A 47,740-nucleotide genomic window follows, 5' to 3' on the forward strand; every position below is an offset into this window, starting at 1 on the left:
TATTTCGCGGGGCGGGGGTGTTCGGGGGTATCCGGCCGGGGGGCAACCCCCTCGGGGGTCGGGGGGCGTTGCCGCGCCTCCCGTCCCCCCGGGGGGGGGGGGGGGCGCGGGCCCCCGCCACCCCACGCCGCGCACGGGCACACCGGGCCGCGCGGCAGCGGCACGGGCGTGCCGGGCGGGTCAGGCCTGGCCGCCCTCGACCGCCGCCGGGTCCATCCAGACGACCTCCCAGATGTGGCCGTCCGGGTCCTGGAAGGACCGGCCGTACATGAAGCCCTCGTCCATGGGGTCGTTGGCGGGGGACCCGCCGTTGGCCAGCGCGGCGTCGGCCAGCTCGTCGACCTTCTCGCGGCTCTCGGCGCTCAGCGCGAGAAGGACCTCGGTCGTCCTGCTCGCGTCGGCGATCTCCTTCTTGGTGAACTCCTTGAAGCGCGGCTCGGTGATGAGCATCGAGAAGATCGTGTCGCTGATGACCAGACACGCCGTCGACTCGTCGCTGAACTGCGGGTTGAAGCCGTAGCCGAGCTTCCCGAAGAAGTTCTTCGACCGCTCCAGGTCCTTGACCGGCAGGTTCACGAAGATCATCTGAGGCTGGGTCATGATGGTTCCACTCTTCCGTCCGGCACCCTGCGGTGCTCCCCCGCGCCCTGTCGAGCGCTTACGAGGGGTAGACGGCTGCGGCGCGCGGAACTCATCGCCCGGGGCGCCAGGAGAGGTCGTGGGCACCAGGAGATGTCGTGGGCGTCAGGACACGGCGAGCGGCGCGCCGCCCCTGAGCAGGGCCGCCCCCAGCGGGGTGAGCGTGTGCAGGACGGAGCCGCCGTGGCGCAGGGTGCGGACCAGGCCCGCCTCGCGCAGCACACAGGCGTGCTGGCTCGCCGAGGCCAGGGACACCCCGGTCCTGCGGGCCAGCTCGCTCGTCGTACAGCCGTGGCCTATGGAGCGCAGGACCGTGGAGCGGGTGTGGCCGACCAGCCGGCCGAGCCAGGGGCCCGGCTCGGCGAAGGCCGGGGCGCCGGGGTGGGTGACGGGGTAGACGAGCACCGGGGGGAGGTCCGGGTCGCGGTAGACGACCGGGGTGCCCCGGCAGAAGAACGAGGGCTGAAGGAGCAGGCCCCGCCCGTCCAGGCGCAGTTCCCTGTCGACGGGGTAGTCCGCCTCCAGCACCGGCGCGCGCCAGCGGATCATGGGGGGCAGGGTGGCCAGCAGCTCGTCGGCGCCGCCGTCCAGCAGGGCGCGGCCCCGGACGGCCCGGTCGGCCTCGACGCAGGCCCGGATGTGCGGCCAGTAGGGCTCGACGGCCGCGCGGTGGTAGGCGCGCAGGGTGGTGATCAGCCGGCCCAGCGGCTCCGTACGCCCCTCGGCGAGCGCCTCGGGCAGCGCCGGGGCGGACGGGGACCGGGCGGACGCCCGCCGCGCGAGGGGGGCGGGTCCGGCCAGCAGGCCCAGTTCCGTGTGGATGCGGTCCGCCGGGGTGTCGCGCAGCGCCTCCATTCCGGCGTCGAGCCCGTATGGCTCCGGACCCCCCTGAGAAGGCGTCAGGAAGTCCGGGAAATAGCCGCGAGGTGGAACGACCGTGGACAGCAGACGTGCTTCACCATCCAACCTGGTTCTGGATTCCGTCCGCCATTTCCCGAAGACGGTGGAACCCCGCCGGTCCCTCAGCCGGTGAAAGCTGAGAATGGTCTCCCACATCGCGTCCGGCCTCGTGGCCATCCGCACACGCGAAAGGTCCACCCCGGACACATGGATACGCAGCACCGAACCCCCCTGTTGCACCCGCAATTGCCCCCACCGAAGCGTATGCGGGGCGTCACAGGAGGTCACCACGGGGTTTCGGCCACAGTTGAAATGTCTCGCCCGCATCCGCCCCAGCCGAAAAGCTGTACGACGTCGGGTACGCATCCGGCGTCACCGAAAGAGCGGGTGAGGGCCGTGGGGGGCTTTGCCCGTTCGGCGGCGGTGAACGACGGTGCGGCTCCGTACCCGGCAGGGGTAAGCGGGTGCGGTCCGGGGATGGGGATCCCCGGACCGCATCCGGCGGGCGGCCGGCCCTTTATTTGCGCACCGAACGGTGAAAAGAAACAACGTTGAACGGTTCGCCATTCAATTGATGAAGCGGCGGCACCCCCGCACAGGGTGCCGCCGCTTCCTGGTAATCCGGCTCCGCCCGCGGACCGATGAGGGTGGATGTGATCCGCGGGCGGCACCGGAGTCGTGCCGAGGGCCCTCAGCCCGGTCTCAGCGGCTGTCGCTGCCCCTGGATTCGGCTGCGGCCCGGCCCGCTTCCAGCCGTGCGACCGGAATGCGGAACGGCGAGCAGGAGACGTAGTCGAGGCCCACCTCGTGGAAGAAGTGCACCGACTCCGGGTCTCCGCCGTGCTCACCGCAGACGCCGAGCTTGAGGTCCGGGCGGGTGACCCGGCCGGCCTCCACGGCGCTGCGCACGAGGGCGCCGACGCCGTCCTTGTCGATGGTCTCGAACGGCGACACCCCGAAGATGCCCTTCTCCAGGTACGCGGTGAAGAACGAGGCCTCCACGTCGTCGCGGGAGAAGCCCCACACCGTCTGGGTGAGGTCGTTCGTGCCGAAGGAGAAGAACTGCGCGGCCTCGGCGATCTGACCGGCGGTCAGCGCGGCGCGGGGCAGCTCGATCATCGTGCCGATGGTCAGCTTCAGCTGCGTGCCGGTGGCCTCCTCGACCTCCGCGATGACCCGGTCGGCCTCCTCGCGGACGATCTCCAGCTCCTGGACGGTGCCGACGAGCGGGATCATGATCTCGGCGCGCGGGTCGCCCTTGGCGTTCTTGCGCTGGGCGGCGGCCTCGGCGATCGCCCTGACCTGCATCGCGAACAGCCCCGGGATGACCAGGCCGAGGCGGACTCCGCGCAGGCCCAGCATCGGGTTCTGCTCGTGGAGCTTGTGCACGGCCTGGAGCAGGCGCAGATCGTTCTCGTTGGCGTCCTTGCGGGACTCGGCGAGCGCGACCCGCACGGAGAGCTCGGTGATGTCCGGCAGGAACTCGTGGAGCGGCGGGTCGAGCAGCCGGACGGTGACGGGCAGCCCGTCCATCGACTCGAACAGCTCGATGAAGTCGGCCTTCTGGAGCGGCAGCAGCGCGGCGAGCGCCGCCTCCCGCTCGTCGTCGGTGTCCGCGAGGATCAGCTTCTCGACCATCTCGCGGCGCTCGCCGAGGAACATGTGCTCGGTGCGGCACAGGCCGATGCCCTGGGCGCCGAAGCGGCGGGCCCGCAGGGCGTCCTCGGCGTTGTCCGCGTTGGCCCGTACGCGCAGCCGGCGCACCCGGTCCGCGTACGCCATGATCCGGTGCACGGCGGCGACGAGTTCGTCGGCGTCGTCGGCGCCCGCGTGCATGCGGCCCTCGAAGTACTCGACGACCGGGGACGGTACGACGGGTACCTCGCCGAGGTACACCTTGCCGGTGGAGCCGTCGACGGAGACGAGGTCGCCCTCCTCCACCACGGTGTTCCCGACGGTCAGCCGGCGGCGCTTGGTGTCGACCTCGATCTCCTCGGCGCCGCAGACACAGGTCTTGCCCATGCCCCGTGCGACGACCGCGGCGTGCGAGGTCTTGCCGCCGCGCGAGGTCAGGATGCCCTCGGCGGCGATCATGCCGTCGAGGTCGTCGGGGTTGGTCTCGCGGCGGATGAGGATGACCTTCTCGCCCGACCGCGACCACTTGACGGCGGTGTACGAGTCGAAGACGGCCTTGCCCACGGCCGCGCCTGGGGACGCGGCGATGCCCCGGCCGAGGAGCACGGTGGCGGCCTCGTCGTCGAAGCGCGGGAACATCAGCTGCGCGAGCTGGGCGCCGTTGACCCGCTGGAGCGCCTCGGCCTCGTCGATGAGGCCCTGGTCGACGAGCTGGGTCGCGATGCGGAAGGCGGCACCGGCGGTGCGCTTGCCGACGCGGGTCTGGAGCATCCAGAGCTGGCCGCGCTCGATGGTGAACTCGATGTCGCAGAGATCCTTGTAGTGGGTCTCCAGCGTCTCCATGATCTTCATCAGCTGGTCGTACGACGCCTTGTCGATCGACTCCAGCTCGGCGAGCGGCACCGTGTTGCGGATACCGGCGACGACGTCCTCGCCCTGCGCGTTCTGCAGGTAGTCGCCGTAGACGCCCTGGTGGCCGCTGGCCGGGTCACGGGTGAAGGCGACGCCCGTGCCGGAGTCGGGGCCGAGGTTGCCGAAGACCATCGAACAGACGTTGACGGCCGTGCCGAGGTCGCCGGGGATGCGCTCCTGGCGGCGGTAGAGCTTGGCCCGGTCGGTGTTCCACGAGTCGAAGACCGCCTTTATGGCCAGGTCCATCTGCTCGCGCGGGTCCTGCGGGAAGTCGCGCCCGGCGTCGCGGGTGACGATCTTCTTGAACTGCTTGACCAGCTTCTTCAGGTCGGCCGCGTCGAGGTCCACGTCGACGGTGACGCCCTTGGCCTCCTTCGCGGCCTCCAGCGCCTCCTCGAAGAGATCGCCGTCGACCCCGAGCACGGTCTTGCCGAACATCTGGATCAGCCTGCGGTAGGAGTCCCAGGCGAAGCGCTCGTCGCCGGCCTGCGCGGCGAGGCCGACGACCGAGGCGTCGGAGAGGCCGATGTTGAGGACCGTGTCCATCATGCCGGGCATCGAGAACTTGGCGCCGGACCGCACGGAGACCAGCAGCGGGTCGTCGGCCTGGCCCAGCGTCTTGCCCATCCGCTGTTCGAGGGCGGAGAGGTGCGCACTCACCTCGTCGCGCAGCTCGACCGGCTCGTCACCGCTGTCGAGGTAGACCTTGCAGGCCTCGGTCGTGATGGTGAAGCCGGGAGGGACGGGCAGCCCGAGATTGGTCATCTCGGCGAGGTTGGCGCCCTTGCCGCCCAGAAGATCCTTCAGATCCTTGTTGCCCTCGGTGAAGTCGTAGACGAACTTCTGGGGGTCTTTGTTTTCCGACACGGGTCTCGACTCCTCGAGGACGCGGTGGCTGCCCTGACGGCGAGGAACATACCCAGATCGAAGGTGTCTGGGTACGGCCACTTGCGCGTCATGAGGTCTCAACCACCCGTCCGCCAGCAGATCGAAAGTGACGCCCCCGCGCCCATCGGTGGTGGAGATCGTTCATCTCTTGAAGGAAAGATTACGGAGAGTCCGGCCATTTCCTCGACTCAGCACGGACTGTGATGGATGGCTTGATCGATCAAAGTAAACTCGACTGGCACCCAGTGCCACCATTTGAGAAGTACAGCAAGCAGAAGAGCGCTCATCTGAGCCAAACCACCCTCAGGGGTGGCGAGAATCACGCCCCGGCGTGCGCTCAGATGTCACCATCTGGACGCCTCGCGGACCACAGCGGGTCACACTACCCTCACGCCACGTGGACAGAGGGTGAGATGCGGTCGCACACAGGGAGCGGACAGGCACGCACCTCGGCCATTCCTCGGTGAACAGCCCGTGACGTACGACAAAAGCCCGCTCATATGAGCGGGCTGTCGTGCGGGGCACTCGGTGCCCCTGGTCCTGGGTGCGCTCAGCCGCCCGAGGTGTCCAGCTCGGCGTCGGCTCCCACGCCCGCGCAGTCGTACGGGTCCTTGAGCCAGCCGTCCGGCAGCGCGACCCGGTTGTTGCCGGAGGTACGCCCCCGGGGGCCGTCCGCCCCGTCCGGCCAGGGCTGGTCGAGGTCGAGCTCCTGGAGCTGTCCGCCGAGCTCCTCCAGCGACGAGGTGACCGCGAGCCGCCTGCGCATGTCCGAGCCGACCGCGAAGCCCTTGAGGTACCAGGCGACGTGCTTGCGGAAGTCGATCACGCCCCTGCTCTCGTCGCCGATCCACTCCCCCAGCAGCGTCGCGTGGCGCAGCATGACGTCCGCGACCTGGCGCAGGGTGGGCGCCTGCCTCGTCCCCGTGCCCTCGAAGGCGCTGACCAGGTCGCCGAAGAGCCAGGGGCGGCCGAGGCAGCCGCGGCCCACGACCACTCCGTCGCAGCCGGTCTCGCGCATCATCCGCAGGGCGTCGTCGGCGCACCAGATGTCGCCGTTGCCGAGGACGGGGATCTCGGGGACGTGCTCCTTGAGCCGCGCGATGGCGTCCCAGTCGGCGGTGCCGCCGTAGTGCTGGGCGGTGGTCCTGCCGTGCAGGGCGACGGCGGTGATGCCCTCCTCGACGGCGATGCGGCCGGCGTCGAGGTAGGTCATGTGGTCGTCGTCGATGCCCTTGCGCATCTTGATGGTGACGGGGAGCTCGCCGGCCTGCGCCACGGCCTCACGGAGGATCGCGCGGAGCAGGGGCCGCTTGTACGGGAGGGCGGAGCCGCCGCCCTTGCGGGTGACCTTGGGGACCGGGCAGCCGAAGTTCAGGTCGATGTGGTCGGCGAGGTTCTCGTCGACGATCATCCGGACCGCCTTGCCGACGGTGACCGGGTCCACTCCGTAGAGCTGGATGGAGCGCGGGGTCTCGCTCGCGTCGAAGTGGATGAGCTGCATGGTCTTCTCGTTGCGCTCGACCAGCGCCCGCGTGGTGATCATCTCGCTGACGAACAGCCCCTTGCCGCCGGAGAACTCACGGCACAGGGTGCGGAAGGGGGCATTGGTGATCCCGGCCATGGGGGCCAGCACCACCGGCGGCTGCACGGTGTGCGGGCCGATCCGGAGCAGCGGGAGGGCGGGGGCGAGCGTGGTCATGGCACCCATTGTCCCGCACGCCGCCCGCGGCACGGATCCGCCCGCCCGGGGCCCGCATCAGGCGGGCCGTCTCGGACCGGCCCAGCACCGCTTCAAGCTCCTCCCGGACGGGCCTCAGGCCCGCGTAGGGCCCCGCTCGGACGGGCCTCAGGCTCGGGAGGCTCCGCACGGCCGTGGGCCCGGACCGTCGACGACGGTCCGGGCCCACGGTGTGAAGGGTGCTGCGAGGAGGTCAGCTCTCGGCCGGGGCGTCCTGCGCCGACGCGGCCTCGGCGGCGGCGGCGCGCTCGCGCATCTTGCGGACCAGCTCCTGCTTCTTGTCCTCGGCGACCTTGCGGTCGGCGACGCGCGCGGAGCCCGCGCCCTGCTGGTCGGCGCGGGACAGCTTCTTGCGCTGTCCGCCCACGCCGAGAAGGTTGTTACGGCTCTTGGCCATGGTGTTCTCCCCTACGGAAGGTGAAGTGAGTCAGGTGAAGGTGATCGAGGGCGGTCGCGCCGGCCCCCGGGTTGCGGCGGGGTCTGTGCACCCGCCGCACTCTCACTCGTAGATCTGGAAGAACGAAGACATACGGAAACCGTACCCCCCTCCCCGCAGGCGCCGCACCGGGTTTTCCGGCCGCCCGAGGGTCCGGGACTGCCGGAGAGGGTTCAGGCCGTCGGGTCGACCGTCGCCTGGTGGACCTCCGCCAGGTGCTCCTCGGCCTTGAGCCAGGGCAGGAACTGCGCCGAGCGCCGCCAGGCGCAGGTGGAGCAGCTCAACTGCCGTGTGACGCCCGACTTCCGTATCTGCACGACGTGTTCACGGCCGTGCTGGTCCCATCTGCTGACCTTGCTGGTGGTGATCGACGGCATGGCGTACCTCCCGGAACGGCGTCGGGGGCTCCGGTGGACCGTACGACGAAGCCCCCGGTTCCGTACCCGGAACCGGGGGCCTCACGCACACAGGCGGGTGTCAGCAGCCCAGCAGACGTGAGCCGAGGTAGCTCTGGATCTGGTCCAGGGAGACGCGCTCCTGCTTCATCGTGTCGCGCTCGCGCACGGTCACCGCGTTGTCGTCCAGGGTGTCGAAGTCGACGGTGACACAGAACGGCGTGCCGATCTCGTCCTGGCGGCGGTAGCGGCGGCCGATGGCGCCCGCGTCGTCGAACTCGATGTTCCAGTTCTGCCGCAGGTCGGCCGCGAGGCCCTTGGCCTTCGGCGAGAGCTGGGCGTTGCGGGACAGCGGCAGGACGGCGACCTTGACCGGCGCCAGGCGCGGGTCGAGGCGCATCACGGCGCGCTTCTCCATGACGCCCTTGGCGTTGGGCGCCTCGTCCTCGCTGTAGGCGTCGAGGAGGAAGGCCAGCAGCGAACGGCCGACACCGGCCGCGGGCTCGATGACGTACGGCGTGTAGCGCTCGCCCTTCTCCTGGTCGAAGTAGACGAGGTCCGTGCCGGAGGCCTTGGAGTGGGCGGTGAGGTCGTAGTCCGTGCGGTTCGCGACACCCTCCAGCTCGCCCCACTCGCTGCCGCCGAAGCGGAAGCGGTACTCGATGTCAGCGGTGCGCTTGGAATAGTGGGAGAGCTTCTCCTGCGGGTGCTCGAACCACCGCATGTTCTCCTCGCGCAGGCCGAGACCGGTGTACCAGTTCCAGCGCTGCTCCATCCAGTACTCCTGCCACTGCTCGTCCTCGCCCGGCTTGACGAAGAACTCCATCTCCATCTGCTCGAACTCGCGCGTGCGGAAGATGAAGTTGCCCGGAGTGATCTCGTTCCGGAAGGACTTGCCCATCTGCGCGATGCCGAACGGCGGCTTCTTGCGCGAGGTCTGGAGCACCTGGCCGAAGTTGGTGAAGATGCCCTGGGCGGTCTCGGGGCGCAGGTAGGCGACCGAGCCGGTGTCCTGGGTCGGGCCGAGGTGGGTGGAGAGGAGCCCCGAGAAGGCCTTGGGCTCGGTGAAGGTGCCCTTGTTGCCGCAGTTGGGGCAGTTGAGGTCGGCCAGGCCGTTCACGGGCGGCTTGCCGTGCTTCTCCTCGTACGCCTCCTCCAGGTGGTCGGCGCGGTAGCGCTTGTGACAGGAGGTGCACTCGGTGAGCGGGTCGGAGAACGTGGCGACGTGACCGGACGCGACCCAGACCTCGGGGGCCAGGATGACCGACGAGTCGATGCCGACCACGTCCTCGCGCGCGGTCACCATGTAACGCCACCACTGGCGCTTGAGGTTCTCCTTCAGCTCGACGCCCAGCGGCCCGTAGTCCCAGGCGGCCCGCTGGCCGCCGTAGATCTCACTGCAGGGATAGACGAAGCCACGGCGCTTGCTCAGGCTGACGATGGTGTCGATCTTCTCGGCGGCCACGGTGCTCTCTTCATTACGACGGCGAAATGGGACAGGGACGGCGCGCGGCGCCTCGGTGGGGGGTGGTGATCAGGAGACGGGCGGGCGAATACCTCAGATTACCGGCGGGCGCACCCCCTGGATCAAATCGGTGGGGCGCATCGCGGTCATGGAGCTCGGTTCCGGGCATCTCATCAGCCTTGTTGACAATCGTTTCCAGTTTTGTTGAAAATGACTGTCATGAACGTACGTCGCCTCATACCCACCGCCGCCGTCGCCGGAGCAGTCGCGCTCGGCCTCACCGCGCTGTCCGCCTGCTCCTCCTCCGACGCGGCCGAGAGCGGGAGCGACGGCAAGCTGGATGTGGTGGCGTCCTTCTACCCGATGCAGTTCCTCGCCGAGGAGATCGGCGGGACCCATGTCTCCGTGACCTCGCTGACGAAGCCGGGCGTGGAGCCGCACGACCTGGAGCTCTCCCCCCAGCAGATCGGCGGTCTGAGCGACGCCGACTACATCCTCTACCTCAAGAACGTCCAGCCCGCCGTCGACGACGCCGTCGCGCAGGCCGGCGTCAAGAACACCGTGGACGCCGCCACGCTGACCACGCTGGAGAGCCACGGCTCGGAGGTCGGCCACGACCACGGTGCCGAGGAGGGCGAGGAGCACGAGGAGCACGAGGGCGAGGAGGCGGGCCTCGACCCGCACATCTGGCTGGACCCGGTGAAGTACGCCGAGGTCGCCGAGGGCGTCGGGAAGTCGCTGGAGAAGGCCGACCCCGACAACGCGGCGGACTACCGCAAGAACACGGAGACCCTCGTCGCCGAGCTGAACAAGCTCGACAAGGCCTACGAGAGCGGGCTGAAGAACACGGCGACGAAGACCTTCATCACCACGCACTCCGCCTTCGGATACCTCGCCGAGCGCTACGGCCTCACTCAGGAGGGCATCGCCGGCATCGACCCCGAGGCCGAGCCCAGCCCCGCCCGGATCGACGAGATCCACCACGTCGCCGAGGAGTCCAAGGCCACCACGGTGTTCTTCGAGACGCTCGCCAGCGACAAGACCGCCAAGACCCTGGCGAAGGACCTCGGCCTGAAGACCGGCGTCCTGGACCCGCTGGAGGGAATTACCGGCAAGTCCGCGGGCGCTGACTACGTCGAGGTCATGGAGTCCAACCTGACCGCGCTGCAGAAGGCCCTCGGCGCGAAGTGACCCGAGCAACACCCCGACCCGTCGCAGCACCGGAGGCGATCGTGCCCGAGCCCAGTACGCCAGAAGCCGTGATCAGCATGCGCGGAGCCACGGCGACGCTCGGTTCGCGCCCGGTGCTGCGCGGTGTCGACCTCACCGTCCACCGCGGCGAGGTCGTGGCCCTGCTCGGTGCCAACGGCTCCGGCAAGTCCACCGCCGTACGCTCCGTGATCGGCCAGGTGCCGCTGACCGGCGGGACCGTCGAGCTGTTCGGCACCCCGCTGCGCCGCTTCCGCTCGTGGGCCCGCGTCGGTTACGTACCGCAGCGCACCACGGCGGCGGGCGGTGTCCCCGCCACGATCCGCGAGGTCGTCGCCTCCGGGCGGCTCTCGCGTACGAAGTTCAGGCTGCCGGGCAAGGCGGACCGGGCGGCCGTGGACCGGGCCATCGAGCTCGTCGGCCTCTCCGACCGGGCCAAGGACTCCGTGAGCGCCCTCTCCGGCGGCCAGCACCAGCGGGTGCTGATCGCCCGCGCGCTCGTCGCCGAGCCCGAGGTGCTGATCATGGACGAGCCCATGGCGGGCGTCGACCTGGCCAGCCAGGAGATCCTCGCCTCGACCCTGCGCGAGCAGGTCGCGGGCGGGGCGACGGTGCTGCTCGTCCTGCACGAGCTCGGCGCCCTGGAGCCCCTGATCGACCGGGCGATCGTCCTGCGCGACGGATGCGTCATGCACGACGGGCCGCCCCCCGAGGCCGTGGGACAGCACGCGCTGCCCGGCCACGACCACGTACACCCCCACGCGGCCACCGAGCCCGTCCGGACGGGACTGCTGACCTGATCATGCTCGAATTCCTGAACCCCCCCTTCATGCAGCGGGCCCTGATCGCGGCCGTCCTGGTCGGCATCACCGCCCCCGCCATCGGCATCTATCTGGTCCAGCGCCGCCAGGCCCTGATGGGCGACGGCATCGGCCATGTCGCGATGACCGGTGTCGGCCTCGGCTTCCTGCTCTCCACCAACCCGGTCTGGATGGCGACACTCGTCGCCGTCGCCGGTTCGGTCGTGATGGAGCTCATCCGCTGGTACGGACGCACCCGGGGCGACATCGCGCTGGCCATGCTGTTCTACGGCGGCATGGCGGGCGGGGTGATGCTGATCAACCTCTCGGACACCGGCTCCAACGCCAACCTGACCTCGTATCTCTTCGGCTCCCTCTCGACGGTCTCCGAGGAGGACGTCGTCGCGATCGTCGCGCTGGCCGCCTTCGTGGTGCTGGTCACCGTGGGGCTGCGGCGGCAGCTGTTCGCGGTCAGCCAGGACGAGGAGTTCGCCCGGGTCACCGGGCTGCCGGTGCGCGTGCTCAACCTGCTGGTCGCCGTCACGGCCGCGGTCACCGTCACCGTGGCGATGCGGGTCGTCGGCCTCCTTCTGGTCAGCGCGCTGATGGTGGTGCCCGTCGCCGCCGCCCAGCAGATCTCGAAGTCCTTCAAGGTGACGTTCGTCCTGGCCGTCGTCATCGGTACGGCCGTCACCCTGGCCGGCACCGTGACCTCGTACTACCAGGACGTGCCGCCCGGCGCGACGATCGTGCTGCTCGCCATCGCCGCGTTCGTGCTGCTGACGGCGCTCGCCACGCCGCTGGCCCGCAGGCGCGCCAAGGAACACAAGGGCGAGGACGACCGGTGCACCCTTGAGGTACCGGCGGCCCGCCCCGCGTCGGACGACGTGCGGGTGTGACCGTGCCGCCGGGAAGGGCTGGCACAATGGCCCGACATACGTACGGGCGACACGAGGAGGCAGCTGTGGCGACGGCGCCGATCAGTGGCACGAACGCGGCACCGGTACGCGGCCGGTCCACCCGGCAGCGGGCGGCGGTCGCGGCGGCGCTCGACGAGGTCGACGAGTTCCGCAGCGCCCAGGACCTGCACGACGTGCTCAAGCACCGGGGCGACTCGGTCGGGCTGACCACGGTCTACCGCACGCTCCAGTCCCTCGCCGACGCCGGCGAGGTGGACGTCCTGCGCACGACGGACGGCGAGGCGGTCTACCGGCGCTGCTCGACCGGTGACCACCACCACCATCTGGTGTGCCGCGTCTGCGGCAAGGCCGTCGAGGTGGAGGGCCCCGCGGTGGAGCAGTGGGCCGAGACCATCGCCTCGCAGCACGGCTATGTGAACGTGGCCCACACCGTGGAGATCTTCGGCACCTGCGCCGACTGCGCGGCCGGGCGGAGCTGACGTACGGCGGGGGCCCTCACCGGTCCCCCGCCGCCGCCGGGCTCAGCCCTTGGTGATCTCCTCGGCACCGCCGAAGCGCCGGTCGCGCCGGGCGAACTCCAGGCAGGCGTTCCAGAGGTCGCGGCGGTCGAAGTCCGGCCACAGGACGTCCTGGAAGACCATCTCGGCGTACGCGCTCTGCCAGATCAGGTAGTTGGACGTGCGCTGCTCACCGCTGGGGCGCACGAAGAGGTCCACGTCCGGCATGTCCGGGTAGTAGATGTACTTCGCGAACGTCTTCTCGTTGACCTTCGAGGGGTCGAGCTTCCCCGCCGCGACGTCCTCGGCGATGCGCTGCGCGGCATCGGCGATCTCGGCCCGGCCGCCGTAGTTGACGCAGAAGTACAGCGTCATCTTGTCGTTGTCCTTGGTCTGCTCCTGGGCGACCTGGAGCTCCTGGACGACCGACTTCCACAGCTTCGGCATGCGGCCCACCCAGCGGATGCGGATGCCGAGCTCGTCCATCTCGTCACGCCGGCGGCGGATGACGTCCCGGTTGAAGTTCATCAGGAACTTCACCTCCTCCGGGGAACGCTTCCAGTTCTCCGTGGAGAAGGCGTACAGCGAGAGGTTCTTGACGCCCATCTCGATACAGCCCTTGAGGACGTCCATGACGACGCCCTCGCCGACCTTGTGGCCCTCGGTGCGCGGGAGGCCCCGCTCCTTGGCCCAGCGGCCGTTCCCGTCCATCACCACGGCGACGTGCTTGGGCACGAGCTCGCCGGGGATCTTCGGCGGGGTGGCGCCGGAGGGGTGCGGCTCGGGGGTCTTGTACTCACGCCGGTTACGGCCGCCGAGCATCCCGCGTACTGCCATGGGCTTCTCTCGTCTCCCTGTGTCACTTCTCTACGTACCGCAGCGAGCGCAGACCGCGCTCCAGATGCCAGTGCAGGTAGGCGGACACGAGCCCGCTCCCCTCCCTGACATGACGCGCCTCGGACGCGTCCGCCGTCTCCCAGTCACCGGTGAGCAAGGCGCTCAGCAGTTCGACGGCCTCCGCCGAGGGTACGACGCTGCCGGGCACCCGGCAGTCGCCGCATATGACGCCGCCCGCCGCGACGGAGAAGAACCGGTTCGGTCCGGGCATTCCGCACTTGGCGCAGTCGTCGAAGCTCGGGGCGTAGCCGTTGACGGCGAGGGAGCGCAGCAGGAAGGCGTCCAGGATGAGATTCGGCGCGTGCTCGGCGCGCGCCAGGGTGCGCAGACCGCCGACGAGCAGGAGGTACTGCTGGACCGCCGGCTCGCCCTCGTGGTCGGTGAAGCGCTCGGCGGTCTCCAGCATCGCGGTGCCCGCGGTGTAGCGGGCGTAGTCGGAGACGATCCCGCCGCCGTACGGGGCGATCGTCTCGCTCTGGGTGCACAGCGGGAGGCCCCGGCCGACGAGCTCGCTGCCGCGTGCGAAGAACTGCACGTCCACATGGGAGAAGGGTTCGAGCCGCGCCCCGAACTTGGACTTGGTGCGGCGCACCCCGCGCGCCACGGCGCGCACCCGCCCGTGGCCGCGGGTCAGGATCGTGATGATCCGGTCGGCCTCGCCCAGCTTCTGCGTACGCAGCACGACGCCGTCGTCCCGGAACAAGCTCATGCGCCCATTGTCGCGCACCCGGGCCGGCGCCCGGAGGCGGTCCTCACTCCCGGCGCCCCGCGGGCACGACCGCCCCGGACTCGTAGGCGATGATCACCAGTTGCGCGCGGTCCCGGGCGTCCAGCTTGCCCATGATCCGGCTCACATGGGTCTTCGCGGTGAGGGGGCTGAGGCCCAGTGCCCCGGCGATCTCCGTGTTGTTCAGGCCCCGTGCTACGAGGGTGAGCACCTGGCGCTCCCGGTCCGTGAGGCACTCCGGGCCGCCCGGCCTGCCCACGGCGGGTGCGCCGGGCGCGCTGAGGACCCGGGCGATGAGCCGCGCGGTCGGGCCGGGCGAGAGCAACGACTCGCCCGCGGCGACCGTCCTGATGGCCGCGAGGAGTTCGGCGGGCCCTCGTGTCCTTGACCAGGAAGCCGGAGGCACCCGCGCGCAGCGCCTCCACGACGTGGTCGTCGGTGTCGTACGTCGTCAGGACCAGCACCTTCACTCCGGCGAGGTCCTCGTCGGCCGCGATGCGGCGGGTGGCCTCGATGCCGTCGAGCTCGGGCATCCGGATGTCCATGACCACGAGGTCGGCCCGTGCCGAGCGGGCCTTCTCGACCGCCTCCAGGCCGGTGCCGGCCTCGGCGACGACGGTCATGTCCGGGTCGGACCCGACGAGCATCGCGAAGGCCGCCCTGACCAGCCTCTGGTCGTCGGCGAGCAGGACCCGGATCACCGGACCGCCCCCTCGGGCCGGACGTTCTCGGTGGGGAGCCCGGGCAGCGGCAGCACGGCGGCGACCTGGAAGCCCCCGCGCGCCAGAGGAGCCGCGTCCAGGGTGCCGCCGGAGCTGCGGGCCCGTTCCCGCATGCCCACGATGCCGAATCCGGGCCCGGCGGCGGCCTCCCGGGGACGGCGTCCCGAGGGGGCCCCGTCGTCGGCGACGACGACCCGCAACGCGGGGTGACCCGGGTCCGCCTCCACGCTCACGTCGATCCGCACTCCCGGCCCCGCGTGCCGTACGGCGTTCGTCAGCGCCTCCTGCACGATCCGGTAGGCCGCCGCCCCGGTCGCCGGAGCGACCGGGCTCTCCGGAGCGCGTACGGACAGCCGCACACTCGCCCCGGCGGTCTCCGCGGCCCGTACGAGGCCCGGGAGCGCGGCGAGGCCGGGCAGCGGCCCTTCGCCGCCGTCGGAGCCGTCACGCAGCACCTGGAGGGTGGTCCGCAGTTCGGCACGGGCCTCCCGGCAGGTGTCCGCGATGTCGTCGAGGGCCCGGGCGACGGCCGCACGGTCCAGCCGGTCCGGGGCGGCGGTCAGGATGTGCGAGGCGACCGAGGTCTGCACCCCGATGACGGTGATGCTGTGGGCGAGCAGGTCGTGCAGGTCACGGGCGATCCGCAGCCGCTCCTCGGCGACCCTGCGCCGCGCCTCCTCCTCCCGGGTGCGTTCGGCGCGTTCGGCGCGCTCCACCATGGAGGCGACGTATCCGCGGTAGAGGCGCACGTCCACCCCGAAGAAGAGCACGGCGGCGATCCAGCCGGAGATCCGCAGCAGTTCGAGCCCGTGATGGGCATCGATGGCGGTGACGACGGACACCATCACGGCGATCACGCCGCAGCCGGTGATCAGGGTACGCAGCGGGCGGCCGGTCACCGCCACGGTGTAGAGCACCAGGAAGGTCTGCGGCATCGGTGCCGTGTGGGAGTTGTCCAGGCCGTGGTACGTCATGAGCAGCAGGACCATAGCGAGCAGCACCGCGACGGGGTTGCTGCGCCGCCGAACCAGGGCCAGGACGCTGCCGAGCAGCAGGAGCCACCCGGTCGTGTCGGGGAACCGCCCGTCGTCGGTCGTGAAGGCGAGCACCGCCGACAGCGCACCGGCGCCCACCGCCAGGAGGGCGTCGGTGCGCAGCCTGTGCGGCGCGTCCATGGGGTCGCGGTTGACGACCGCCAGGACGCGCTCGCCTCGGCGCGTGATGCGGGGAGCGGACACGCTGCCATCCTCGGTCGGCCGGGGGGTCGCCGTCAGCGACTTGTCACGAGTTCCGGCGCGTGGGGGAGATTTTCGGCCGGTGCGCGGCCGAGAGGACCCGGCCACCACATCCGGCGGCCCAGGGCCACGCTCGCCGCGGTCACGAGGTAGGTGCGGACCAGGAACGTGTCCAGCAGCACCCCGACGGCGATGACGAAGCCCATCTCGGCCAGGGCCGTCATCGGCATGCTGACGAGGACGGCGAAGGTGGCCGCGAGCACGAGTCCGGCCGAGGCGATGACGCCGCCCGTCGTCCGCAGCGCCGTGAGGGCGGCGTCCGTCGGTCCGGCTCCGGCCAGGGACTCCTCGCGCATCCGGTGCATCAGGAAGATGCCGTAGTCGACGCCGAGCGCGACCAGGAAGACGAAGGAGAGCAGGGGCAGTCCCGGGTCGGTGCCCTCCATTCCGAGGAGCGGCTCCAGCACGAGACCGGCGATGCCGAGCGCGGCTCCCCAGACGGCGACCACGGCCACCACGAGCAGCAGGGGGGCCACGAGGCTGCGCAGGAGTGCGACCAGGATCAGCAGGACGGCGAGGACGACCAGGGGGACGACGATCCTCAGGTCGCGGGCGTTGGTCTCCTCCAGGTCCGCCTGCTGGGCGCTGGGCCCTCCGACGTGGCTGCCGTCGAGGGTGTCGCGCAGGGTGTCGATGACGGCCCGTTCCCCCGGCGACTCCGGAGGGGCCTGGGCGGTGACGGTGAGCTCGGTCCATCCGCCGGCGCTGCGGCCCTTTTCGGCTCCGGCGACACCCTCGGTCGCACGGGCCCGTGCGAGCGTCCGGTCGGCCTGCCCCGTGGGGGTGATCACGGTGACCGGCTGTGTGGACCGCTCGGGGAAGGCGGCGGCGAGCGTCCCCATGGCGCTGATGGACTCGGGCGTGCTGGTGAACGAGTCCTCCTGCTTCAGGTCGCCGGGCAGGCCGAACACGCCGAGCGACAGGGCCCCGAGCAGCACGCCCCCGGTGACGAGCACGGCCACGGGGCGGCGTCCGGCGGAACCGCCCATGGCGGAGAAGACCGAGCGCTGCTGCCGGGACACGGCGCCGTACGCGGGCGTCAGCGGCCAGAAGACGCGCCGTCCCAGGATCACGAGCAGGGCGGGGAGCAGGGTCGTCATCGCGAGGAGGGCGCACAGCACGCCGACCGCCGCGATGGGTCCCATGCCCCGGCTGCTGTTGAGATCGGCGGCGAGGAGGCACAGCATGCCCACGGCGACGGTGCCCGAGGAGGCGAGGACCGCGGGCCCGCAGCCGCGCAGCGCGGCGGCCATGGCGTCCACGGGCCGTTCCAGGCGGCCCAGTTCCTCGCGGTAGCGGGCGACGAGCAGCAGGGCGTAGTCCGTGCCCGCGCCGAAGACCAGGATGGTCATGACGGCTGAGCTCTGGCCGCTGACGGTCGTGCCGAAGCCCTGGTTCAGCCCGTAGGCCACCGCCATCGACAGGACGTCGGCGAGGCCCGCGACGACCAGGGGGACCAGCCAGAGGAACGGACTCCGGTAGATCAGGATGAGCAGGAGCGCGACGACACCCACCGTGGTGTAGAGCAGCGGCCCGTCGAGGGACGTGTAGACCTCCTGGGCGTCCGAGGCGAGCGCACCGGGCCCGCCGACCTCGGCGCTCAGCCCGCCGCCCCCCTCGGCCCGTTCGCGTACGTCCGTGACGAAGGCGGTCCTGGCCTCCTGGTCCTGGCCGGGCGCGGTCGAGGAGACCGGGAACATCAGGGTCGTGCCGTCGTCGGAGGGGACGCCCCCGGGCACCGCGGGGAGGCCGTGCTCCCGTGTGACGGCGGCGATCTGCTCACCCGCCGTGGCCCGGTCCTCGGCAGTCAGCCCGCCGGCCCGGTGGTAGACGACGACGAGGTCGGTCGACTCCCCGCCGGGCAGGGTGTCCTGGATTCTCGCGACCTGGGTGGAGTCCGCGCCCGCCGGCAGGTAGTCGACGGCACGGTCGCGCTGGACGTCGCCGAGCTTGCCCGCGAAGGGCATAGCGACGGCGATCAGGACGACCCAGAACGCCAGGATCAGCCACGGCAGCTTGCGCCCCGGTCCTCTGCTCCGCCGCTGCCGCGGTGGTGTGCCGCTGATCTCCGTTTCGGCCCGCATGGCGTGGCCCTCCCCTCCTGGACGGTGTCGGACCTGTCCAGACTCCCGGCCGGGGAAGGCCGATTCGTCGCGCGGGGGAAGGACACGGCCGCTACCGCCGGGGGTGGCGGAGGACGGCCGTTACTCCCCGGGGAGTACGCCGGAGGGCTACGAGGGTGTACGCGCCGCCGCCGCGAGCAGTTCCGCGGTGTCGGCGGGACAGAGCTGGAGCGCGCCGCCCACCATGGTCAGCACCTCCCGCTCCGCCTGGCTGTACGGGCCGTCGGCGAGCGCGATCCTGGCGCCCCGCAGCAGGACGCCCTCCCGGCCGGCCACGGCGAGGTGCGGCGCGAGGGGCTTGAGGACCTCGTGCAGCTCGATGGCGAGGGCGGCGCCGCAGGCCTCGGCCGCGGGTCCCGCCGTACCGCTGGGGCCGGTGTCGGCGGCGAGCACCTCGACGATGGTGAAGAGCTGCTCCTGGGTGCAGTCGTCGAGTCCGGCGTCACGGACGATCCCCGCTGCGGTCTCCAGGACCGTACGGGAGGTGGTGCCGCCCGCGGCGAGCACGGCGAGCGTGACGGTGTGCACGGCCTCCCGCAGCATCGCGGAGAACCGGGTGGTGGTGGGGCGGTCGAGGGTGTCCGTCGCGAAGTGCGCCCGGCACGCCACGCATTCGACGACGTGTCCCGCACTGCCCCGGTTCAGGAGCGGCAGGCCGAGGACCGTGAGCCGGTGGCGGCCGGTGAGGCGCTGGTAGTTGCGGTCGCCGCCGCAGCCCGGGCAGAAGAACTCGCCGTCGCCGACGGTGTCCCAGACGGTGCGGACGCCGCAGATACGCAGTCCTGTGGCGCGTTGTCCTTTGGCTGTCCGCACGTCGCACACCTCCGTAACTCCACGGCAACATTGCCGCGTTGGACGTGATGTTAGCCACATGCGTGATGTGGCGTCAGTATCCCGGACGTCACAACACCGGGATATGGCCGAACCCCGCCCACCCTCGACGGGTGAACGGGGCTCGCGGGCCGGGCAGTTCGGCGGTGTATCGGAATTTTGTCCGCTATGCCGCCGACCGGGGTCAGCGGGTCGCGCGGTTGACCGCGGAGACGACCGCCTTCAGCGAGGCGCGCGTGGTGTTGGCGTCGATACCGATGCCCCACAGGACCTTGCCGTCGATGGCGCACTCGATGTAGGAGGCGGCCTGGGCGCTCGCGCCCTCGCTCATCGTGTGCTCGGTGTAGTCCAGCAGACGGGCGTCGATGCCGATGGCCTGCAGCGCCTCGAAGAACGCGGAGATCGGGCCGTTGCCCGTGCCGCTCAGCACCGTGTCCGTGCCGTCGACGGTCGCCTCGACGGTGATCGTGTCCTGGCCGTCGGAACCGGTCGTCGTCTGGCCCGAGCGGATCTGCACGCGCCCCCAGGCGTTTTCGGGGCTGGGCAGGTACTCGTCCCGGAAGGTCGACCAGATCTGGGACGGGGTGACCTCGCCGCCCTCGGCGTCGGTCTTGGCCTGAATGATCCGGGAGAACTCGATCTGCATCCGGCGCGGCAGGTCCAGCTTGTGGTCGTTCTTCAGGACGTAGGCGATCCCGCCCTTGCCGGACTGCGAGTTGACCCGGATGACGGCCTCGTAGGAGCGGCCGACGTCCTTCGGGTCGATCGGCAGGTACGGCACGGCCCACTCGATGTCGTCGACGGTCTTCCCCCGGGAGGCGGCGTCGGCCTCCATGGCGTCGAAGCCCTTCTTGATGGCGTCCTGGTGGGAGCCGGAGAAGGCGGTGTAGACCAGGTCGCCCGCGTAGGGGTGGCGCGGGTGGACCTCCATCTGGTTGCAGTACTCGCTGGTGCGGCGGATCTCGTCGATCTGCGAGAAGTCGATCTGCGGGTCGACGCCCTGCGAGAAGAGGTTCATGCCCAGGGTGACCAGGTCGACGTTGCCGGTGCGCTCGCCCTGGCCGAACAGGCAGCCTTCGATGCGGTCGGCACCGGCCATGATGGCCAGCTCTGCGGCGGCGACGGCCGTACCGCGGTCGTTGTGCGGGTGGACCGACAGGCAGACGTACTCGCGGCGGGTCAGGTTGCGCGACATCCACTCGAAGCGGTCCGCGTGGGTGGAGGGCGTCGAACGCTCCACGGTGGCGGGCAGGTTCAGGATGATCTCGCGGCCCTCCTCGGGCTGCCAGACGTCGCAGACCGCCTCGCAGACCTCCAGGGCGAAGTCCAGCTCGGTGTCGGTGAAGATCTCCGGGCTGTACTGGTAGCCGAAGATCGTCTCGTCGCCCAGGATCTTGTCCGCGTACTCCATGACCAGACGCGTGCCGTCCACGGCGATCTGCTTGACCTCCTCCTTGGAGCCGCGGAAGACCACGCGGCGGAAGGTGGGGGCGGTGGCGTTGTACAGGTGGACGGTGGCCCGGTGGGCGCCGCGCAGCGATTCGACGGTGCGCTCGATCAGCTCTTCGCGGGCCTGCGTCAGGACGGAGATCGTCACGTCCTCGGGGATCGCGCCCTCTTCGATGATGGAGCGTACGAACGCGAAGTCGGTCTCGCCGGAGGACGGGAAGCCGACCTCGATCTCCTTGTAGCCCATGCGTACGAGCAGGTCGAACATCTCGCGCTTGCGGGCCGGCGACATCGGGTCGATCAGGGCCTGGTTGCCGTCACGCAGGTCGGTGGACAGCCAGCGGGGCGCCACGGTGATGCGGTTGTCCGGCCACGTGCGGTCGGCGATGTCCACGGCCTCGTAGCCGCGGTACTTGTGGACCGGCATCCCGGAAGGCTTCTGCAGCTGCGTCGCGTTGGTCACCGGGGTGGGTCCGCCGACGGGGGTTGCGGCATCGGTGCGCGCGGAAGAGTTCACTGCGGTCATGGCGTACGGCTCCTCTGAGGTCCAGCAGGGGCGGCCGACTGTGTCGCTGCAACAGCGAACTCCGCGGGGAGGGAGCCGGCCTACGACTACAGGCCCTCGCCGCGGCAGCTAAGAAGGAGCAGCCCGAAACGCATGATGCGGCAACACTAACCGAGGGGCGCCTGTTACGTCGGTCCGTATCAGTATGCGGGATCAGGCCCTCATGCAGGCAGAACGGTGATACATCACTCTATTTCGTCAATCGCAATCGCAATTAGTGACAGCGTGGATACGGAGTGCCACAGTCATTTGCATGCAGCCTCGACCGAACAACGGGCTCCAGCCCGTCTTCTGCACCATCGTGCCGCCCCACGTCCTCGACAAGCTGTCCCAGGCCGACGACCCGCTCCTGGCCGATCCCGCACGGCGCACCCTGGAGGCCGACGCGGCCCGGCGCCACCACCGGCAGGTGACCGCGCTGGCCTGGACACCGCAGGCGACCGTGACCTCCGCCGCGGTCCCCAGCAAGCCCCACCGCACCCTGTACGACTGCGAGCACGGCACGGACCTGCCGGGCCGCAAGGTACGCGACGAGGGCGACGAGCCCACCCGCGACGCCAGCGTCAACCGCGCGTACGCCGGGCTGGGCGCCACCTTCGACCTGCTGCTCACGGAGTACGGCCGCAGCTCGATCGACGGCAAGGGACTGCCCCTCATCGGCTCCGTGCACTACGACGAGAAGTACAACAACGCGTTCTTCGACGGCGAGCAGATGGTCTTCGGGGACGGCGACGGGGAGATCTTCCTCGACTTCACCATCGCGATCGACGTCATCGCCCACGAGCTGGCGCACGGGCTCACCCAGTACACCGCCAACCTCGCGTACGAGGGCCAGTCGGGCGCCCTCAACGAATCGGTGTCCGACGTCTTCGGCTCCCTGGTCAAGCAGTACTCGCTGGGCCAGAGCGCGGACCAGGCCGACTGGCTGATCGGCGAAGGGCTGCTCGCCCCCCGGGTCAGCGGTGTGGCGCTGCGCTCGATGAAGGCCCCGGGCACGGCGTACGACGACGATGTGCTCGGCAAGGACCCGCAGCCCGCCTCGATGGACGACTACGTCGAGACGGACGAGGACAACGGCGGGGTCCACATCAACTCCGGCATCCCCAACCGCGCCTTCTATCTGCTGGCCACGGCTCTGGGCGGCAACGCCTGGGAGCGGGCGGGCCGGATCTGGTTCGACGTGCTGACCGGCGGCGAACTCGCCCAGGACGCGTCCTTCACGGACTTCGCCAAGCTGACCGTCGCGGCGGCGCAGCACAGGTTCGGGGAGGGCGACGAGGCGGAGGCGGTGCTGAAGGCATGGTCGGAGGTGGGCGTGCCCACACGCTGACCGGGTAGATATGAGCCGGCCCCGTCCGGACGGGGCCAGGCAGGAGCAGGACGCATGCGCATTCAGGTGAGCCGCACCGGCGGGTTCGCCGGCATCGCACGGCGCGGCGAGGTCGACACCGGCGGACGGCCCGACGCGGCCGAATGGGAGGCCCTGGCCGAGTCGGCGCTCGCCGTCGGTGACGGCGGCCCGCCCGCGGGGGTGCCGGACGGTTTCCGCTACCGGATCACGGTGGGCGACCGGACGGTCGACTGCGCGGACCCACGGCTCACGCAGGCGCAGCGGACGCTGATCTCCCGGGTCCTGAAGGAGGGCGCGTAGGCCCGGGAGGCGGCACTCCGCCGACCGGGCCGCGCGGTCTCAGAAGCCCAGTTTGCGCAGCTGCTTCGGGTCGCGCTGCCAGTCCTTGGCGACCTTCACATGCAGGTCCAGGAAGACGGGCGTGCCGAGCAGCGCCTCGATGTGCTTGCGCGACTTGGTGCCGACGTCCTTGAGTCGCTTGCCCTTCGGGCCGATGATGATGCCCTTCTGGCTGGGCCGCTCGATGTAGACGTTCGCGTGGATGTCCAGCAGCGGCTTGTCCGCCGGACGGTCCTCACGCGGCAGCATCTCCTCGACGACCACCGCGATGGAGTGCGGCAGCTCGTCCCGTACTCCTTCGAGTGCGGCCTCGCGGATCAGCTCCGCGACCATGACCATCTCGGGCTCGTCGGTGAGGTCGCCCTCCGGGTAGAGCGGGGGGCTCTCCGGCAGGAGCGGGGCGATCAGGTCCGCCAGCAGACCGACCTGCTGGTCCTTGACCGCGGAGACCGGGATGATCTCCGCCCACTCGAAGCCGAGCTCGTCCGCCAGCGCGGAGACGGCGAGCAGCTGCTCGGCGAGCGCCTTGGACTCCACCAGGTCGGTCTTGGTGATGATCGCGATCTTCGGGGTCTTCCTGATCCCGGCGAGTTCCTTGACGATGTACTTGTCGCCGGGGCCGAGCTTCTGGTCGGCGGGCAGGCAGAAGCCGATGACGTCGACCTCGGCCCAGGTGGTCCGCACGACGTCGTTGAGCCGCTCCCCGAGCAGGGTGCGCGGCTTGTGGAGCCCGGGCGTGTCCACCAGGATCAGCTGGGCGTCGTCGCGGTGCACGATGCCCCGGACCGTGTGCCGGGTGGTCTGGGGGCGGTTGGAGGTGATCGCCACCTTCTGACCGACCAGAGCGTTCGTGAGGGTGGACTTGCCCGCGTTGGGGCGGCCCACGAAGCAGGCGAAGCCGGCCCGGTGGGGGGCGGTGTTCTCAGCCTGCTGCGCAGCAGCTTCTGTGTTCGGTCGAGCGCTCATGGCGCCCATTCTCCCCGATCCCGGCGGCGGCGTTGCACAGCAGGGCGAGGCCGCCCCCGATTCAGCCCGCGGCGACGGTCGACCGCAGGGTCCCGTCCGGCCCGGCGAGCAGCACGGGCGTGTCGGGACCGCCCAGGTCACGCACGGCGGCGCGGTCGGCGTCCGACGCGGCGGAGGCCTCGGACACGACGGCCGCCGCCTCCAGCGAAGTGGCTCCGCTGGCCACCGCCATGGCCACCGCGGTCTGCAGCGCGCTGAGCTTCAGCGACTCCAGGGCCACGGTGCCCGCGGCGTACGTACGTCCGGTCTCGTCCCGGACCGCCGCGCCCTCCGGGACCGCGTTGCGGGCGCGGACGCTGCGGGCCAGCGTGACGATCTTGCGGTCCTCGGGGCCCAGGTCGGTGCTCTCAGTCATGGTCCGAGCATACGAGGGGGCCTTCTCAGCCCGGGACGGGGTACATCGAGCCGCGCCGGCCCTCGGGCGAGTCCAGCCACTGGAGCTTGGCCTCGGTGCCGGTGTCCGGCAGCGGGGTGTGCAGGACGATCACCAGATCGGGGCGCGCGGGCACCCTCAGCTGGGTGGACTCCACGCTCAGCGCTCCGACCAGCGGATGGTGCAGCTCCTTGCGGACCTGGCCGCCCGGAATGACGTCACGCCGGTCCCAGAGCGCGGCGAACTCGGGGCTGAGCTCCCTCGCCTCGGCGACGACGGCCCGGAAGCCCTCGTCCTCGGGGGACTCCGAGCAGGCCGCCCGGAACTGCGCGACGACCCGGGGCGCGATCTCCTCCCAGTGGGTCGAGCGGGCCCGGTAGACCGGGTCGGTGAAGAAGGCGATCATGCAGTTCTGCACTATCCCGGGGCGCATGCCGAGCACCGCCGAAGCGGCGTCGTTGTAGAGCACCGTGTTCCAGTAGCGGTCCATGATGTGGGCCGGGAAGGGCATCCAGGCGTCGATCAGCCTGGTCAGCCCCTCGCACATGTCCTGGTGGGCCGGATCGACCTCCAGGGCGGGCGGGTTGAGCCCCGCGAGGACGTAGAGATGACGGCGTTCCGCGCTGCTGAGGCGCAGCACCCGGGCGACGGAGTCCAGGACCTGCGGTGACACGGTGATGTCGCGACCCTGTTCCAGCCACTGGTACCAGGAGACCCCGACGCCCGCGAGGACGGCGACCTCCTCGCGGCGCAGTCCGGGCGTGCGCCGCCGGGCCCCGCCGTCCGGGAGGCCGGCCTCGGCCGGGGTGACCCTGGCCCTGCGGCTCCTGAGGAACTCGCGCAGTTCGCCGAGGCGGTGGGCCTTGTCGCCGGTGGTGCCCCGGGCGGTCGTGTCCTCGACCGCGGTGCTGTGCTGGGCCGGTGAGGCCACGTACTCCCCCTGGTGTCCGTGTCCGCGAGTGCCTGCCTGGTGGTGCGGCCAACAGGATAAGTTCCCGCTCCCCACGGATATTCCGGCGCGTCCAGGGTGTGGGACATGGCGATCGAATCCCCGACTCATCCCTCCCCCGGCACCACCGGCCCCGCTGCCGCCGCGCCGCCCTCGCTCTCCGGCCGGGCCCGGCTGGTGCTCTTCGTGCTCTGCGCCGCCCAGTTCATGGTGGCGCTCGACTTCTCCGTACTGAACGTCGCCCTGCCGGTCCTCGGTGAGGACCTGGGGCTCAGCAGATCAGGGCTCCAGTGGGCCGTCACCGCGTTCGCCCTGCCGTCCGGTGGCTTCCTGCTGCTCTTCGGCCGGATCGCCGACCTCTACGGCAGGCGCAGGCTGTTCCTCACCGGCCTCGCCGTGTTCGGCGCCTCCTCGGTGCTCGCTACGCTGGCCTGGGACCCGGCGTCCTTCCTGGCCGGGCGGGCGCTGCAAGGGCTCGGAGCGGCCGTGATCGTGCCGACCGGGATGTCCCTGCTGACCACCACCTTCCCTGAGGGCCCGCTGCGTGACAGGGCGCTGGGCATCAGCGGGACGCTGCTCTCGCTGGGCTTCACCGTCGGCATGGTCTCCGGTGGTGTGCTGACCGACACGCTGGGCTGGCGCTCCACGATGGGGCTGCTGGCCGGTGCCGCCGTGATCGTGCTGCTCCTGGCCCCGAAGCTGCTCACCGAGTCGCGTACGCCGGACCGGCCGAAGCTCGACGTGCCCGGAGCCGCCACCGTCACCGGTGGGCTGCTCTCCCTGATCTACTCGCTCTCCACGGCGGCCGAGCACGGCTTCGGCAGGGCGGACGTGCAGGTCACCCTGGTGCTGGGAGTGGTCCTGCTCGGCTCGTTCGCGGTGATCGAGTCCCGCTCGGCCGCGCCGCTGGTCTCGCTCCCGATGCTGCGCCGCCGTACGGTCGCGTTCGGCAATCTGGGCGGCCTGGCGACCTTCTCGATGATGAGCACCATCGTCTTCGTCCTGACGCTCTACCTCCAGGATTTGCTGCACCTGTCGGCGCTCGGCACCGGGCTCGTCTTCGGGGTGCAGGGGCTCGTGTCGGCCGCGGCAGGGATCTACGCCCCGCGGATCGTGGGCCGGATCGGTGCGCGCCGGACCCTGGTGCTCTCGCTGCTCGGCCAGGGACTGTTCATCGGGGCGCTGCTCGGTCTGGGCGAGGACTCGGGCGTCTGGCTGGCGACCGTGGCGGTCTCGCTGGCGAGCGCCTGCCATCTGGGCGCGATCATCGCGTACGGGCTGACGGTGACGTCCGGTGTCCCGGACGCCGAGCAGGGGCTGGCGACCGGGCTGGTCACCACGACCCAGCAGGTGGGCCTCACGGTCGGCATCCCGCTGCTGGGGGTGCTCTCGACCACGCAGGGCTCGCTGTTCGACGGCGTGCGCCTGGTGGTGGCCGCCGCCGCGGTGATCCTGGTCGCGACGGGCCTGGTGGTGGGGGCCGGGCTGCGCAGGGCCGGCTGAGTGCCCCTGGGGGCACGGGCCCTACGGCCGGTCCAGGCGCAGCCGTTCCGCCTTGGGGAGGCCGGCCACGACCAGGTCGTAACTGTCCTCCACGAGCTCCCGGACCATGCGGTCCGGGAGCTCGGAGACGGTCACCGTGTTCCAGTGCCGCTTGTTCAGGTGGTAGCCGGGAACGATCGCGGGGTGCTCCTCCCGCAGGAGCAATGCCTCGTCCGGGTCGCACTTGAGGCTGACCGTCAGGGGCCTCGCGTCCAGGGCGCTCAGGGCGAACATCTTGCCCAGCACCTTGAAGACCGAGGCCTCGGGCCCGAAGGGGAACTCCTCCGCGCTCGCGTTGAACTCCAGGCACAGGGTGCGCAGTTCCTGCGGCGTCACGCCGACTCCGTTCCCTCCGGTTCGACCAGCACCGTGACGATCTTGTTCCTGCGGCCCGCCGGCGACTCGGCGGTCAGGCGCAGCTTGCGCCCGTCGGGCAGGTCGACGATCGAGGTGGCCCCGGAGATCGGGACCCTCCCGAGTGCCTTGGCCAGCAGGCCGCCGACGGTCTCCACGTCCTCGTCGTCGTAGGCGTCGAGGCCGAACAGCTCCCCGAGGTCGCCGATGTCGAGCCGGGCGGTGACCCGGAAGCAGCCGTTCTCCAGCTCCTGGACCGGCGGGAGTTCGCGGTCGTACTCGTCGGTGATCTCTCCGACGATCTCTTCCAGGATGTCCTCGATGGTGACGATCCCGGCCGTGCCGCCGTACTCGTCGATGACCACGGCGACATGGCTGCGGTCCTGCTGCATCTCGCGCAGCAGGTCCCCGGCGTTCTTCGTGTCGGGGACGAAGGCGGCGGGGCGCATCGCCGTGGAGACGAGGTCGGCCTCCGCGTCCCGGTTGATGTGCGTCTTGCGGACCAGGTCCTTGAGGTAGACGATCCCGACGATGTCGTCCTCGTTCTCCCCGGTGACCGGGATGCGGGAGAAGCCGGAGCGGAGCGCGAGGGTGAGCGCCTGGCGGACCGTCTTGTAGCGCTCTATGCAGACCAGGTCGGTGCGGGGCACCATCACCTCGCGCACGAGGGTGTCGCCGAGCTCGAAGACGGAGTGCACCATGCGGCGCTCGTCGTCCTCGATGAGCGACTCCTGCTCGGCGAGGTCGACCATCGCCCGGAGCTCCGCCTCGCTGGCGAACGGTCCCTTGCGGAAGCCCTTGCCGGGGGTCAGCGCGTTGCCGATGAGGATCAGCAGCTGCGGGATCGGCCCCATGATCCTCGCGAGCGGCAGCAGGACGTACGCAGCGGCCGTGGCGGTGTTCAGCGGGTGCTGGCGGCCGATGGTGCGCGGCGAGACGCCGACGGCGACATAGCTGACGAGGACCATGACGCCCATGGCGAGGGCCAGCGCCTGCCAGGTCTCCGGGAGTTCCTTGAGACAGGCGTACGTGACGAGGACTCCCGCCGACATCTCGCAGGCCACCCGGACGAGCAGCGCCACGTTGAGATAGCGGGTGGGGTCGGCCGCGACCTGCTCCAGCTTGGCGCTGCCCCGCCGCCCGGCCCGGACGGCCTCGGCCGCCCGGAAGCTCGACGTGCGCGCGATCCCGGCCTCGGCGCAGGCGGCGAGCCAGCCGACGACGACCAGCAGGACGGCGCCCGAGATGAGGGGGACGCTCACGAGACGGTGGGGGCGGGCGACGGCCCGGTCAGTCCGCGCTCACCGCGCCAGCCGTCGACGATCGCCGCCTGGAGCCCGAACATCTCGGCCTTCTCGTCCGGCTCCTCGTGGTCGTAGCCGAGGAGGTGCAGCACTCCGTGGACGGTGAGGAGCTGGAGCTCCTCGTCCATCGAGTGCCGCGTCTCGGCGTCCTCTCCCTGCTTCTTCGCTACCTCGGGGCAGAGCACGATGTCACCGAGGAGCCCCTGCGGGGGCTCCTCGTCGTCCTTGGCCGGGGGACGGAGCTCGTCCATCGGGAAGGACATGACATCCGTCGGGCCGGGGAGGTCCATCCACTGGATGTGGAGCTGCTCCATCGCGGCGCTGTCCACCACGATCACCGAGAGCTCGGACAGCGGGTGGATCCGCATCCGGGCCAGCGCGTAGCGGGCGATGTCGAGGATCGCCTGCTCGTCGACCTCGGTTCCGGACTCGTTGTTGACGTCGATCGACATGGTGCGCTGCTACTGCTTCCCGTTGCGGCCGGTGCGGCCCTCTGCGTTGTCGTACTTCTCGTACGCGTCGACGATACGGCCGACGAGCTTGTGCCGGACGACATCCTGCGAGGTGAGCCTGGAGAAGTGGACGTCATCGACGCCGTCCAGGATCTCCTGGACCTGACGCAGACCGCTCTTGGTGCCGCCCGGCAGGTCGACCTGGGTGACGTCACCGGTGACGACGATCTTCGAGTCGAAGCCGAGACGGGTGAGGAACATCTTCATCTGCTCGGCGCTGGTGTTCTGCGCCTCGTCCAGAATGATGAACGCGTCGTTCAAGGTCCGGCCGCGCATATAGGCCAGCGGCGCGACCTCGATCGTGCCCGCGGCCATCAGCCGGGGGATCGAGTCGGGGTCGAGCATGTCGTGCAGGGCGTCGTAGAGCGGACGCAGATACGGGTCGATCTTGTCGAAGAGCGTGCCGGGCAGGAAGCCGAGCCGCTCCCCCGCCTCGACGGCGGGCCTGGTCAGGATGATCCGGCTGACCTGCTTGGACTGCAGGGCCTGGACCGCCTTGGCCATCGCCAGATAGGTCTTTCCGGTACCCGCGGGGCCGATGCCGAAGACGATGGTGTGCTTGTCGATGGCGTCGACGTAGCGCTTCTGGTTGAGCGTCTTGGGGCGGATCGTGCGGCCACGGCTGGAGAGGATGTTCTGGGTGAGCACCTCGGCGGGGGTCTCCGCGCCGTCCCCGTTGCCGTTCCCGCTCGCCCTGAGCATGGCGATCGAGCGTTCCACAGCGTCCTCCGTCATCGGCAGCCCGGTGCGGAGCACCAGCACCATCTCGTCGAAAAGCCGCTGGATCAGGGCGACGTCGGCCGCGCTTCCAGTCGCGCTTATCTCGTTTCCCCGGACATGGATGTCGACGGCCGGGAACGCCGTTTCGATCACGCGCAGGAGCGAATCGCCCGACCCCAGGAGCATCACCATGGGGTGTGCGGCCGGAATGCTGATCCGGGCCCGCGCCTGCGGCTGTGTAGGTGACTGAGTCATGGGCCGGCCCTCGGGCCTGCGCATACCTCCCGTTGCAGGGCCGTCGCTGCTCGACGGCCTCTGGACTACCAGCGTACGACCTGGCACCGACAACACCGAGAGGTTTTACCCGGTGATCATCAGCGCTTCACTGCCGGAAGCCGATGGTCGGGACGGCGCGGCGCAGCGGCCATGCCCGGGACGTGGCGGGCAGCAGCTCCTCCAGGAAGGCGTAGCGCTCCAGCGCGGCCGGGTCCTGGTCGGCGCAGGTGCGTACCTGCTGCCACCAGCCGGCGATCTCCGCCCAGCCGGGTGCGGACAGTGATCCGCCGAACTCCTGGACCGAGAGGGCGGCCGTGAGCCCGGCGAAGGCGAGGCGGTCGGCGAGCGGCCAGCCGGCCAGGGTCCCGGTGACGAACCCCGCCACGAAGACGTCGCCCGCTCCCGTGGGGTCCATGGCCTCCACCTCGATGGCGGGCACCTCGGCGGCGGCGCCGGTCGTCCCGTCCACCGCGTAGGCGCCCTCCGCCCCGAGGGTGACCACGGCCAGCGGGACCCGTTCGGCCAGGGCGTGCGCGGCGGCGCGCGGGCACTTCGTACGGGTGTAGCGCATGGCCTCCTCGGCGTTGGGCAGAAAGGCGAGGCAGTGGCCGAGGTCGGGCAGGGCGTCCAGGTCCCAGCGGCCCGTCTCGTCCCAGCCGACATCGGCGAAGACCATCGCGCCGTCCCGTGCCGCCCGTGCCACCCAGGGCTCGCTGCGGCCGGGCACCAACGAGGCGACGGCGGCGCGGGCGCGCGGCGGGTGGTGCGGGAGGCTCCGGCCGGGCACCGGGGGCCCGGCGGGGGCGGGTGCCTCGTGGCCGTGCGAGACCATCGTGCGTTCGCCCTCGTACGCCATGGAGACGGTGACGGGCGAGTGCCAGCCGGGGACGGTGCGGGAGAGGGAGAGGTCGATGCCCTCCCCCTGTTCGAGCGCGTCCCAGCAGTACTCGCCGTAGTGGTCGTCGCCGAACGCGGCGGCCAGCGAGGTGCGCAGGCCGAGCCTCGCGAGGGCGGTGGCCATGTTGGCGACGCCGCCGGGACTGGAGCCCATCCCCCGGGCCCAGGACTCGGTTCCGCGCACCGGCGCGCTGTCCAGGCCGGTGAAGATGATGTCCAGGAAGACCGTGCCGGTCAGGAAGACGTCACAGGCGGGGTCCTGCGGGGCGCGCAGCCCGGACAGCGGGTCGATGCCCGGATTGGGTGTGTTCACCGTGTGCTCCCCGGCCGTGGCAGATGAGATCAGTGCGGGATCCGGCCAGTGTGCCCGATTCGCGCCCCGGTTCGGCGGGCCCGCGCCGTACGCGCATCCTCACCCTCACCTGCATAAACATGCGCTGTTACCCGGCTCGAAAACGCATAAACATAGATGTGACCCAGATCACAACGGCCCGGCTTTCCGCCGCCTGTGCGCGCTTGATACAAATTGGCCCGCGAGCGCCGTTCGGGACAGTTGACGACGAGTGCCGCTTCTCCCGCTTTTTCTCGCCTTACCCTCCTCTGCCCCACCGCGCTCCGCCCTCCCCTGCCTTACCCCTGCTCTGCCCTCATCCGCCGTACCCGCTGTGCCCTCCCCCGCCTTCTTCTGCCTCCTCTGGCATGTCTTCAGGAACGCCCATGTCCTCGCGCCCTCGCGCCGCGTGGCCCCTGGTCGCCGTGTTCACCGCCGGTTACCTCGCCGCCTATCTCCTCCCCACCATCGTCGGCCGCCTCAGCACCTATCTGGGGCTCAGCTCGGCCCAGGCTGGCCTGGTCGGCAGTGCACTTCTGCTGAGTTCGGCCTCGGCCGGTTTCACCCTGGCGGGACGCGTCGAGAGATACGGGTCGCGGAAACCCGCACGCGCCGGACTGGTGCTGGCGGTGCTCGGCTACGGCTGCGCCGCGCTGACCACCTCGGTACCGCTGGTCGTCGCGGGTGTGGTCGTCGGCGGCTTCGGCTCGGGCACGGCGACCGCCGTCGCGGCGGCCGGGATCGCCGCGCAGCGTGACCCGCACCGGACCTCGTCGCTCGGGCTGCTCAGCGTCTCCGCGACGGCGGGCGCCCTCTATCTGACGGTCCCCCACCTGGGCGGCGGCCATCGGCTGCCCTTCGCCTCGATCGCCCTGGTCGCCCTGCTCGTCTGGCCGGCCACCTCCCGGCTGGGCGGCGCGCTCCCCGCGGGCACGGCGTCCCCGGTGCAGGGACGGCTGCCGCACCGGCGGTCGGGCCTGGTGCTGGCCGGCGGGATGCTCGTCTGGTCCATGGCGCAGAACGCGCTGTGGGGCGTGAGCAGCCGCATCGGCGCCGTACAGGTGGGGCTCTCCGAGGTCACCATCGGCGCCGTGTTCGCCGCCGCGCTCGGTGCCGGGCTGCTCGGTGTCATGGGCGCCGGGATGCTGGGTGCCCGTCTCGGGCGGGCGGTGCCGATCGGCGTCGGCACGATGATCATCGCGGGGAGCATCGTGCTGAGCTCCTCGGCCGAGGCCCTCGGGTCGTTCGCGACCGGCGAGATCGCGTGGAACACCTTCTACCCGGTGGTCCTGTCCTATCTGATCGGCCTGGCCGCCTCGCTCGACGTACGCGGCCGCTGGGCGGTCCTCGCGGGCTCGGCGTCCTCCGTCGGTACGGCCTGCGGCCCCCTGCTCGGCAGTGTGCTCTCCGAGCAGGCGGGCTACGCGGTGATGGGCCTGATCCTGGGGTCCGCCACGCTCCTGGTCGCGGCCCCCGTGACCGCGGTGGCGCTGCACACCGGCGGACGCCCGCTGGTGCCCGGTTCCGTACGGCGCAGGGGCGGTGCCCCGGCGGCTCTGCTCGCCGCCACCACCAACAGCCTGTCCGGCGCGGTGCCCAAGCTGGGCGCGCCGGAACAGGCGGTCGCGGAGATCAGCGTGCCCGCGCTACGGCGCAGGCGGCTGGTGCGGAGCGCGTTCCGTACGGCGGGACCGGCCGGCGGTGCCGGTCAGTCGAACGCGTACGCCTCGACCTCGGAGAGGTAGCGCGCCCTGCGCTCCTCGTCGTGGTCGAGGAAGGCCGCCTCGAAGGAGTTGCGGGCCAGCGTCCGCAGGTGCTCCTGGTCCAGGCCGAGCGCCTCGTGGACGGCGTGGAAGGTGTCTCCGACGTATCCGCCGAAGTAGGCCGGGTCGTCGGAGTTCACCGTGCAGAGCAGGCCCGCGTCCATCATGGCCCGGAGCGGGTGCTGCTCCAGTACGTCGATGGCGCGCAGCCGTACGTTGGACAGCGGGCAGAGCGTGAGCGGGATCCGCTCGGAGACCAGCCGGTCCACCAGCTCCGGGTCCTCCATGCAGCGCAGCCCGTGGTCGATCCGCTCGACGCCGAGGACGTCCAGGGCCTCCCGGATGTACTCCGGCGGGCCCTCCTCACCGGCGTGGGCGACCTTGCGCAGCCCGAGGGCCGTGGCGGCGGCGTACACCTCGCGGAACTTGGCGGGCGGGTGCCCGACCTCCGCCGAGTCGAGGCCCACGGCGCTGATGCGGTGGAGGTACGGCTTCGACGCCTCCAGCGTCTCCAGCGCCGACTCCTCGGACTTGTCGCGCAGGAAGCACATGATCAGCTGGGTGGAGATGCCGTGCGTCTCCTCGCTGCGGTCCAGCGCCCTGCCGAGCCCCTCGATGACCGTGCCGATCGGGACGCCCCGGTCGGTGTGGGCCTGGGGGTCGAAGAAGATCTCCGCGTGCCGGACCCCCTGGGCGGCGGCGCGGGCGAGGTAGGCGTCGGCCAGTTCGGCGAAGTCCTCCTCGGTGCGCAGCACGGCCATGAGCGAGTAGTAGAGGTCCAGGAAGCTCTGGAGGTCCTCGAAGAGATAGGCCTTGCGGAGCTCTTCGGTGTCCGCGTAGGGCAGGTCCACGCCGTTGCGTGCGGCGAGCGCGAAGGCCAGCTCGGGTTCGAGGGTCCCTTCGATGTGGAGGTGGAGTTCGGCTTTGGGGAGGTGCACGGGGTTCTCGTTACGTGTGGCGGGTGGGTACGGGTACCCGGATCAGGTCCTGGGCGATGGTCAGTCCGCCTTCGAAACCGGCCGCCCTGGCCTGGTGCTCGAAGGCGTCGGGGTCGGTGTAGCGCTGGGAGAAGTGCGTCAGCACGAGGTGCCGGACGCCCGACTCCTTCGCCACCCGTGCCGCCTGTCCCGCGGTGAGGTGACCGTGGTCGGCGGCGAGCCCGGCGTCCTCGTCGAGAAACGTCGACTCGATGACCAGCATGTCGCATCCCTCGGCGAGGGCGAACGCGCCGTCGCAGAGCCGGGTGTCCATGACGAACGCGAAACGCTGTCCGCGGCGGGTCTCGGAGACCTCGTCCAGTGTGACACCCCGCAGGCTGCCGTCCCGCTGGATGCGTCCGACGTCCGGCCCGCCGATGCCGTGCTCGGCCAGCTTCGCGGGCAGCATGCGCTTGCGGTCGGGCTCGGTGAGACGGTAGCCGTAGGCCTCGACGGGGTGCGAGAGCCGGTGGCTGTCGAGGGTGTACGACTCGGTGGTGGCGAGGACCCCGTCGGCGGAGACCGGGACCTCGGTCAGCTCGACGGACTCGCGGTAGGCCGTCGAGTAGCGCAGCCGGTCGAAGAAGCGCTGTCCGCTCGCCGGGAAGTGGGCGGTGACGGGGTGCGGGACCCGGTCGAGGTTGATCCGCTGGATCACTCCGGCCAGGCCGAGCGCGTGGTCGCCGTGGAAGTGCGTGACGCAGATCCGGTTGATGTCGTGCGCGGCGACGCCCGCGCGCAGCATCTGGCGCTGGGTGCCCTCGCCCGGGTCGAAGAGGATGCCTTCGCCGTCCCAGCGCAGCAGATAGCCGTTGTGGTTGCGGTGGCGGGTCGGGACCTGGCTCGCAGTGCCGAGGACCACGAGTTCTCGTACGGACACGGGCGTTCTTCTTCCGGCCTCTGCTGGCTTCTTCGGGCCTCTGCCGGCCTCTACTGGCTTCCTTCGGGCCTCTGGCCGGCTTCCCCTAGCCGGGGGGCCACTGCATGCCGCGTCCACCGAGGACGTGGGCGTGCGCGTGGAAGACGGTCTGTCCGGCGCCGGCACCGGTGTTGAGCACGATGCGGTAGCCGGTCTCGGTGATCTTCTCGTCGGCGGCGACCAGACCGGCTTCGCGCAGCACGTCGGCGGCGATCTGCGGTTCGGCTGCGGCGAGCGACGCGGCGTCCGGGTAGTGCGCCTTCGGGATGACCAGGACGTGCGTGGGGGCCTGGGGGTTTATGTCGCGGAAGGCGACGGTGGTCGCGCTCTCCCGGACGATGGTCGCCGGGATGTCTCCCGTGACGATCTTGCAGAACAGGCAGTCGGTCTGCGGCTCTCCCGCCATGGGCCGGCCTCCTCGGTCGTCTGGTCCTCGTGATCAGTACACCGGCATGCTATCCGGCCGGACCGGTGCGACGGTCCTGGTGCGGGGGCGGGCCGTCGCGGAAGCCCGGACTGCCCCGAGGCCCCGCCTCCACCGAGGCCGGACTCGGCGAGGCCCCGCGTCCGCCGAGGCCCGGAGCGGCGGTGGGGCGCGGGCGCGGAGACCCCGGACCCCGGCGAGGCCCCGCGTCCACCGAGGCCCGGACCGCGGTGGGGCGCGGGCGCCGTGCTCAGCCCCAGCGGCCGGTGCGGCCCATCAGAAGGGCGGCGGCGGCCGTCCCCGCCGTCGAGGTGCGCAGCACACTGGGGCCGAGCCTGTACGCGGGCGCCCCGGCCTCGGCGAAGGCGGCCAGCTCCTGGGGGGACACCCCGCCCTCCGGGCCCACGACCAGCACGATCGAGCCCCGGGCGGGGAGTTCGGCGGTGGCCAGCGGTTGGCTGCCGCTGTCCCGGTCCTCGTGCAGGACGCCCGCGAAGTCCGCCCCGGCCAGCAGGGCCGCGACCTGCTTGGTCGTCATGGCGTCGGCCACCTCGGGGAACCGCACCCGGCGCGACTGCTTCCCGGCCTCGCGCGCCGTGCTGCGCCACTTGGCCAGGGACTTGAGCCCCCGGTCGCCCTTCCACTGCGTGATGCAGCGGGCGGCCTGCCAGGGCACGATCGCGTCGACGCCCGTCTCGGTCATCGTCTCCACGGCGAGCTCACCGCGGTCGCCCTTGGGCAGCGCCTGGACGACGGTGAGGAACGGGGTGGGGGCGGGCTCCTCGTGGACCGTCTCCAGGCCGGTGACGACGAGCCGGTCCTTGCCCTCGGCGGCCCGTACGACGCCCTCGGCGTAGCGGCCCCGTCCGTCGGTCAGGACGACGTCCTCCCCCGGGTTCAGCCGCTTCACGGAGACGGCGTGCCGCCCCTCGGGCCCTTCAAGGACGAACTCCGGCCCGGCGGGCAGCTGTTCGACGACGAAGACCGGTGCCGTCACTGGGCACTCCTCACACTCACTGCCGCACGCGCGGCTTCCATTTCTGCGGCGAGCAGGCCCACGAGCTCCCCGGCCGGCAGCTCCCGCGCCAGCCGGTGCCCCTGTCCCGCCCACAGGGCCAGGCCCTGGGCGTCCCCCGCCTTGGCGGCGGCCTTGCGCAGCCCCGAGGTCAGCTGGTGCACCTGCGGATAGGCGGCGGGGGCGTACGGCCCGTGCTCCCGTACGAAGCGGTTGACCAGCCCGCGCGCCGGGCGCCCGGAGAACGCCCGGGTCAGGGCCGTGGTCACGAACAGCGGGTTGGTCAGCGCCTGCTTGTGCAGCGGATGCGCGCCCGACTCCGGCGTGGCCAGGAAGGCGGTGCCGAGCTGTGCCGCCACGGCTCCGGCCGCGAGGACCGCCGTGATCTGGGAGCCGCGCATCAGTCCGCCCGTCGCGACGATCGGCAGCCGCACCGACTCGCGGACCTCCGCGATCAGCGCGAGCAGCCCGGTGCCGCTGAGTCCGGCCTGCGGGTCGTCGCGGTGCGTGGACTGGTGGCCACCCGCCTCCGTTCCCTGGACGCAGAGCGCGTCGGCGCCCGCCCACTGGGCGTTCCGCGCCTCCTGGGCCGAGGTGACCGTGACGACGGTGAGGGTCCCGGCCGCGGCGAACGCTCCGAGGACCTCGCGGCTGGGGCAGCCGAAGGTGAAGGAGACCAGGGGCACGGGGTCGTCCAGCAGGATCGCGACCTTGGCCTCGTAGCCGTCGTCGCCGCTGGAGTCCGGGTCGCCGAGCGGAGTCTCGTACCAGGCGGCCTCGCCGGCCAGCTGGTGGCGGTAGACCTCGACCGCGCTCGGGTCCGCGACCAGCGGCTGCGGCATGAAGAGGTTGACGCCGAAGGGCCGCCCGGTCATCCTCCGGAGCTGCTTGACCTCGTTGTACATCCCGCCCGCCGTCTTGTACCCGGCGGCGAGGAAGCCGAGCCCTCCGGCCTCGGCGACGGCGGCGACCAGCTCGGGGCGTGAGACCCCGCCCGCCATCGGGGCCTGCACGATCGGGTAGCGGCAGAGATCGGTCAGGGCCAAGGACATGACCGCATCGTGCCATGTCCCGCCGATCGTGCCGAATCAGCCGTTTTCCCCGGGCCGACGGCCCGCCCCGCACGCACGACCGCCCGCCGGCACGAGGCCCGCGGGCGGTGCGGTGAACGGGTTCAGCGGCCGTTGAAGGCGTCCTTCAGACGGGAGAAGAGGCCCTGTTGTCCCGGCTGGAACTGCCCGGTGGGCCGCTCCTCGCCGCGCAGCTTCGCCAGCTCCCTCAGGAGGCGCTCCTGCTCGGGGTCCATCTTCGTCGGGGTCGTCACCTCGACGTGCACGATGAGGTCGCCGCGTCCGCCGCCGCGCAGGTGCGTGATGCCGCGCCCGTGCAGCGGGACCGACTGGCCGGACTGGGTGCCCGGCCTGATGTCGATCTCCTCCAGGCCGTCCAGCGTCTCCAGCGGCACCTGGGTGCCGAGGGCCGCCGCGGTCATGGGGATGGTGACCGTGCAGTGCAGGTCGTCGCCGCGCCGCTGGAACACGGCGTGCGAGAGCTCGTGGATCTCGACGTACAGATCGCCGGCCGGGCCACCGCCGGGGCCGACCTCTCCCTCGCCGGCGAGCTGGATGCGCGTGCCGTTGTCGACACCCGCGGGGATCTTCACGGTGAGGGTGCGCCGCGAGCGGATGCGGCCGTCGCCGGCGCACTCGGGGCAGGGGGTCGGCACGACGGTGCCGAAGCCCTGGCACTGCGGGCAGGGGCGCGAGGTCATGACCTGGCCGAGGAAGGACCTGGTGACCTGGGAGACCTCGCCACGGCCGCGGCACATGTCACAGGTCTGCGCGGAGGTGCCGGGTGCGGCGCCCTCGCCACTGCAGGTCGTACAGACGACCGCCGTGTCGACCTGGATGTCCTTGGTCGTGCCGAAGGCCGCCTCGGAGAGGTCGATCTCCAGGCGGATCATCGCGTCCTGGCCGCGCCGGGTGCGCGAACGGGGTCCGCGCTGCGACGCCGTACCGAAGAACGCGTCCATGATGTCGGAGAAGTTGCCGAAGCCACCCTGTCCGAATCCGCCCGCGCCACCGCCGCCCGAGGCGGACAGCGGGTCGCCGCCGAGGTCGTAGACCTGCTTCTTCTGCGGGTCCGACAGCACCTCGTAAGCGGCGTTGATCTCCTTGAACCGCTCCTGGGTCTTCGGGTCCGGGTTGACATCCGGGTGCAGCTCGCGTGCGAGCCGCCGGAATGCCTTCTTGATCTCGTCCTGAGATGCGTCGCGGCGCACGCCGAGTACGGCGTAGTAGTCCGTGGCCACTTACGACTCCGCCAGGATCTGTCCGACGTAACGTGCCACTGCGCGTACCGCTCCCATCGTTCCGGGGTAGTCCATGCGGGTCGGTCCGACCACGCCGAGTTTGGCGACTGCCTCGTCGCCCGAACCGTAGCCGACCGCGACGACGGATGTGGCGTTGAGGCCCTCGTGGGCGTTCTCGTGCCCGATCCGTACGGTCATGCCCGAATCCGTTGCCTCACCGAGCAGCTTCAGGAGTACGACCTGCTCCTCCAATGCCTCCAGCACCGGCCGGATCATCACAGGGAAGTCGTGCCCGAAGCGGGTGAGGTTGGAGGTGCCGCCGATGATCAGCCGCTCCTCCGTTTCTTCGACCAGAGTCTCCAGGAGGACGGAGAGCACCGTGGATACGGTTCCCCGGTCCTCGCTCTCGAAGGACTCCGGCAGGTCCTGCACCAGCCGCGGGACGTCCGCGAAGCGCCGTCCGACGACCCGGCTGTTGAGCCGGGCCCGCAGATCCGCCAGAGACGTGTCACCGAACGGTGCAGGGCAGTCGATCATACGCTGTTCGACCCGGCCCGTGTCCGTGATCAGTACGAGCATCAGCCGGGCGGGAGCCAGCGAGAGCAGTTCCACGTGCCGCACCGTCGAACGGGTCAGCGAGGGGTACTGCACGACGGCGACCTGTCTGGTCAGCTGCGCGAGCAGCCGGACCGTGCGGCCCACGACGTCGTCGAGGTCGACCGCGCCGTCGAGGAAATTCTGGATGGCCCGGCGCTCCGGCGACGACAGGGGCTTGACGCCCGCGAGCTTGTCGACGAAGAGACGGTAGCCCTTGTCCGTCGGAATGCGCCCGGCGCTGGTGTGGGGCTGGGCGATGAAGCCCTCCTCCTCCAGCACCGCCATGTCGTTGCGGACGGTGGCCGGGGAGACCCCGAGGCTGTGCCGCTCCGTGAGCGCCTTGGAGCCGACGGGCTCCTCGGTGCCGACATAGTCCTGAACAATGGCGCGCAGCACTTCGAGTCTGCGTTCGCTGAGCACCGCGCACACCTCCAGCTGTGGTTCTCCGGCGTCTGCCTGGCACTCTGTGCGTTCGAGTGCCAGCAATCCCCCCGGTCAGTGTACGGGGGCAGGGTGGGCCGGGGGCAAGGGCGACCGGCCACGCTGTTCGCGCGACGGTGCAGGTCGTTGCCGATAGCGTCGCCCCATGGACGTCGCTTGGGAAGAGTTCGGCTGGGAGCGGTTGGGCAACGGTACGGGGCGGCGGCGCCTTCCCGTCTGGGACGCCACCGCCGCGCTCGTGGCGGGGCCGGACGCCACGTTGCTGTACGACACCGGTTCGTCGCTCAGGGAGGGCGTCGCGCTGCGGACCGAGGCGGAGGGCCTGCTCGGCCGGAGGGTGACGCATATCGCACTGAGCCACCCGCACTTCGACCATGTGCTGGGCACCGCGGCCTTCGCCGGTGCGGAGGTCTACGGCGCGGTGGGCACGGCCGCGCTCCTGGAGCGGGGCGCCGGGGAGCTGCGCGCGGACGCCGTGCGGCACGGGATGAGCGAGGCGGACGCCACGGCGGCCACGGACGCCCTGGTGGCCCCGAGGCATCAGGTGAGCGGCGAGTGGACGCTCGATCTCGGCGGCGGTCTCCAGGTGCTGCTGGCCAATGTGGGCCCCGGGCACAGCGGGCACGACCTCGCTGTGCTGGTGCCGGGCTCCCCCGTCGTGGTGCTCTGCGGCGATCTGGTCGAGGAGTCCGGCGAGCCGCAGGCGGGGCCGGACGCGGTCCCCTCGCACTGGCCGGCGGCGCTGGACCGGCTGCTCGAACTGGGCGGCGAGGACGCGCTGTACGTGCCGGGGCACGGGGCGGTGGTGGACGCGGCGTTCGTACGGGCGCAGCGTGATCAACTGGCGGCCCGCTTCGGCGTGTCGTGAGGGCGGGTCCGGAAAGGGGACCCGATTATCGTGCTGCCATGCGCAGCTACCAGCCGGATCTGACTCCGCCGTGGAAGAAGTCCGCCCCCGCCCCCGAGGTGCCCGCCGAGCCCGACCTGGTCGTCGAGGAGGCCGTCACCGGCTTCTGCGGGGCGGTGATCCGCTGCGAGAAGACGGCGCAGGGGCCGACGGTCACGCTGGAGGACCGCTTCGGCAAGCACCGGGTGTTCCCGATGGAGCCACGCGGTTTCCTGCTGGAGGGCAAGGTGGTCACCCTCGTACGCCCCTCGGCCGGCGGCCCCGCGCGCCCCTCCCGCACGGCGTCCGGTTCGGTGGCGGTCCCCGGGGCGCGGGCGCGGGTGGCGCGGGCGGGCCGGATCTATGTGGAGGGGCGGCACGACGCCGAGCTCGTCGAGCGGGTCTGGGGGGACGACCTGCGCATCGAGGGCGTGGTGGTGGAGTACCTGGAGGGCATCGACGACCTCCCCGCGATCGTGCGGGAGTTCGCGCCGGGGCCGGACGCCCGGCTCGGGGTGCTGGTGGACCATCTGGTGCCCGGCTCGAAGGAGTCCCGGATCGCCGCCCAGGTCACCGATGCGGACGTGCTGGTGGTGGGGCATCCGTACATCGACGTCTGGGAGGCCGTGAAGCCCTCGTCCGTGGGCATTCCCGGGTGGCCGGTGGTGCCGCGCGGCCAGGACTGGAAGACGGGCGTCTGCCGTGCGCTGGGCTGGCCGGAGAACACCGGCGCGGCCTGGCAGCACATCCTGTCCAGGGTCGGCTCGTACAAGGACCTGGAGCCCCAACTCCTCGGCCGTGTGGAGGAATTGATCGACTTCGTCACCCTTCCCGCCTGATGTCCCCGGGCCGTCGAAGGTAATCCGGTACCGATCCCTGTGAACACCTGCGCCGCATGCGTGTCATCCGTTATTGAGTGGTGACGGGCGGGTTCGGCGGAGGGGAAGGCGCGGGGGCGGATGACGCGTGAAGTGTGGCGGGACAGTGCGGAGAACGAGGCGGCCTCCGCCGTCTTCCATCTCATGCAGGAGCTGATCGACCAGTACCGCGTCAACCGTCCGGTGATGCCGCTGGTCGTGGCGCAGGCCAAGGACGCTTCGGCCGGCGCCGACATCGACGGCAGGGTCGAGCAGATCGTGCGGCAGGTCCACCGCGCGAACCAGTTGCGCCGGGTCCCGGTGAAGCTGCTCGACGGCCAGGGCGACAGCCCGTACGAGGCCGCGCTCGCCATGGTCCGCACGCTCACCGAGCGGCCGTGGGAGACCCGGGGCACCTCCCAGTACAAGCCCTTCGTCTTTCCCCGGTCCCGGCTGCTCGCCGCCATCGAGCAGGCCACGACGACGGTCCTGGCGCAGCCCGGCCCGGGTTCCGCCCGGGAACGCGACGAACGGATCCTGGAACAGCTGGGCAGCCTGCGCTGGCGGGCGACCCGGCCGGGGCGCGGCAACTGGTGGGACTCGCTGCGCGCCTCGGTACGGCCCGAGACCTTCGTCGGGGCCGTCTTCATCGCCGTGCTCAGCGTGCTGCTGGGCGAGATCGGCTGGCTGCTGACCGCCCTGGTCGCCGCGGCGGCGCTGCTCGGTCTCGCGGTCGTACGGCTGGTGACGACGGCGGCGCCGCCGCTGCTGTGGCTGCGCAGTGCCAGCCGGTGGCTCGCGACCACGTCGTCGCTGGCCGCTTCCAGCACCGCCTACCCGTCCGACGGCTGGTCGTGGTTCTCCCCCAGCGGTTCGTGGCGGGTGATCAGGGCGCGGGCGGCGGCCGTCGCGGGACGGGTGGCCGACGCGCGGGCGGGCGACCAGCACGCGCGCCAGTTCCATCTGGAGCTGCGGGTCCAGGCGCTGCTGGAGGACCTGCTGCACAACTACCGGCCGCACGCCCTGGACTGGCGGCGCAGCAAGCGCACCGTCCCGCCGGTGGTGTTCCTGCCCACGGCCACCCAGGACAACGGCGGCCTCCCGCTGATCAACGCCGTCAACAACGTGCGCTCGCGGCGCAGCGAGGTGGACCCGCTGCTGCTCCTGGCGTCCCTGCCGGCCGACCGGATCATGCGTCACACCCCGCCGCTGCCCGCCCAGCCACCGGCGAACTCCCCCGTCAGGACGGGGGCGCGTGCCCGCTACGAGGCCTGGGTCGCCGACCTGAGCACCGGCCAGGCGCCCGCGGCGGCCGTGCGGCTGGCCTGGGTGCTGCGGCTGCCGCTCTCCACCGGACAGCTGACCCACGAGCACGCCCACGCCCAGCTCGTCACCCACCGGGTCCGCAGGACCTGGACCTGGTGGGTGATGTCGCGGACCACCGTCGCCCTGGTGCTGGTCGGCGCGCTGCTGGGGACCTTCCTGTGGAGCGAGCACTGGAAGGAGACGTACTGCTACGGCCCGCTCGCCGGCCGCAGCACGGACGCGGTCAGGCTGACCGGCCCGGGAGGGGCCAAGGAGTGCATAGGGGTGGCGACGGTCCCCGAGGTGCGCTTCGCCGGGGGCAACACCCTCCGGCTGAACGGGGTGGGCGAGGGCGTCACCTTCGAGCGGATCGAGCAGGCGGTACGGGAGCAGAACGCGTCCATAGCGCCGGGCGAGCCGCATGTCACGATCGTCTACGTGGGGCCGTTCACCGGCACCGACTCGAACCGGGAGGACACCCGCAAGGGTCTGGAGGAGCTGACCGGCGTCTATCTCCACCAGCGGTTCGTCAACGACACGGCGAATCGTTCCGTCAAGCTCCGGGTGCTGACGGCCAACGGCGGTCAGGACATGCTGCGGCAGACGACGGCGGTCAGGAAGGTCATCGAGGTCGCCCGGCGGGACTCCACCGTGGTCGGCGTGGTGGGTCTCGGCCGCAACACCACCGAGAGCGCGGAGGCCACGGGCCTCCTCCAGCGCGCCGGACTTCCGGTGGTGGACACCACGAACTCCGGCAGTGACCTGGCCCGCGAGTACCCGAACTACTTCGGGCTCGCCGCGACCGACGAGGAGCAGGCGGACGCCCTCGGGCTGATTGCCGGCCGGCTGGCGGAGGGGCTGGACGATCCCCAGGCCGTCGTCCTGTCCAGGAAGGTCGGCAACGAGGACAAGGACCGCTACACCACCGAGCAGCGCAGGGTCGGCCTGGAGATGCTGAAGGAGTCGGGCTTCGATCTGGCCGCCGACGCCCGCTACTCCTTGTCGGCGGACGGCGGCTCCGCCAATCTCGACGCACCCCTGCACGCGATCTGCGGGGCGGAGCGCGTGCCGGACGCCCTGTACTTCGCGGGCCGTGTCGAGGACGTCAACACGCTGATGTCCGGCCTCGGCCAGACGACGGGCTGCTCGGACAAGGCCATCACGGTCTTCACCGGCGACGACCTGACCAAGGCGCGCTTCGACGACTCCACGAAGCTCGCGGACAAGGTCACGCTGTACTACGGGGCGCTCGCGCCGATGAGCCGGGGCGGCGGCCGGGCGTTCTACGAGGACTCCCGCAAGGCCCTCCAGCAGCTGCTCCCCGAGGGGAAGCAGCTGCCGCCGCTGCCGAAGGAGCGCCCGTACGAGGACAGGCTCTTCGCCAGCGGGCAGAGCGTGATCTCCTACCAGGCGACGGCCGCCCTCTACGCCGCCGCGACCCGCAGCGACACCCCGCAGAGCGCGGCGGAGACCTGGGCGACGCTGTACTCCGTCGCCCTGCACGACATGCCCACCGGGACGATCACCTTCCGGGGGACCACCCCGTACGCCGACCAGAAGGTGCACGGACTGAACATCGTCGAGGTCACCCGCCCGGGGCCGGACGCCCGGAGCCGCATCGTGTGCGGCAGGGCCGCGGGCGACCCGGCACCGCTCACCCGGGAGGACTGCCGGGTGGCTTAGGGCCGCGTGCGATGCGTACGGGCGGGCGCGGCTCCGGAAGCCGCGTGCCGGCTGGGGCGCGGCTCAGGAGGCCGCGTGCGGGCGGGGGTGGGGCTCCGGAGGCCGCGCACGGGCCGGTGAGGCTCCGGAGGCCGCCAACGGGCCGGTGGGCTCCGGAGGCCGCTGACGGCCGCCCGTCAGTCGACCAGGTCCCGGACCACGGCGTCCGCCAGCAGGCGGCCGCGCAGGGTGAGGACCGCGCGCCCCTCGTCGTACGGTCCGGGCTCCAGCAGGCCGTCGGCCACCGCGCGTCCGGCCGCCGCGAGCCCGGCGGGGGCGAGCAGCGACAGCGGGCAGCCCTCGACAAGCCGGAGCTCCAGCAGGATGCGCTCGACACGCCGGTCCTCGTCGGCGAGGATCTCGCGGCCCGCGCCGGGCGAGCGGCCCTCGGCCAGCGCCTGCGCGTACGCCCCGGGGTGCTTGACGTTCCACCAGCGCACGCCGCCGACGTGGCTGTGCGCCCCCGGTCCCGCGCCCCACCAGTCGGCCCCGCGCCAGTACAGCTCGTTGTGGAGGCAGCGGCCCTCGGGCGTGCGGGACCAGTTCGACACCTCGTACCAGGAGAAGCCCGCCGCCGCCATCGCCTCGTCGGCGATCAGATAGCGGTCGGCGTGGACGTCGTCGTCCGTCATGGGGACCTCGCCGCGGCGGATGCGGCGGGCCAGCTGGGTCCCCTCCTCGACGATCAGCGCGTAGGCCGACACATGGTCGGGGCCCGCGCCGATCGCCGCGTCCAGGGAGGCCCGCCAGTCGTCGTCGGACTCACCGGGCGTGCCGTAGATCAGGTCGAGGTTGACGTGGTCGAAGCCGGCCTCGCGGGCCTCCGCCACACAGGCCTCGGGCCTGCCCGGGGTGTGGGTCCGGTCCAAAATCTTCAGGACGTGCTGCCGGGCGCTCTGCATCCCGAAGGAGACACGGTTGAAGCCGCCTTCCCGCAGCGCCGACAGATACGCCGGATCCACCGATTCCGGGTTGGCCTCCGTGGTGATCTCCGCGTCCTCCGCGAGCCCGAACTCCTCCCGGATCGCACCGAGCATCCGTACGAGGTCGGCGGCGGGCAGCAGCGTCGGCGTACCGCCCCCGACGAAGACCGTGCGCACCGGACGGGGGTCGTCGCCGAGCACCTTGCGGGCCTGGCGGACCTCCTCGACCAGATGGGCCGCGTAGTTGTCCCGGGACGCCAGGGCGCCGCCGGAGCCGCGCAGCTCGGTCGCGGTGTAGGTGTTGAAGTCGCAGTAGCCGCAGCGGGTGGCGCAGTAGGGCACATGCAGGTAGAAGCCGAGCGGACGGTCGGCGGCGCCTTCCAGGGCATGGCGGGGCAGCGCCCCGTCGTCGGGCACGGGCTCACCATCGGGCAGTACGGAAGGCATACCGTCCATTGTCACTCGCCGGCGGAGCTCCCCGGGACAGCCGTGTGCCGGTCCTCGTCGACCTGGATCACGAGCAGGGCCAGATCGTCGTCCGGCGGGCGCTCGGCGAAGGCGTGGACGGCACGCCTGATCCGGTCGGCGATCCCGGCGGCGGGAAGCCCCGCGCAGCCGGCCAGGACCCGTGCGAGGCCGTCGCCGTCGTCGAACATCAACGGCCCCGAGCGCCGCTCCGTCACCCCGTCGGTGACGCAGAGGAGGCTGTCCCCGGGAGCCAGCTCGAAGGTCTGGCTCTCGTACGCCACGTCGTCGACGACCCCGAGCAGCACCTGCGGCTCGGCCGCCGGGCGTACGGAGCCGTCGGGGCGCAGGAGCAGCGGCAGCGGGTGGCCGGCGCTCGCGACGGTGCAGCGCACCCCGCCGCCGGGCAGCGGCACCAGATCGCCGTACAGCAGGGAGAGGAAGCGGGACTGGGAGCCGTCCTGGATCTGCTCGCCGTCCGGGATCTGCTGGCCACCCGCCGCGGCGACCATGAGGGCGGCGGCCTCGGCGGCCTCCATGGCGTCGTCCAGGAGGAGCCTGTTGAGCCGGTCGAGGACCTCGCCGACGCGGAAGCCCTCCCGGGACAGCAGGCGCAGCCAGGGGCGGGCGAGGCCGGTGACGACGGCGGCTTCGGGGCCGCTGCCCTGGACGTCGCCGAGCACGAAGCACCATCGGCCGCCGGGGCACGGGAAGAGGTCGTAGAAGTCGCCGCCGACGACACCGTCGTCCCCCGGCTCGTAGACCAGCGCGCTGGTGACGCCGGGTATCTCGGCGACCTTGCTGGGCAGCAGTCCACGCTGGAGGATGCGGCTGATGGTCGCCTGCCGGGTGTAGGCGCGTGCGGCGCCCACGGCGAGGCCGACCCGGCGCACGAAGTCCGCCAGGAGCGCGGCGACCTCGTCGGGGATGTGGTCGGCGCCCTCGCGGCCGACCAGGACCGCGCCGAGCGTGCGCCCGCCCGAGATGATGTGGTGGGCCAGCGCCGCGCCCGCGTCCTTCCCGCGCCCCACCGCTTCCGGCCACGGCAGGGAGACGGGCCCCGTGCCGACGCTCCCGGGTAAGCGGAGCGGCTCCTTCTCCAGTGCGGGGCGCAGCAGCTCGCTCCGCGTCTCGTCGCGGTGCCAGACCCCGGCGAGCCTGGGTGCGGCGGCGGGGCCGCCGGCCTCGCTCTCCAGCCATATCGCGCACCAGTCGGCGAGGCGGGGCACCAGGAGCCGGCCCGCCGTCGACGCGACCAGGTCCTCGTCGAGCTGGCCCGCGAGCAGGCCGGAGGCCTCGGCCAGGAAGGAGAGCCCGCCGCCCCCGGCCCACCCCGCGTCGTCGCGTTCGGCGGAGCCCGCGGTGGGCGCGGGCGCCCGGCCGGCGGGCAGACCACGCCTGCGGGCGGCCTCCTCGTCCTGCGCCGCGTCGGGCAGCCCGTAGCTGTCGTCGCCGGGGAGGCGGGCCCAGACGGTCTTGAGGCCGGTGCGGTAGGTGATGCCCCAGGACTCGGCGAGGGTGGCGACGAGCTGGAGCCCCCTTCCGTACTCGGCGGGGTCGGGCCGCTCGGCGCGGCTGTCGCGCACCGACCTGGCCGGATGGTGGTCGGTGATCTCCAGCACCAGGGCTGCGGGCTCGGGTCCCGCCGAGTCCTCCAGCCGCAGGAGCAGCTCGACCGTCGTACCGGCGTGCACGACCGCGTTGGTGACGAGCTCGCTGGCCACGGTGAGCGCGTCGTCGGTGAGCCGCTCGCCGAACTCGCCGGCACTGGGCAGACCGAGCCCGGTCCAGTCGGCGAGCGCGGCCCGGACGAATCTGCGGGCCGCGGACGATGCCTGCGGGATGCCGGGCAGGCTCGTGCGGGCGACCTGACGCGTGCCGTCGCCCTGACCTGCGACGACGCTGCCGGGACGGTGGACGATGTCCCGCTGCAAGGGAATGGGCCCCACTGTGCGGCTCCTGATCGGTCTCGCGAAACGCCGCTGACGTATCCCGACAGAGTGACAGACCGGGCGCGCCCATACCACCCGGTCGGACGCCGTCACCTCACCCGCACGCACGATCTTCTGCGTCCCTCGCCTACCCATGGCCGCCGCGTCAGATGCCCACACGTCGCCG

41 protein-coding genes and 1 pseudogene are annotated in these 47,740 nt (G+C 71.4%); 11 read left to right on the plus strand and 31 right to left on the minus strand.

The window, feature by feature from the left end; genetic code table 11:
• Positions 1-180 precede the first annotated feature (180 nt).
• From ACWCQM_RS39260 to ACWCQM_RS39290, 7 genes are all read right to left on the minus strand, one after another.
• Entirely contained in the window at positions 181-600 is a 420-nt protein-coding gene (locus ACWCQM_RS39260) for a VOC family protein (protein ID WP_450919861.1), read from the minus strand.
• 144 nt (positions 601-744) lie between these two features.
• The gene (locus tag ACWCQM_RS39265; protein ID WP_450919862.1) at positions 745-1,761 is read right to left on the minus strand and encodes an ArsR/SmtB family transcription factor; all 1,017 of its coding nucleotides are present in this window, start codon (positions 1,759-1,761) and stop codon (positions 745-747) included.
• Positions 1,762-2,241: 480 nt separating this feature from the next.
• The gene (ppdK, locus tag ACWCQM_RS39270) at positions 2,242-4,953 is read right to left on the minus strand and encodes a pyruvate, phosphate dikinase (RefSeq protein ID WP_450919863.1); all 2,712 of its coding nucleotides are present in this window, start codon (positions 4,951-4,953) and stop codon (positions 2,242-2,244) included.
• Positions 4,954-5,524: 571 nt separating this feature from the next.
• Positions 5,525-6,673 carry a tRNA dihydrouridine synthase DusB gene (gene dusB / locus ACWCQM_RS39275; protein WP_073747072.1) on the minus strand — a complete coding sequence of 383 codons (1,149 nt, stop codon included), beginning with the start codon at positions 6,671-6,673 and terminating at the stop codon, positions 5,525-5,527.
• A gap of 232 nt (positions 6,674-6,905) precedes the next feature.
• The gene (locus tag ACWCQM_RS39280; protein ID WP_450919864.1) at positions 6,906-7,109 is read right to left on the minus strand and encodes a DUF6243 family protein; all 204 of its coding nucleotides are present in this window, start codon (positions 7,107-7,109) and stop codon (positions 6,906-6,908) included.
• A gap of 212 nt (positions 7,110-7,321) precedes the next feature.
• A complete protein-coding gene (locus tag ACWCQM_RS39285) occupies positions 7,322-7,525 on the minus strand; it encodes a hypothetical protein (RefSeq protein ID WP_450919865.1) in 204 nt (67 codons plus the stop codon).
• Between the two features lie 100 nt (positions 7,526-7,625).
• Positions 7,626-9,008, minus strand: a complete 1,383-nt coding sequence (locus ACWCQM_RS39290; protein ID WP_450919866.1) for a glycine--tRNA ligase — start codon at positions 9,006-9,008, stop codon at positions 7,626-7,628.
• Between the two features lie 219 nt (positions 9,009-9,227).
• Between ACWCQM_RS39290 and ACWCQM_RS39295 the strand changes: the two genes are divergently transcribed.
• The 4 genes from ACWCQM_RS39295 (at position 9,228) to ACWCQM_RS39310 (ending at position 12,416) form a co-directional block, all read left to right on the plus strand.
• Positions 9,228-10,199 (plus strand): metal ABC transporter substrate-binding protein, encoded by a 972-nt coding sequence (locus tag ACWCQM_RS39295; RefSeq protein WP_450919867.1) that lies wholly within the window; start codon positions 9,228-9,230, stop codon positions 10,197-10,199.
• Positions 10,200-10,240: 41 nt separating this feature from the next.
• A complete protein-coding gene (locus ACWCQM_RS39300; protein WP_450919868.1) occupies positions 10,241-11,017 on the plus strand; it encodes a metal ABC transporter ATP-binding protein in 777 nt (258 codons plus the stop codon).
• On the plus strand, positions 11,017-11,916 hold the full coding sequence (locus ACWCQM_RS39305) for a metal ABC transporter permease (RefSeq protein WP_450919894.1): 900 nt from the start codon (positions 11,017-11,019) through the stop codon (positions 11,914-11,916). The genes ACWCQM_RS39300 and ACWCQM_RS39305 overlap by 1 nt, the downstream gene beginning before the upstream one ends.
• A 65-nt stretch (positions 11,917-11,981) precedes the next feature.
• On the plus strand, positions 11,982-12,416 hold the full coding sequence (locus ACWCQM_RS39310; RefSeq protein WP_450919869.1) for a Fur family transcriptional regulator: 435 nt from the start codon (positions 11,982-11,984) through the stop codon (positions 12,414-12,416).
• A gap of 42 nt (positions 12,417-12,458) precedes the next feature.
• Here ACWCQM_RS39310 and ACWCQM_RS39315 read toward each other — a convergent pair whose 3' ends face one another.
• From ACWCQM_RS39315 to leuA, 7 genes and pseudogenes are all read right to left on the minus strand, one after another.
• Positions 12,459-13,271 carry an isoprenyl transferase gene (locus ACWCQM_RS39315; RefSeq protein ID WP_450919870.1) on the minus strand — a complete coding sequence of 271 codons (813 nt, stop codon included), beginning with the start codon at positions 13,269-13,271 and terminating at the stop codon, positions 12,459-12,461.
• A 22-nt stretch (positions 13,272-13,293) separates the two neighbouring features.
• Entirely contained in the window at positions 13,294-14,040 is a 747-nt protein-coding gene (gene recO / locus ACWCQM_RS39320) for a DNA repair protein RecO (protein WP_145801622.1), read from the minus strand.
• A 43-nt stretch (positions 14,041-14,083) separates the two neighbouring features.
• Positions 14,084-14,705 (minus strand): annotated as a pseudogene (locus ACWCQM_RS39325) (response regulator).
• Positions 14,706-14,755: 50 nt separating this feature from the next.
• Positions 14,756-16,018 carry a sensor histidine kinase gene (locus ACWCQM_RS39330; protein ID WP_450919871.1) on the minus strand — a complete coding sequence of 421 codons (1,263 nt, stop codon included), beginning with the start codon at positions 16,016-16,018 and terminating at the stop codon, positions 14,756-14,758.
• A gap of 32 nt (positions 16,019-16,050) precedes the next feature.
• On the minus strand, positions 16,051-18,042 hold the full coding sequence (locus ACWCQM_RS39335; RefSeq protein ID WP_450919895.1) for an MMPL family transporter: 1,992 nt from the start codon (positions 18,040-18,042) through the stop codon (positions 16,051-16,053).
• Between the two features lie 264 nt (positions 18,043-18,306).
• Positions 18,307-19,011 carry a TerB family tellurite resistance protein gene (locus tag ACWCQM_RS39340; protein ID WP_450919872.1) on the minus strand — a complete coding sequence of 235 codons (705 nt, stop codon included), beginning with the start codon at positions 19,009-19,011 and terminating at the stop codon, positions 18,307-18,309.
• A 202-nt stretch (positions 19,012-19,213) separates the two neighbouring features.
• Entirely contained in the window at positions 19,214-21,004 is a 1,791-nt protein-coding gene (gene leuA / locus ACWCQM_RS39345; protein ID WP_450919873.1) for a 2-isopropylmalate synthase, read from the minus strand.
• Positions 21,005-21,296: 292 nt separating this feature from the next.
• Here leuA and ACWCQM_RS39350 point away from each other — a divergent pair, with 292 nt between their 5' ends.
• Both ACWCQM_RS39350 and ACWCQM_RS39355 read left to right on the plus strand, forming a co-directional pair.
• Complete coding sequence (locus ACWCQM_RS39350) at positions 21,297-22,373, plus strand: M4 family metallopeptidase (RefSeq protein WP_450919874.1); 1,077 nt, start codon at positions 21,297-21,299, stop codon at positions 22,371-22,373.
• A gap of 54 nt (positions 22,374-22,427) precedes the next feature.
• Complete coding sequence (locus ACWCQM_RS39355; RefSeq protein WP_450919875.1) at positions 22,428-22,694, plus strand: protealysin inhibitor emfourin; 267 nt, start codon at positions 22,428-22,430, stop codon at positions 22,692-22,694.
• 39 nt (positions 22,695-22,733) lie between these two features.
• On the opposite strand, the gene era is transcribed toward ACWCQM_RS39355, so the two are convergent.
• Genes era through ACWCQM_RS39370 form a run of 3 tightly spaced genes read right to left on the minus strand, consistent with a single transcriptional unit; the run spans position 22,734 to position 25,063 of the window.
• Positions 22,734-23,708: a GTPase Era gene (gene era / locus ACWCQM_RS39360; protein WP_208765916.1), complete on the minus strand. Its 975-nt coding sequence runs from the start codon at positions 23,706-23,708 to the stop codon at positions 22,734-22,736.
• A gap of 52 nt (positions 23,709-23,760) precedes the next feature.
• Positions 23,761-24,114: a cytidine deaminase gene (locus ACWCQM_RS39365; protein WP_450919876.1), complete on the minus strand. Its 354-nt coding sequence runs from the start codon at positions 24,112-24,114 to the stop codon at positions 23,761-23,763.
• A gap of 25 nt (positions 24,115-24,139) precedes the next feature.
• The gene (locus ACWCQM_RS39370) at positions 24,140-25,063 is read right to left on the minus strand and encodes a helix-turn-helix transcriptional regulator (RefSeq protein WP_450919877.1); all 924 of its coding nucleotides are present in this window, start codon (positions 25,061-25,063) and stop codon (positions 24,140-24,142) included.
• Between the two features lie 105 nt (positions 25,064-25,168).
• Here ACWCQM_RS39370 and ACWCQM_RS39375 point away from each other — a divergent pair, with 105 nt between their 5' ends.
• On the plus strand, positions 25,169-26,584 hold the full coding sequence (locus ACWCQM_RS39375) for an MFS transporter (protein WP_450919878.1): 1,416 nt from the start codon (positions 25,169-25,171) through the stop codon (positions 26,582-26,584).
• A 21-nt stretch (positions 26,585-26,605) separates the two neighbouring features.
• Here ACWCQM_RS39375 and ACWCQM_RS39380 read toward each other — a convergent pair whose 3' ends face one another.
• The 5 genes from ACWCQM_RS39380 to ACWCQM_RS39400 all read right to left on the minus strand — a co-directional run bounded on the left by ACWCQM_RS39380 (position 26,606) and on the right by ACWCQM_RS39400 (position 30,999).
• Positions 26,606-26,959, minus strand: coding sequence for an MmcQ/YjbR family DNA-binding protein (locus ACWCQM_RS39380; protein WP_450919879.1), 354 nt, complete (start codon positions 26,957-26,959; stop codon positions 26,606-26,608).
• A complete protein-coding gene (locus tag ACWCQM_RS39385) occupies positions 26,956-28,239 on the minus strand; it encodes a hemolysin family protein (protein ID WP_450919880.1) in 1,284 nt (427 codons plus the stop codon). The genes ACWCQM_RS39380 and ACWCQM_RS39385 overlap by 4 nt, the downstream gene beginning before the upstream one ends.
• The gene (ybeY, locus tag ACWCQM_RS39390) at positions 28,236-28,733 is read right to left on the minus strand and encodes an rRNA maturation RNase YbeY (RefSeq protein ID WP_450919881.1); all 498 of its coding nucleotides are present in this window, start codon (positions 28,731-28,733) and stop codon (positions 28,236-28,238) included. The genes ACWCQM_RS39385 and ybeY overlap by 4 nt, the downstream gene beginning before the upstream one ends.
• Positions 28,734-28,742: 9 nt before the next feature.
• The gene (locus tag ACWCQM_RS39395) at positions 28,743-29,768 is read right to left on the minus strand and encodes a PhoH family protein (RefSeq protein ID WP_267075791.1); all 1,026 of its coding nucleotides are present in this window, start codon (positions 29,766-29,768) and stop codon (positions 28,743-28,745) included.
• Between the two features lie 127 nt (positions 29,769-29,895).
• A complete protein-coding gene (locus ACWCQM_RS39400) occupies positions 29,896-30,999 on the minus strand; it encodes a carbohydrate kinase family protein (RefSeq protein ID WP_450919882.1) in 1,104 nt (367 codons plus the stop codon).
• 404 nt (positions 31,000-31,403) lie between these two features.
• Between ACWCQM_RS39400 and ACWCQM_RS39405 the strand changes: the two genes are divergently transcribed.
• Complete coding sequence (locus ACWCQM_RS39405; RefSeq protein ID WP_450919883.1) at positions 31,404-32,762, plus strand: MFS transporter; 1,359 nt, start codon at positions 31,404-31,406, stop codon at positions 32,760-32,762.
• On the opposite strand, the gene ACWCQM_RS39410 is transcribed toward ACWCQM_RS39405, so the two are convergent.
• The 7 genes from ACWCQM_RS39410 to hrcA form a co-directional block, all read right to left on the minus strand.
• Positions 32,726-33,718 (minus strand): adenosine deaminase, encoded by a 993-nt coding sequence (locus ACWCQM_RS39410; RefSeq protein WP_450919884.1) that lies wholly within the window; start codon positions 33,716-33,718, stop codon positions 32,726-32,728. The two genes, ACWCQM_RS39405 and ACWCQM_RS39410, sit on opposite strands and share 37 nt — an antisense overlap.
• A gap of 10 nt (positions 33,719-33,728) precedes the next feature.
• Entirely contained in the window at positions 33,729-34,637 is a 909-nt protein-coding gene (locus ACWCQM_RS39415) for a ribonuclease Z (protein WP_450919885.1), read from the minus strand.
• Between the two features lie 85 nt (positions 34,638-34,722).
• Positions 34,723-35,082 (minus strand): histidine triad nucleotide-binding protein, encoded by a 360-nt coding sequence (locus ACWCQM_RS39420; protein WP_450919886.1) that lies wholly within the window; start codon positions 35,080-35,082, stop codon positions 34,723-34,725.
• 268 nt (positions 35,083-35,350) lie between these two features.
• The gene (locus ACWCQM_RS39425) at positions 35,351-36,097 is read right to left on the minus strand and encodes a 16S rRNA (uracil(1498)-N(3))-methyltransferase (RefSeq protein ID WP_450919887.1); all 747 of its coding nucleotides are present in this window, start codon (positions 36,095-36,097) and stop codon (positions 35,351-35,353) included.
• Positions 36,094-37,167 (minus strand): nitronate monooxygenase, encoded by a 1,074-nt coding sequence (locus tag ACWCQM_RS39430; protein WP_450919888.1) that lies wholly within the window; start codon positions 37,165-37,167, stop codon positions 36,094-36,096. Before ACWCQM_RS39430 ends, ACWCQM_RS39425 begins: the two co-directional genes overlap by 4 nt.
• A 122-nt stretch (positions 37,168-37,289) precedes the next feature.
• Positions 37,290-38,426 carry a molecular chaperone DnaJ gene (gene dnaJ / locus ACWCQM_RS39435; RefSeq protein ID WP_073747014.1) on the minus strand — a complete coding sequence of 379 codons (1,137 nt, stop codon included), beginning with the start codon at positions 38,424-38,426 and terminating at the stop codon, positions 37,290-37,292.
• Positions 38,427-39,443 (minus strand): heat-inducible transcriptional repressor HrcA, encoded by a 1,017-nt coding sequence (gene hrcA / locus ACWCQM_RS39440; RefSeq protein ID WP_073747012.1) that lies wholly within the window; start codon positions 39,441-39,443, stop codon positions 38,427-38,429. It abuts the gene before it with no gap.
• Positions 39,444-39,609: 166 nt separating this feature from the next.
• Between hrcA and ACWCQM_RS39445 the strand changes: the two genes are divergently transcribed.
• The 3 genes from ACWCQM_RS39445 to ACWCQM_RS39455 all read left to right on the plus strand — a co-directional run bounded on the left by ACWCQM_RS39445 (position 39,610) and on the right by ACWCQM_RS39455 (position 44,195).
• The gene (locus tag ACWCQM_RS39445; RefSeq protein WP_450919889.1) at positions 39,610-40,332 is read left to right on the plus strand and encodes an MBL fold metallo-hydrolase; all 723 of its coding nucleotides are present in this window, start codon (positions 39,610-39,612) and stop codon (positions 40,330-40,332) included.
• 38 nt (positions 40,333-40,370) lie between these two features.
• Complete coding sequence (locus ACWCQM_RS39450; protein WP_450919890.1) at positions 40,371-41,189, plus strand: DUF3097 domain-containing protein; 819 nt, start codon at positions 40,371-40,373, stop codon at positions 41,187-41,189.
• 120 nt (positions 41,190-41,309) lie between these two features.
• Positions 41,310-44,195 (plus strand): ABC transporter substrate-binding protein, encoded by a 2,886-nt coding sequence (locus tag ACWCQM_RS39455; protein WP_450919891.1) that lies wholly within the window; start codon positions 41,310-41,312, stop codon positions 44,193-44,195.
• Positions 44,196-44,371: 176 nt separating this feature from the next.
• Here the strand turns inward: ACWCQM_RS39455 and hemW are convergent, their stop codons facing one another.
• The gene (hemW, locus tag ACWCQM_RS39460) at positions 44,372-45,604 is read right to left on the minus strand and encodes a radical SAM family heme chaperone HemW (RefSeq protein WP_450919892.1); all 1,233 of its coding nucleotides are present in this window, start codon (positions 45,602-45,604) and stop codon (positions 44,372-44,374) included.
• Between the two features lie 11 nt (positions 45,605-45,615).
• Entirely contained in the window at positions 45,616-47,571 is a 1,956-nt protein-coding gene (locus ACWCQM_RS39465) for a SpoIIE family protein phosphatase (RefSeq protein WP_450919893.1), read from the minus strand.
• Positions 47,572-47,740 lie beyond the last annotated feature (169 nt).

This window comes from Streptomyces sp. NPDC002125 (assembly GCF_053593715.1).

What these genes read in the sequence shown, in the direction of transcription:
- ACWCQM_RS39260 (WP_450919861.1), bottom strand. Translation starts at nt 600, where the DNA reads ATGACCCAGCCTCAGATGATCTTCGTGAACCTGCCGGTCAAGGACCTG.
- dusB (WP_073747072.1), bottom strand. Translation starts at nt 6,673, where the DNA reads ATGACCACGCTCGCCCCCGCCCTCCCGCTGCTCCGGATCGGCCCGCAC.
- ACWCQM_RS39280 (WP_450919864.1), bottom strand. Translation starts at nt 7,109, where the DNA reads ATGGCCAAGAGCCGTAACAACCTTCTCGGCGTGGGCGGACAGCGCAAG.
- ACWCQM_RS39285 (WP_450919865.1), bottom strand. Translation starts at nt 7,525, where the DNA reads ATGCCGTCGATCACCACCAGCAAGGTCAGCAGATGGGACCAGCACGGC.
- ACWCQM_RS39295 (WP_450919867.1), top strand. Translation starts at nt 9,228, where the DNA reads ATGAACGTACGTCGCCTCATACCCACCGCCGCCGTCGCCGGAGCAGTC.
- ACWCQM_RS39315 (WP_450919870.1), bottom strand. Translation starts at nt 13,271, where the DNA reads ATGGCAGTACGCGGGATGCTCGGCGGCCGTAACCGGCGTGAGTACAAG.
- recO (WP_145801622.1), bottom strand. Translation starts at nt 14,040, where the DNA reads ATGAGCTTGTTCCGGGACGACGGCGTCGTGCTGCGTACGCAGAAGCTG.
- ACWCQM_RS39335 (WP_450919895.1), bottom strand. Translation starts at nt 18,042, where the DNA reads ATGCCCTTCGCGGGCAAGCTCGGCGACGTCCAGCGCGACCGTGCCGTC.
- leuA (WP_450919873.1), bottom strand. Translation starts at nt 21,004, where the DNA reads ATGACCGCAGTGAACTCTTCCGCGCGCACCGATGCCGCAACCCCCGTC.
- ACWCQM_RS39350 (WP_450919874.1), top strand. Translation starts at nt 21,297, where the DNA reads ATGCAGCCTCGACCGAACAACGGGCTCCAGCCCGTCTTCTGCACCATC.
- ACWCQM_RS39355 (WP_450919875.1), top strand. Translation starts at nt 22,428, where the DNA reads ATGCGCATTCAGGTGAGCCGCACCGGCGGGTTCGCCGGCATCGCACGG.
- era (WP_208765916.1), bottom strand. Translation starts at nt 23,708, where the DNA reads ATGGGCGCCATGAGCGCTCGACCGAACACAGAAGCTGCTGCGCAGCAG.
- ACWCQM_RS39365 (WP_450919876.1), bottom strand. Translation starts at nt 24,114, where the DNA reads ATGACTGAGAGCACCGACCTGGGCCCCGAGGACCGCAAGATCGTCACG.
- ACWCQM_RS39375 (WP_450919878.1), top strand. Translation starts at nt 25,169, where the DNA reads ATGGCGATCGAATCCCCGACTCATCCCTCCCCCGGCACCACCGGCCCC.
- ybeY (WP_450919881.1), bottom strand. Translation starts at nt 28,733, where the DNA reads ATGTCGATCGACGTCAACAACGAGTCCGGAACCGAGGTCGACGAGCAG.
- ACWCQM_RS39395 (WP_267075791.1), bottom strand. Translation starts at nt 29,768, where the DNA reads ATGACTCAGTCACCTACACAGCCGCAGGCGCGGGCCCGGATCAGCATT.
- ACWCQM_RS39405 (WP_450919883.1), top strand. Translation starts at nt 31,404, where the DNA reads ATGTCCTCGCGCCCTCGCGCCGCGTGGCCCCTGGTCGCCGTGTTCACC.
- ACWCQM_RS39420 (WP_450919886.1), bottom strand. Translation starts at nt 35,082, where the DNA reads ATGGCGGGAGAGCCGCAGACCGACTGCCTGTTCTGCAAGATCGTCACG.
- ACWCQM_RS39430 (WP_450919888.1), bottom strand. Translation starts at nt 37,167, where the DNA reads ATGTCCTTGGCCCTGACCGATCTCTGCCGCTACCCGATCGTGCAGGCC.
- ACWCQM_RS39445 (WP_450919889.1), top strand. Translation starts at nt 39,610, where the DNA reads ATGGACGTCGCTTGGGAAGAGTTCGGCTGGGAGCGGTTGGGCAACGGT.
- ACWCQM_RS39450 (WP_450919890.1), top strand. Translation starts at nt 40,371, where the DNA reads ATGCGCAGCTACCAGCCGGATCTGACTCCGCCGTGGAAGAAGTCCGCC.
- ACWCQM_RS39455 (WP_450919891.1), top strand. Translation starts at nt 41,310, where the DNA reads ATGACGCGTGAAGTGTGGCGGGACAGTGCGGAGAACGAGGCGGCCTCC.
- hemW (WP_450919892.1), bottom strand. Translation starts at nt 45,604, where the DNA reads ATGCCTTCCGTACTGCCCGATGGTGAGCCCGTGCCCGACGACGGGGCG.